A 57,671-nucleotide genomic window follows, 5' to 3' on the forward strand; every position below is an offset into this window, starting at 1 on the left:
AATTGAGCGCATGTCACGAATAGCAACGCCTTCATTTAATAGGTTTTGCAATACTTTTACTATAACCGTCAGTGGCAAGGTATCTGGCACGAGTCCTTCAACTAAACGAGGGTGACTCTTAGCAAGCATATCAAGCAGGTTTTGTACTTCTTCATGACCAAGCAATAACGCCGCGCTATTGGTTAATAATTGGCTAATGTGTGTTGCAACCACCGTTGCAGCATCGACCACGGTATAACCAAGCGATTGTGCTTCATCTTTTTGATCGGGTTTGATCCAAACAGCATCTAAACCAAAAGCAGGATCTTTTGTTTCAATGCCTTTGATAGGGCCAAATACTTGCCCAGGATTGATCGCCAACTCATCGCCATGTTTCAGCTCGCCTTCCCCAGTTGATACACCCATCATGGTGATTCTATAAGCATTAGGGTCAAGTTCTAAGTTATCGCGAATATGCACTGGGGGTACTAAAAACCCGAGCTCTTGAGATAGCTTCTTGCGTACCCCTTTGATCCGGTTTAACAGCTCGCCACCTTGTGATTGATCAACCAATGGAATTAACCGATAGCCAACTTCAAGACCGATAACATCCACTTGCTGAACGTCATCCCAGCCAAGCTCTTTCTGCTCTTGTTTATTTGCGACACCGGTGCCTGCAGCGCCTCCATTTTCAGTCTCTGCTTCTTTCGCTGCTGCTTCCTTAAGTTTACTTTGCTGCGCATAATAAGCGAGATAACCAAGTAACGCACCTAAGCTTAAGAATGCAAAATGCGGCATACCCGGCACTAAGCCCATCACAATTAAAATACCTGACGCGATAAATAATGATTTTTCGTTACCAAGTTGTTTCTTGAATTGGTCGCCCATATTGAGCGATTCATTTTGACGGGTTACAACGATTGCTGTGCCGATTGATAACAGTAATGATGGTAATTGTGCAACTAGGCCATCACCGATGGTCAGCAAGGTATACACTTCCATGGCGTTACCAAAGCTTAAGTCATGTTGGATCATGCCAACAAATAAACCACCGACTATATTAATGACCAAAATAACAATACCGGCAATTGCATCGCCTTTTACAAATTTACTCGCACCATCCATTGAGCCGTAAAAATCAGCTTCACGGGTAACTTCTTCACGTCGGTCTCGCGCTTGCTCTGCACTAATAAAACCTGCATTTAAATCTGCATCGATGGCCATTTGTTTACCAGGCATCGCATCAAGGGTAAAACGCGCTGATACTTCAGAAATACGCCCAGCACCTTTGGTAATTACTACAAAGTTAATGATGATCAAGATTAAAAATACAACCAAACCAACGGCATAATTACCACCGATCACCACAGAGCCGAACGCTTCAATTACTTTACCGGCAGAGTCCCCGCCGTTATGCCCTTCCAACAAAACGACTCGGGTACTGGCAACATTAAGTGCTAAACGCATAATGGTTGCAATCAGCAACACTGCAGGAAACATACCAAACTCTACCGGTTTCATGGTGTATACAGTCACCAACAAAACCACTAGCGCTAAAGCTATATTAAACGAAAAAAGAATGTCGAGTAAAAATGGCGGTAACGGTAATATCACCATTCCCAGCGCTGCAAGCACTAGTAAAGGCGTACCAACGCCTTTCAAATACTCTTTTTTATCTTTATTAAGTTGTTGTAATACAGCTTTAAATTCCATAATTCTACAATTTCAAAAAATTGACACTACACGGAATTTGCAATAACTATTCCAAGTTATTAATTAAGTTGATTTAGTATTTATAGGCATCTGGGATGGGCAACGTTTTATTTAATTTTGTTGGCCGTTTGCCGCGACCTTTTTGAAAACGCTTTAGCTGAAATACATAAGCAAGTACTTGCGCCACAGCCGTGAATAGTTGATCTGGAATTTGATCACCCACCTCAGCGGTATGATACAGTGCCCGCGTTAGCATCGGGGACTCTACAATGGGAACTTCGTTACCCAGGGCTATTTTTCTAATTTGCATCGCCATTTCATCGACGCCTTTGGCAACCACAACAGGTGCTCCTGCACGCTCTGTGTCGTATTTTAACGCTACTGAGTAATGGGTTGGGTTTGTTACTACCACATCGGCATCTGGCACATCTTGCATCATTCTGCGCTGCGACATTTGTCTTTGCGTTTGTCTGATACGGGCTTTGATTTGTGGATCACCTTCAGAGTTTTTATATTCGTCTTTCACTTCTTGCAGAGTCATTTTTAACTCTTTGTGGTGCTTATGACTTTGATACGGCGCATCGATAGCCGCAATAATCGTTAAAGTGCAAGTTAATCCTAAAAACATCCACGCCAGTATTTCTAGAGCATGAATAATGTTTCCCGGCGCACTCTCTATACTCAGATGAAGAATTTCATCAAAAAAAGTATTGATCAAAAAGACCGCGAAACCGGCCACCACCGCAAATTTTAGAATTGATTTAACCAGTTCAACTCCCGCTTGCGGACCAAACATACGTTTAATGCCTTTGGCTGGCGACATTTTGCTGGCTTTTGGTGCTGCTGCTTGCCAACTAAAGTTAAAGCCGCCGAGCAAAGTGTTGCCAATAAAAGCCGCCAGTACAATGATCAATACAAACATCGCCATCGGAAATAGCAACGCATCGGCAACAGCGCCCCACACTGAAAACATCTTGGTGGTATCGTAGGTTTCGTTACGGTTAAGACTAAGTGTTCTGCCCATTATATTATACAAACCCTTGCCAATTTCAGGCCCGTACAATAACAATGAGATAGCAGAAAAAATCAGCACAAACATGGTGCCGAGCTCTTTAGAGCGCGCTATTTGGCCTTTCTTTTTCGACTCTTCTATTTTTTTCCCTGTGGGTTCTTCAGTTTTTTCTTGACCAGAATCTTCAGCCATCACTCTCTCCTAAGGGGAACAACCAACTAAAGTACACATTAACTCAACCATCTTTAGCCATTGGAATTCAAATTGAGTTATAAAGTTGCCTAATGTTGCCCAAATAATTACCAGCCCTGCCACTAGAGTAAACGGAAAACCAATAGAAAAAATATTTAGCTGCGGTGCTGCGCGAGTCATCACACCAAACGACATGTTGATCACTAACATAGCTGTTAATGGTGCCAGTGATAACACCAGTGCCGTAGTAAACATCCAGCCGCCCCACGTCACTATGTCCCAATAATGATCAACCGCCCACCAATTACCATCAATCGGCAAAACGTCAAAACTGTGCACCACCATTTGGATCATCATTAAATGGCCATTAAATACAAAGAATAACAGGGTTGCTAAAATCAAATAAAACTGCCCCACAGCAGGTACGCTCATACCATTAGAGGGATCAACAATGGAGGCAAAACCTAAACCAGTTTGCATCGCCAAAATTTGTCCAGCCAATACAAAAGTATTTAACATTAACAATGAAGCAAAACCAATTGCGACACCAATAAGCAGTTGTTGAATGACCACTAAAATCATTTCAAAGGAGAATAAGTTATTAAACGTGACAGGTGGTAACACAGGCACCACTAAAAAAGTAGTGACTACGGCAAGCCCCATTTTTATCCGTGTCGGTACAGTTTTAGCGCCAAGGCCTGCCATCACCATGATCATTGCGCTAATACGTACTAACGGCAGTAAAAAATCACTCAGCCACTGGATAATGACTGAAAAAGGGAACTCCATACTAGCCTGCAATCTCTGGAATGAGGATAATTAGCCGCGTAAAAAAGTCCATCAACTCTTGGGTTAACCAATGGCCACCGATAATCAGCGCGCTGATAGTAATTAATAAGCGTGGTAAAAAACTGAGCGTTTGTTCATTAATTGAGGTTGCGGCCTGAAACACCGCCACCACTAAACCGACCAACAGACCAGGTACGACAATCGCGGAGACTAACTTAATAACTAAAAATAAGGCATCGCTGAGTATATCAACAAAAATTTCCGGTTCCATGCTCGCTCCTAGCCGTGCTTTACACAGTGTTGTATTGCCATATTAGGTACCCAAACCAAAGCTTTTCGCTAGAGTCCCCATGACTAAACTCCAACCATCAACCAGTACAAACAACATAATTTTAAATGGTAATGACACTATCATCGGCGATAACATCATCATACCCATTGCCATTAATACTGAAGCAACCACTAAATCAACGATCAAAAATGGAATAAAAAACATAAAGCCGATAATAAACGCGGTTTGTAGCTCACTGGTCACAAACGCAGGTATAAGTACGATCAATGGTGTCGCTTCAGGAGAATCTAGTTGATCATAGCCTGCAATTTTAGCGAACGTTTCTAAGTCTTTAATACGCACTTGTGAAAGCATAAATGCCTTCATTGGCTCTTTGGCAAGCTCTAGGGCTTGAATCGATGTGACCTGTTCATTCAAGTACGGTTCAATCGCCTGCTCATTCACTTTTTGGTACACCGGCGCCATAATAAAAATACTTAAAAATAATGACATACCTAATAGTATTTGATTTGATGGCGTTTGTTGTAAACCAATGGCTTGGCGTAAAATTGCCAACACTACAATGATACGGGTAAATGAGGTCATCATGATCACCGCCGCTGGAATAAAACTCAGCGCGGTCATAATGGCGAGTACTTGCAGCGTTACCGAGTAATCTTGAGAGCCATCGGGATTGGTAGTAATATTCAATGCTTCAATCCCTTCAGCGTTAACTGACGGGATGAAAATCAGTGCAAAAAATAGTAGCAGCCACTTAATCATATTATTAGTTCTTTTTAGTGTGGTTAGTTTGTGGGTTTAAGAGTTTACCAAAACGCTCGGCAAGGGCTGGTAACTCTTTTTCGCTCAACGGGGTTTCTAATTTATGGAGGTAGTTAATACTGTGTGGCGTCACACCAATTAAGTGCTGACAGTTATCAATTTCGATCACCATTAAACGTTCACGTGCACTTAGCGGTAAACTACGTACCACTTTAAACTCATCCGTATTCACTAAATTAGGGTTTAGCTTTTTAACCAAAAATGCCAGTACAACAATCAGCACTAGCACCATGATTAAAGACATCGCCATTGACAATAAATCGCCCATCGGTGAGCCTGTGGGGAGCGCAGCACTGGCTGCGGTCGATAAAAATAGCCAACTGTTCATCGCAATTTTTTGATCCGTTCAACTTGGCTGATCACGTCAGTCAGGCGGATACCAAATTTATCATTAACTACAACAACTTCGCCATGCGCTATCAGGGTACCATTGACTAGTACATCCAATGGTTCTCCTGCTACGCGGTCAAGCTCAACCACCGAGCCTTGATTCAGTTGCAGTAAGTTACGAATATTAATTTTTGAACGTCCGACTTCCATGGAAATCGTAACTGGGATATCTAAAATTGTATCGAGTTTGCGTTTTTCTTCGCCACTCATTTCATGTCTAGTGTCACTTAACTCGTCAAGCTCAGTTACTTTGGCGCCATCAGAATTCTCCGTCCCTTCAGCTTCGGCCAATGCTGCAGCCCATTCGTCCATTGTATCTTGGTCATCACTCATACTATTAAACCTTTTTATTCTCTTACCAGTCTAAATCAACACCTTCCGAGAGGTGTAAATCATCTTCTAGTTCTGCTAATTCCGCATCTGAATCAAATTTTTTGCCGCCTTTGGTAAAGACATGCAGTTCTGATTTAACCGATTCAGGACGTTTAATTTTTTCACTGATTTGCAGTGCAACATTATCGCGAGAGCGACCCATTTTGGCTCTGAATGTGGGTAACTCTTCAACAAATACCGTGATATGCTCTGGCATTTCGACAGGGATAATATCCCCCGCTTTTAATTCCATGATTTGCGCTAAGCTTAAATCAACTTCAAGTAGCTGTGTTGATATTTCAACTTCCACATCCATGATTTCATCTCGCAGTGCTTTACTCCAGCGTAAATCAGTATCTTCGGTATCTGATTGCACACCCGCATCGAGCAATTCACGAATAGGCTCAAGCATTGAATAAGGCAAGGCAATATGAAAATCACCGCCGCCGCCGTCAAGTTCGATATGGAATGAGCTGATCACGACCACTTCGGTTGGACTAACAATGTTTGCCATCGCAGGGTTTACTTCTGAATCAAGGTATTCAAAAGACACGTCCATCACCGGCGCCCATGCTTCTTTGTAATCTTCAAAAATTATTTTCAGTAGCATTTGCACGATACGTCGTTCGGTAGGCGTAAATTCACGGCCTTCTATTTTGGCATGATAGCGACCATCGCCACCGAAAAAGTTATCAACCAAAATAAACACTAAACGTGCTTCCATAGTGATTAAGCCCGTGCCTTTGAGCGGGCGAAAACGCACCATATTAAGGCTAGTAGGAACAAATAAAGTATGGATGTATTCACCAAACTTTATCATTTGGACGCCATTGATAGAAACTTCAGCAGTACGACGCATCATATTGAACAAACTGATGCGCATGTGCCTTGCAAAGCGTTCGTTGACAATTTCCAAAGTCGGCATGCGACCACGAACAATACGATCTTGTGAAGAAAAATCGTATTGCAGCGTACTACCGCCATCATCACCGTCTTGTAAATCCTCCTCTTCGACTTCATCAACGCCATGTAAGAGAGCATCGATTTCATCTTGGGATAATAAATCGCTCACGCTGACCCCTTATTGCATCACAAAGCCGGTAAACAACACCCGCTCGATTACTTTACTACCTTCTACGTCAGTTAGCGCAGTTTGTACTTTATCAAGCGCTGCCACTCGTAGTGTTTCTTTTCCTTCACTGGTGCCAAGTTCATCGGCTGTCGTGGTTGAAAATACGCCAAGTAAAGTGCCTTCAATCAGTGGAATATGCTTTTTGGCAATTTCTTCATTGACATCACCACGTACCAACAATTGCACTTTAATTTGCACGATACGATCACGACTGGCGCCAGGGACATTAAAAATAAATGGTCGCGGCATAGCGACATACAAAGCACTGCCGACTTTTGCACCATCACCACTGGCAGCAGCGGGCTCTGATGCCGTAACTGATTCATCGGCAAGTGTTTCTGGTGCAGCATCAGAGCCTGACATCAAGAAAAACCAGGCTGCACCACCTATTACTAAAACGGCCGCTGCAATAATGATGATCCACTTCTTTTTATTTTTGCTACCGTTTTCAATTTCTAAATTTGCTTCTTCAGCCATGCCAATTTCCTTTACGCCTTGATAACAGTGATATTACGAGTGTCACTTCACACCATCAAGTTATTTATTTTTATAGTCTTATAATAGCAGGTGTTAGGCATAGTAATCTATTGATGATGAAGATTGTTGCCCAGTTGCAGCTGAAGATTGCTGAGTTACGCTATCCTGCTGTTCATTTTGTTGCTGATTTGCCGATTGACCTTGGCCATTTTGCTGTCCATCGGCACCGTGTTCTGCTTGGCTATTACCTTGCTGAATGCTACTTTCCCCTAACTCAATGCCTTGTTGTGCTAGTAATTCACGTAATCGAGGTAATGATTGCTCAAGCGCTTCTTTGGCTTGTTGATTTTGCACAACAAAATTAATGTGTGCTTGCTCGGCATCACTACGAATACGAATTTGCATACTGCCCATTTCTGGTGGGTCTAGACGTATTTCAGCTTCTTTATTGTTGATACTTAATAAAGCGCTCACTCGTTCTTGTAATAACTTAGCCGCGTCACTTTTCACAATATTCAACGCTTGCAATACCGTAGGGTCAAGGTTTACTTGTTTGGTTGCTGATGTAGGACTCGCTTGTTGAGCGTGCATTACTTGCATATCAGCCAGTGCTTGTTGATAACTTTGCTCACTACCTTCAGAAACCGCCGTTGCTGTAAGTGCCGTTGCCAGCCCTGTAATTTGTCCAAACAACTGATTAACACGAGTCAAAGAGTTATCTCGAACTTGGCTTTGCTCTGTTTTAATATTTTCAGCAAATTGATCGCTTTTTAGAACATTATCTTGCACTGCCAGCTTCACTTCTTGCTCTTTGCTCGCGGCCTTTATAAATGTATCTTGTGCCATAGATACTTTATTATTTGTATCTGAAGTAGTGTTACGACTCGAGGTAGTCGCGGTGCTTGCTAAATTATCTGTCATTGACTGAACGGTCAATTGAGCTTTTGATTCAATCAGTTTTTCAGTACTCTGTGGCTGGGCTAATGCAGCAATAGCTGTATTGATCTGAGTTAATAAAGCCCCTTTGGGCTGCTCAGTGCTGACAAAATTTTGTAATTGCTGGCTTAATGCCTGTTTTTGCACAGGACTTAACAGCGAAATGTCTTTACTTAGTTGAGTTAGCTCTGCCGTGTTCATAGTCGCAACGGCCGTGCTAGGTTTTGCAACTTCTTTACTATTAAGCTCTACAAATTCAGCCAGTATTTGTTTTAAATCAGTTACGTTAGCCGTTGTGGCACCTTGCTCACGGATAGCATTTACTTGTGTTTGCAACTGTTGCCGTTGCTCTGGTGTTAAGTTAACTAATAATGGATCTGCATTTTTTTGTCCTGCCGGTTGTTCACTCAGCAATAACTTGGTGCTCTGATCTAACGCTGCATCATTAGGTTTTGTGGGATTTTCAATGTGTTGTGCAGCAGCGTGTGCTGATGGCGCAGTATTAACCGGTTTTGTATTGCTTGCCTCACCCGCCATTAAAGCGGTTTTTATAGCCGCAGCAGCCTCTGTTAGCGATGCGCTTGCATCCCCCTTAATCGAACTGCTCTGCTCTGCTGCTTGTGATGCATAAGCACTTGGCTTTATTTTTTCACCATCGCTGTCTGCAACAACCTCTTTAACTAATGCAGAGCCTGATAATACAGGAGATTGCTGAGCCAGTACTTTATTCAGCGGCATATCTTTTGCCAATTGTTCGTCTTTAGCTGACTGTTTGTCTTTGACTGATTGCACGTCATCGATGATAGGTGTGACAGCGTCTCCACCAGCAGTATTCCCCTTGAGTTGCAACTGTTTATCAATGGCTTCTGCAACAACGGTTTTTTCTGTTAGCAGCGTCGCTTTTAGTTGCTTATCAACAGGCTCATCAGCCTCTAGTGGGGTGTCAATAATAGGGGTTACTTTGTCAATAGGGCGCGGTGTTTTTAACTCAATCAGTGTATCAGGATCAATTGCTTCTTCTTGATAACTACCAAATTGGGTAGTGAGTGTAGAGTTTGTAGCTGAAGTACTATTTACGCTGGTATCCATATTATTTGCCGCAGTGATCTGGGCGAGCATATCATCACCAGAAATCGTAGAATCACTTTCAGCGTCGTTGTCGATTGCTGTTTTTTCAGTGCTTTCTGCTTTGTCTTGAACTACAACTAACTCGCTAAGCTTACTGCTATTAGGCTCTTTAACAAGGGGTTCAACACTATTATGCGCAGTTTGTAGTTGAGTAAAAAAGTCACCACCTTGAGTGCTTTCATTATCTGTTGCTGCACTGCCTTTGGTACTGTCTTTTTTGTTTAACTGAACATCCTTATCAGTTGAGATAAACACTGAAAGCTCACTAATAGCCATAATTCACCTAGATTAAAAGTGGCAATTTGCCGCCGCAGTTTGCCAAAATAAATACTTCATGTATTAAATAAGCAAGTAATATGCCTAAGCTGATTAGAATAAATAAATAAATAATCCAACTTAGCGCAATGAATTATAAACTGCGGTGTCTTTGGTAAAATTGATTTGCTGAGAATTCATCCAACATTTTTTGTTCATTCTTTTGCGCAAGCACATTTGCTTTCAGTTGTTGTTTTTCTATTAACTTAGCAACCGCTTTGGCTTTAATTTGTTGTTTTAGCCATAAACTTTGCCGTTGCGAAACAACTTGCTTCGCAGTACTTACGGTATTCGCTTGCTGGCGAATGGCTTCTTCTATTTTGGCAATAAACGCATGATACTGGCTAAACCCTGCACTACTTAACCCAGATTGCCCCTTCAGATGTAATTGCTGAGTATACTCCAGCCTAAAGTTATTCAATCCCTGCAGCTTTTGTTGATTAACTTGCAAGTTTTGCTGCGCTTGCAAAAAATTCATCCGTAACGACTCTTCTTTATCGTTTTCTATTTTTAGCAATAAATCGAGCTTATTATTCGCCATTATGCTTGTCCTAATAATTGCGCAAGCCCTTGCAAGCCATCGTCATAACTGATCACCTCTTTCATGCCTTGTTGTAAAAAGGCATTCACTCTTGGCATCATATTGATTGCTTGATCCAACATTTGATCGGTGCCTTTTTGATAAGCCCCTAAGGTGATCATATCTTTATTTTGCTGGAACATTGAGTACACTTGTTTTAACACGCGTGCTTGCTGCATATGAGGCTCAGAAACAACTTGCGGCATAACCCGAGAAATTGATTTTTCAATATCTATCGCTGGGTAATGGCCACTATCAGCAAGCTCACGTGATAACACGATATGGCCATCTAAAATTGCTCGCGCAGCGTCAGCTATAGGGTCTTGCATATCATCACCTTCACTGAGTACCGTAAAAAATGCGGTAATCGAGCCTTGCCCTTCACCACCATTGCCCGCCCGCTCCACCAGCGCTGGGAGTTTTGCAAATACTGACGGTGGGTAGCCTTTTGTTGCTGGGGGCTCACCTACAGCAAGTGCTATTTCACGTTGCGCCATGGCATAACGCGTTACCGAATCCAGTAACAATAGAACATTTAAACCTTGATCCCGAAAATATTCAGCTATAGTCACGGCACTTTCACAACCTTTTAAACGCATCAAAGGGGAAGCATCGGCAGGAGCCGCCACCACCACTGAACGTTTGCGCCCTTCTACTCCGAGTATTTCTTCAATGAATTCTTTTACTTCGCGGCCACGTTCACCGACAAGGCCAACCACGATAACATCCGCTTCTGAGCCGCGTGTCATCATACCCAGTAATACTGATTTACCCACACCGGAGCCTGCGAATAACCCCATGCGCTGGCCTTGACCAACAGTGATCACGGAATTAATCGCGCGTACGCCAACATCCATTGGTTGGGTGATCGGTCGTCGTGATAACGGGTTAATGGTATTTTGCGCAAATTTTAAATAATGCTCAGCCTTGATTGCGCCTAGGCCATCCAATGGACGCCCAAGCCCATCAACAACACGGCCAAGTAAACTCATGCCGACCGGTAACCCTGTGTCGTTTACTTGTGGGATCACCCGTGCACCTGGCAGCACACCTGAAATATGATCGTTGGGCATTAAATACAATGTTTGATCGTTAAAGCCAACAATTTCAGCATCAACAAAACCGTGCATCGTCTCAATTTTGCATTGACTACCCACAGGTGCCCGTAACCCTTTCGCTTCTAAAGTTAACCCTACAACACGGGTTAAAATTCCAGCAACTGCGGGGGTAGGCCGATGAATATGCTGTTGATATTGTTGTAAACGTTCACTTAACGGACGAGGTTGAGAGCTCATTGCAAACCAAAAATAGCGTTAGATACCACTACTATGCAAAAAGCTATCCAATGTTTCTTTGACGCGGGTTTTGATGGTCATATCAATGGATGATTGTGGGGTTTTAACTTGGCAACCGCCCCGCTCTAACGTAGGCTCTGGTACCAATTGCCAGTGATTATCAGCCAAAGCCGCTTCACCGTAACTGCTTTTTACCAGCTCAATATCATCAGGGTGCAAATGGATGCGCACACCTTGTTGCTCATTAGCTAATACATCAATACATTGCTTTAAGCTTTGTAAAACAATCTCTGGAGACGTTTTTATCTCTTGATAAACAAGTGCTTCCGTTAACATAACGGTTAACTGAACCAGCTGTTTTTCAGCATCGTCATCCACTTTTGCAAGTGGTGCTGACAAGCTATCTAATAAGCTTTTTAAACTTGTTAGCTGCTCTTCTATAAGCGGTTTTACATCTTCATGGCCTTGTGTTTTACCAAGCTCAACACCTTCTTTGTAGCCTGCTTCTTTGCCTTCGCCTACGCCTTTTTCAAAGCCATCAATGTAACCTTGTTCATGGCCTTGTTTTAAACCTTCTTCATACGCATCTTGACGAATGCGCTCCAACTCAGCCATTGTAAGCGATGGCAGTTCTGGCTCTTCAGGCTCCACATCTGCTGCGTTTTGTTCAAGCTCTTTACGATATAAATCCGCCAGCGGCGTGCCAAACGCGGTTGAGCGACCAGCAAATTTTCGCGCGTCTTGCGTCACATCTGGAATTGGCCAATTTTCTAATAACTCATCGACCGCTTCACTGGCATGTAGAGGACGGCCTTGGTATTGAGTAGGTTTTGTCATGGTTTACAAGAACTCCTCACCACCACCACCGCCAAGCATAATTTCACCTGAATCCGCTAACCGACGCGCTGTCGATAAAATTTCTTTTTGCGCAGCTTCTACTTCACTAATTCGCACCGGTGCCATCGCTTCAAGATCGTCCGCCAATAATTCGGCGGCACGTTTTGACATATTGCTGAGAATTTTTTCTTTTAATGCATCGTCAGTGCCTTTGATTGCTTTCATCAACACATCTTGCTGTACTTCGCGCAAGATAGCTTGAATACCACGATCATCTACATCCATTAAGTTTTCAAATACAAACATTAGATCTTGAATTTGTTGCGACATTTCCTCGTCATGTTCACGAATTGAATCCATTAACTGCCCTTCAATATTGGTATCAAGGTAGTTCATAATATCTGCAGCGGCTTTTAAGCCACCCATTTTCGCAGCTTGCGCGCCTGCTTGTCCGGCAAATTGTTTTTCCATGATCTCATTCAACTCTTGCAAGGCTGCTGGTTGCACTTCTTCAAGGTTAGCAATTCGCATGGTTAAATCTAAGCGCACTTTTTCAGGGAATTGCGCCAAAATTTCGGCAGATTGCTCCGGCTCTAAGTACGATAAAACAATAGTTTGGATTTGTGGATGCTCGTTGCGAATAATATTGGCAACTTGTTTTGAATCCATCCATTTTAGTGAATCAAGGCCTTTGGCCCCGGAGCCCATTACAATTTGGTCAATTAAACTCGCTGCTTTATCTTCACCAAGTGCTGCGGTTAAGGCTTTTTTGATAAAGTCTTCCGATTGGAAACCTATCGTACTAAAGCTTTGTATTTGTTCTATAAACAAGTTATGTACAGCACTTATTTTGGCTTGCGATAGATCATCTATCGCCGCCATTGCCATACCCACTTTTTGCACCTGTTTAGGTTCAAGGTGCTTGAGTATTTGCGCTGCATCTTCTTCTGATAAGCTAAGCAGTAAGATTGCGGCTTTATCTACACCGTCTAATTTATCAACATCAAACGCTGCTGGCAGTTGTTTTTGTTCTTGATCAGTCATCTTCAGTTAACCACGCTTTCACAACTTGTGAGGAGAGTTCCGGTTCATTCGCAACCAAGGCGCGAACTGCTTTTAATAAGTCTTCATCGCCGTGTAGGTCTGGTAACTGTAGTGTACCATCACTTGAGAAGCCAACCGAAGCAGAATCAAAATCTTTATTTAGCATATCTAAAGTGTTATCACCAATATCAACACCTGAGCTCAGAGCATCATCATCATATTCTTCAAGGGTGTCATCAGGGTAAATTAGGCGTTTCAGCATAGGCTTAACCACCGCCATAATCAACACTATGATAACCAGCGCACCAAGTACTAAACGCACTACTTTCATAAACCAGCTTTGTTCCCAAAACGGCACTTCAATTGCTAAGTCCATGGGTTCACGTACAAACGGCACTGTCACAACTTCTAAGGCATCACCACGTTGTAAGTCAAAGCCCACACCGCCTTGTAGTAAACGCCGAATATTTGACAAGGCTTCCACAGAACGCGGTGCCATGGTGGTTTCACCATTTTCACCTACTGTTGCCAGATAATCTACCGCCACCGACACACTAATACGACGGATCACACCACTTTGCTGACGCTTATGCGAAATAGTGGTATCAAGTTCATAATTTCGCGTTGCTTCTTTGTGGCTTCGACTCGGTGATGACGCTGTGCCAGCACCATCTTGCCCTGCCACTTCAGGTATATCAGAATTAACTGGGGGTTGATTAGTTAACGCGCCAGGAATACCGATAGCTAAACCGCCGATGTTGTTTTCTTCAAAGGTGGTCTCGCTGCGTACCGCCGGTAAATCAGGGTTGAAACGTTTTTGTGTTTCTTCAATTGCACTAAAGTCCATACTTAAATCAACTTGTGCAGTGTAATTACCCAAGCCAAGTACAGGAATGAGGATACTGTCTATTTTCTCTAAGTATTCTTGTTCACGCTTACGTTCAACTTCGTACTCTTTACGTGAGCGTGAGGCCAATGAACTTTGTGAACCTGAGTTTAGCAGGCGGCCATTTTGATCGGTGACCGTCACGCGTGCAGGCTCTAAACCTTGCACTGCAGAGCCGATGATATCAACTATCGCGTCCACTTCTTCACTATCAAGTGTACGGCCACGCTTTAAGGTTAACACCACCGTTGCTGATGGCTTCTTCTCGCGACGAGCAAATACATTTTCTTTTGGAATTGCGAGCAATACTTTGGCACGCGTGACATTTTGTAATTCTTCGATAGTACGAGCAAGTTGTTGCTCACGACCATGTTTTAGCCGTTCACGCTCCAAACGCTGGCTAACACCAAAACCCATATCTTGCATAATTATATCTGTGCCAGAGCTCGGTGCTTGCTCAATACCCTCACGGGTCATTAGCAATTTAATGTTTTGATATTCGCTCTCAGCAACAGATACCACATTACCATCAAGTTGATAATCTATCTTTTGTGCATCTAAAAAGTCGAGCGTTTGAATAAGCTCTTCCGTTGGCATTTTGCCAAGTGGCCGCATATCAGGCTGACGCGCCCAAATAATCACGAAGATTGCAATCGCTAAACAAATAGCTAACGCAATGACCAAAGTGACTTGACGCAATACATCAACGCCGTTTAATGCACTTAAATAGCCTGACTTTTGTTCTTGTTGATCGTCGTTATCAGTTTGGTCGATACCGCCGCCGGCCAAAGCAAGATCGGTTGATTGATTAGATTGCGCCACAATAATTCTCCACTACCTAGTTAAACAGGCATGTTCATGATTTCTTTATAGGCTTCTACAAGTTTGTTACGAACTTGCACAGTTGCTTCAAAGGCCACAGACGATTTTTGTGATGCGATCATCGCATCAGCTAGTGATACATTGCGGTCACCCATTTCTACCGCTGTTACTTTTTGTTTCGCATTTGCTTGAAGGTCATTGACAGTATTGAGTGCATCACTGAGTAAATCACCAAATTGGGCGCTTGAAGTTGGCTGAGCCTGCGTTGGTAAGTTATTGGCTTGATTACTACGGCCAGCTTCGAGAGCCATAGATTGCATTTCTTGAAATAATGCGCTGTTTTGAATTTTCATAATTGTCTCTGACGATGCAGTTTACTAATAACTTAATAAAGCACAAACCGTGCCAATTAATAAATCATTAAATATCAATAATTTGAATTGAATTTTGGTTGTCAGAGTTTTGACAAGTTTACGCCCAGCAAGGCTGAGCGTAAATTAAATAACAAAGGAAAACAGAGTTATTGAGGTTTAAGCAGGTAACGCAATTCCCAAATCGCGCATTTGTGCCAACTTATAGCGTAAAGTGCGCGGACTAATGCCAAGTGTCTCAGCAACATCTTTACGTTTTCCTTGGCAACGATTAAGAGTTTCTAAAATAATACGGTGCTCTTTGTCTTTGAGCTCATCTTTATAACTACCGGAATCTAAACTTGGCAGTTCCCCTTCAAATGGGGTGCGCTCTGTGCTCGCTTTTATAGTGGGTGCTTGCACGTCATAATATGCATCGTTGGTCGGAGAACTGGTTGTAGCTGAATTAACCACGGTTAGATTTTCAGATAAAGCCGTGGTTAATGGCGCTTCAGTTAAGTTTTCAATAAAAATAGCTTGCTCATCAATCACATCACCATGGCGTAATATCAATGCGCGTTGGATCACATTATCAAGTTCGCGTACATTGCCAGGCCAAGTGTGGGCTAACAACTTTTGCTCAGCAGCCGTACTCAATTGTGCTATTGGCTCTTTACTTTTATTTAGATGACGTTCAATTAAATGCTTTGCTAGTACAACAATATCGCCCGGACGTTGGCATAGAGGTCGCCACATTAACGGAAATACGTTTAAACGATAATACAAATCTTCTCTAAATTGATGCTTAGCTACTGCTTCTTTTAAGTCACGGTTGCTGGTTGCTAAAATTCGCACATCGAGTTTAATGGTTTTACGCCCGCCTAAACGCTCCACTTCGCGCTCTTGGAGGACACGTAATAACTTAGCTTGCAGCCCTAACTCCATCTCAGTGATTTCATCGAGTAAAATGGTGCCGCCTTGAGCTTGCTCAAATTTTCCTGGGCATGCTTGAATAGCACCAGTAAACGCGCCTTTTTCATAGCCAAATAAGGTAGCTTCAAGCATATTCTCAGGGATCGCAGCACAGTTAATAGCAACGAATGGCTGCTCTGCGCGATCTGATTTATCATGAATAAAGCGTGCGAGTACTTCCTTACCTGAACCACTGGGGCCAAGCACCATCACACTGGCGTCTGATTTAGCAACTCGACTGGCAAGTTCCAGTAGCTGAATACTACTAGGGTCTGCGACAATTGGGCCATCGGTTTCTTTTTCAGGCTCTGGTAGATAGCGGCTGACCATATTAAGTAACACTTCGGGCGCAAACGGTTTCGCCATATAGTCAATTGCGCCTAACCGCATAGCCTCCACCGCATCATCAATAGTCGCATACGCTGTCATCATTAAAACCGGTAAATCAGGGTAGTTAAGATTAATGCTGCGTAGTAAATCAAGGCCACTCATCGCGCCCATTTGGACATCACTGACGACCAATGAAAACGACTCTTTTTTCAGCAGTACCATCGCTTGCTCAGCGCTATCGGCTGCGACACAATCAATGCCTGACATTTCTAACGTATCTATTAGGGCTTCACGTAGCCCTGCATCATCTTCGACGACTAAAATCGTGTTGTTCATAGTGCCTCCACTGATTTAGACTCTGCATAAATAGGCAACAGTAAGCTGAAACTTGCTCCGCCTGCGGCATTATTAGTTACTTCAACCCGTCCTTGATGTGCATTCGCCACTGAACTGACCACGGCTAAACCCAAGCCTGTGCCTTGGCTTCGAGTAGTAAAAAACGGTTCAAATAATTTCTCTGCTTGGCTTAAATCAACACCAGGGCCATTATCGCTGACGATTATGCGTACCAACTCAATCTCATCATCACGTTGCGCGCTTAGCTTAACATGAGCCTGTGATCCTATGACTTGAATACTATTATGAATGAGGTTTTGTATCGCACTGGCAAGGGCTGTTTTGTTGCCCATAATTTCGATGTCTGGTTCCGGTAAGCTCACTTCAAGCTCACTGTTATTAAGTGTCATCATGGCATCGGCGCCAGTTTTAACTTCACTTAACAACTGCTGCATCGAGACACGTTCAACTACCTGTTGGTCGCCACTTTTAGCAAATAACAACATATCGTTTACTTGGGTTTCAAGATCTCTTAAGCGCGACATCAGTTTGGTATGAAAATTCCCTCGCGAGCTTTCCGGTAAACGTTTAGAACCTAAGTTTGCGGCGTATAACATAGCGGCAGACAGTGGTGTGCGAACTTGATGCGCAAGCGATGCCACCATCTTACCAAGCGCGCTCAAACGCTGCATGTGCGCAACTCGCGTTTGCAAACGGCGGGTTTCAGTCAAATCGGTCATTAAGATCAATTGCCCGGGCTCGGGCGTTAATGCATTTATTTCTAACTTTATAAGACGACCATCTTTTAGTGATACTTCATGGCCATCATCTTGTTGCGGGCGAAACGAGCGTTGGATCACACTAAACCACTTTTCACCTTCAAGTGGCTCGCCCAGCATATCAATAGCGATTTGATTAGCTTTTGCGATCATACCGCGACCATCAAGCACAATAACGCCTGCTGGCATGGTATCAACTAAGTGGCTTAACCAACTCGCTTGTTGGCGTAATTCACTTAATTCACCAATATACTCTTCTTGCAGTAAGCATGGGTTATACTGAGTAGCTGTGATAAATTGTGGTTTTAAGACATTAGCTAAAGCCATAATGCATTCTCGTTTACGGGATCTAACTAGCTAAATGCACAAATTGTACCAACAATTATTATCAATGTTTTCATTTGGTTAGCGTATTTTAAGCGCGACAGAAAAATGACGAACGGTTTATTTACAAAAGGACCTACTATGAATTGTGCAAAGTTATGTCGTTGCCCTTGGCTGGATACCAGCAAAGATGACTATGTCGCCTATCATGACGATGAGTGGGGAGTACCCGTTTATGACGACCAAACACTCTTTGAATTCATTACCCTTGAATCAGCACAAGCTGGATTAAGTTGGTACACCATTTTGAAAAAACGAGCAGGCTATCGACGCGCGTTTCTGAATTTTGATGTCATAAAAGTCGCGCAAATGAGCGAGCAAGATGTTGAGCGATTAATGCTCGATGAAGGGATCGTACGCAACCGCTTAAAAATTGCAGCTACGATTAATAACGCAAAACGCTTTATTGAGATCCAACAAGAGTTTGGCAGCTTTAGTAACTATCAATGGCAGTTTGTAGGTGGTAAACCTATAGTGAATGAGTTAGATAAGCTCAGTGACTACCCTGCAATAACAGAAGCATCCACAGCGTTTGCTAAAGACTTAAAAAAACGAGGCTTTAAATTTTTAGGGCCAACCACAGTGTACGCTCATATGCAGGCCTGTGGCATGGTTAATGACCATAGTAATGACTGTTTTCGTAAAGCAGAAATTATTGAGAAATATTAGGGGTGAAAGGTGCTAGGTGCTAGGTGCTAGAAAATATTCTCTTTGCGCAATTAATCTTGTAGGCGCGGGTTTACCCCGCGCAATTAAAATTTATTCACTGGAATAGTGTCGGCAAAGAAAGAAAATAATAGCTCTTGCATTTTTATCTCAATTGCATACAATTTACGTATATACAATTGTAATTACAGGTGCACTATGGGTACTATTAATATTCGTGTTGATGATGATTTGAAAGAGCGTTCCTATGCAGCATTAGAGAAATTAGGTGTAACTCCGTCAGAGCTACTAAGGCAAACATTGGAATACGTTGCACAAAGAGAGGCATTGCCGTTTAAATCAGTGCTACTAACCAGTGAAGATGAAGCACTAATTACTGTAGCAAAAGCTCGTTTAGCTGATCCAAAAGCTGGTGTGAAGGTCTCATTGGATGACCTATGAATTAGAGTTTGATCCACGAGCGCTTAAAGAATGGCATAAATTAGGTGAAACAGTACAAAAGCAGTTTAAAAAGAAGTTAAGTGAAGTGCTGAAGCAACCCAGAGTTGAAGCTAACCGGTTAAGGGAACTCCCTGACTGTTACAAGATCAAATTACGTCAAGCAGGGTATCGGTTGATATACCAAGTGTATGACGAAAAAGTGTCTATTCTTATTGTCGCAATAGGGAAAAGAAATAAGTCAGAAGCTTACAAAAATGCGGAGAAACGAGTTTAAAATCCCTCAAACTTCATTTGGTAATCTTTCAGAATCCCTATTATCTGTTTTGGAGGTAAAAATAAAGGTTTAGATTTTAGGGGATTCGAAGACCGTCGCTCGAAGCCCGTAGCATTTTTTCTTCTCATTTACCCTCATTGTCTTCTCTTTGTGCAAATAGTTTTTAGTGATTTATTCACCACAGCCCCCCGTAATAAAGACGGTGTGCACGTCAGCAAGTTTAACTCATACGAGTAATGACGAAGCCCATTCTAAAGCTGTAATCACCATCGTGCTTGGTTAATTTCTGCCTAAACCTACTACCTGACACCTAAAACCTGCTCTTAGCTGTTAATCTCGTGATAAGTTATATTTTTTCATTTTTTCAACTAAAGTCGTGCGGCGTACACCTAAAATTTCCGCGGCACGCGCGACTACGTAATCATAACGCTCAAGCGCTTGGCTGATCAGACTGATCTCAAGTTCAGCCAAATAATCTTTTAGCTCGATACCTTCGTCGGGTAAAAGATCTGCCGATGGCTGAATTGCTTCAACTTCTGGCTCATCGTCATAATCACTAAAGCCGGTACTGAAAATATCGTTAAACGCATCACGTTCCAGCAGCTCTTCTGGGTATTCGGGTTCGTAAGCATCGACTTCAATATAACGGTATTTAGCAGGCAGATCGGGAATATCAACCACTTTATCTGGCAGCATGATCACCATACGCTCAACTAAGTTAGCTAACTCGCGAATATTACCCGGCCACGTATGCTCTTTAAGACTATCAATTGCGCGCTCGGTAAATTTAGCAGTTGTGCCACTTTGTTCGCTAATGCGGCGCATTAACTCTTTTAATAATAATGGAATATCATCGGCGCGCTCTGCTAGTGATGGGTTTTCAATGGGGAAAACGTTGAGCCGATAATAGAGATCTTCACGAAAACTGCCCTGCTCTATCATCAGCTCAAGGTCACGGTGCGTGGCCGCAATGACCCTTACATCAGCCTGGATAGCTTTGGTCCCGCCAACCCGTTCATAACTGCGTTCTTGCAGTACACGTAACAGCTTAACTTGCATTTGCAGTGGCATATCGCCTATTTCATCTAAAAATAGGGTGCCGCCTTGGGCTAGCTCAAAACGGCCTTTGCGAGCAGAAATAGCCCCAGTAAACGCGCCTTTTTCATGACCGAATAACTCACTTTCAAGTAACTCTGCCGGAATAGCACCACAGTTAACTGGCACAAACGGCCCTGAATTGCGCTTTGATAATAGATGAACATTTCGCGCCACCACTTCTTTACCCGTTCCAGATTCACCGAGTATCAGCACATTGGCATCGGTTTTAGCAACTTGTTCAATTAAAAAACGTACATCTTTAACCGCTTCGGTCTCGCCAACTAAGCCATCAAAAGTTTTGTGTGGTTTTGTATGCTTATGATCACTTGGCAGCATACGTTGATATTGTTGGCAGTCATGTATTAATTGGGTGGTGACATCATGATTAAACGGCTCACAAATAAGGCCTACAACATTAGCAATACTTAATAGTGGTTTAAGCGTTTCGCCAATTAGTAAGAAAGGTAATGTAGGATAGCGCTTGATCAGGCTTTCATGATCTGAGTCTTGCAGAGCGCCAAGGATCACCATACATGATTGTTTTTGGTACTTTTCACATTCTTGTTCAAGGCTTGCATCATCAAGCAGTTGCACGGCCTCACCAATAAAGGTAAGCGCAGCATGTAAACCAATCGCACGATTATTATTATTATCTAAGATCAAGATCATTATTTAGCGAACCACAGTTACTACAAGCTATTAATAATTTAAATTGTAAGCGAGTTTGGGAGGGATGCAAGCACTAAGCGGCAGTTTTTTGACAACCATGCCAAAAAATAGACGCTTAGCTAATTGCAAGTAATACTTAAGAATTACTGCTGTATCATTAATGTTAAAGCAAGCCTAAAATAGATTCAGCAGATTGGTTGGCTTGTCCACGCAGTGCAATTGACGCTTGTGCTAAAATGTCATTTGATACCTGCTGTGAAACCGCCTGCGCATAGTCTGTATCTTGAATACGACTTTGACTCGCTGCGATATTTACTTGCTGAGTCCCCAAGCCTTTAATGGTACTTGCCAAAGTATTTTGAAAAGCCCCTAATTCAGCTCGTTGTGCATTAATTTCCTCGCTAGCTTGGCTACTAATATCAATTGCTGTTTGAGCACCTGCTTGAGTAGAAATATCAATTGTTGATATTACTGATGCAAAACTACCGTCCGAAGGAGTAATCGTTTGATTTGTATTCGCATCAGGGCCAACTTGAAACGACACCGACTGACCATCAAACAAAGGTTTTCCTGCAAAATTAGCATTTTCAAACGTCTCGGTAATTTGGCCTTGTAACTGCACCACTTCTTCTTGCAAAGCAGCACGGTCAGTATCATTTAATGCCCCATTCCCGGCTTGGATGGACAATTCACGAATACGCGAAACAGCATCATTCACACCCGATAAGTTTGATTCGGTCGCTTGCGAGTAAGAAATACCATCATAGGCATTATTCACCGCTTGACTATAACCGTTTTGCTGCGAAGTTAATCTATCGATTATTTGTAATGCAGCGGCATCATCCGCTGCAGAGTTTACTTTTTTACCCGTAGCAAGTTGCTCTGCAAGCTTGTTACTGGTTTGCTGTGTTTGGTTCAAAAAATTAGTTGCTGGTGATTGAATTTTCATAACAGGCTCCGACACGCTGATTGGTTAAATTGTAGCTTAATTTGCCAAATTTTGCACTTTGTACCATGGTTTAATTAAATTAACTTGGCATCGTGCTTGCTAACTTACTCTGTTAATAGGTAAAGTACTGAGCAGTGTATTAAATTTCACTTTTTGCGTATTTAATTTTTATTATAACTACGCCAATGATAAATAACTTGGGTAAAACTATGTTCGATAACAAAACAATTTTAATTACCGGTGGTACCGGATCATTCGGTAAAAAATACGTAAAAACGTTACTTGAACGATACAAGCCTAAAAAAATAATTATCTTCTCTCGTGATGAGCTGAAACAATTTGAAATGCAGCAAGAGTTTGATCAACCCTGTATGCGTTATTTCATCGGTGATGTACGTGATAAGGACCGTTTACGTAGAGCAATGCGTGGGGTTAACTATGTGATTCACGCAGCTGCGCTTAAGCAAGTTCCCGCAGCTGAATACAATCCTATGGAATGCATTAAAACCAATATAAACGGTGCGGAGAACGTGATTGATGCTGCCCTTGATAATAATGTTGAGAAAGTTATCGCACTCTCAACTGACAAAGCGGCTAATCCAATAAACTTATATGGCGCTACTAAATTGGCATCGGATAAGCTATTTGTAGCGGCTAACAATATTGCGGGAGGCCATAAAACCACTTTTTCCGTTGTACGTTATGGTAATGTAGTGTGTTCTCGTGGCTCAGTTGTTCCTATTTTTCAAAGGTTCATTGATCAAGGTCGCGACCATATCCCTATCACCCATGAAGAAATGACCCGCTTTTGGATAAGCCTACAACAAGGTGTTGATTTCGTTTTAACTAACTTTGAGAGGATGTTAGGGGGAGAAATTTTCGTGCCCAAAATACCCTCAATCCGTATTACTGATTTAGCTAAAGCTATGGCGCCTGATTTACCTATTAAAATAATCGGTATTCGTCCAGGTGAAAAGCTTCATGAAGTAATGTGCCCTGCAGACTTATGCTTTGAAACGTATGAATATCAAGATCATTTTTTAATCGCCCCTGGAATTAAGTTTAGCAGCCGCAGTAATGATTTCACTGTTAATGCGTTGGGTGAAAAAGGGAAAAAAGTAAAACAAGGTTTTGAATATAACTCTTTAAGCAACCCACACTATATGACTTTTGAAGAAATAAAAGACTTTAATGTGCAAGCACTACTATGACAAATAAAGTAATTCCTTACGGCAAGCAAAGTATTTCACAAGACGATATAGAGGCCGTTGTTGATGTATTAAAGTCTGACTGGCTTACACAAGGTCCTAAAGTACCCGCTTTTGAGCAAGCTATTGCTGATTACTGTGGTGTAGAATTTGCGTGTGCGACTAATAGCGCCACATCTGCTCTACATATCGCTTGCTTAGCATTAGGCGTTGGGAAAAGTGATATTGTTTGGACTTCTCCGATCTCTTTTGTAGCCTCGGCAAACTGCGCATTATATTGTGGTGCCAAAGTCGACTTTGTTGATATAGATCTAGATACAGGGAATATGTCACCTAGCGCATTAGAACAAAAATTAATCAGTGCAAAAAAAACAGACTCTCTCCCTAAAGTAGTTATCCCAGTTCATTTGGCAGGCCAATCATGCGATATGCAAGCCATTTATCAGCTCGCTACTAAATATGATTTTAAAATTATCGAAGATGCTTCCCACGCTATTGGTGCTAAATATTTTGATAAACCCGTTGGAAATTGTGAATTTTCTGATATTTGCGTATTCAGCTTTCATCCCGTAAAAATCATCACTTCAGCTGAAGGCGGCATGGCGGTTACAAATAATGAAGAACTAGCAAAACTTTTAAAGCGTTTACGCAGTCATGGCATTACCAGTGATCCTGATGAAATGACAGAGCTCAGTCATGGACCTTGGTATTACCAACAAATTGACCTTGGCTTTAATTATAGAATGACTGAACTACAAGCTGCACTAGGGCTAAGTCAGCTTAAAGAGCTTGATCAATTTGTCGCTGAGCGAAATAAACTAGCTAATATTTATACTAACGAATTTAAAAACTTACCAATTTCACACTTACATCAATCTTCACAAAGCTATTCAAGTTACCATTTGTATATTATTCGATTAACTGGGGATGCCGTTAAAAAGCATAAAGAGCTCATTTGTTCTTTAAGAGAGCACGATATTACAAGCCATTTGCACTACATACCTATCCATATACAACCTTACTATCAAGCACTTGGTTTCAAAAAATCTGACTTTCCAAATGCGATTGAATATTATCATTCTGCGCTTACCATTCCACTGCATCCAAAACTAACAAATTTGGAGCAGGATTACATAATAAAAACAATCATAGAGTTTTTATGAAAATTGCTTTAGGAACTGTCCAATTTGGCATAAATTACGGTGTGAGTAATACCTCAGGCCAGACCTCTCAGAATCAAATTCAACAGATAATTGAACTTGCAAAAACGGCATCAATCACAACAATTGATACCGCTTCTGCATATGGAGATGCGGAGGCTAGATTAGGCCAATGTGGTCTTTCGTCTTTTAAAGTTGTGAGTAAAGTGAAGCCGATAACATCGCAAAGTAATGTAAATGATTACGTCACATACGACTTAGATAAAACGCTTAAAGATCTCCAGCTGCCAGCTATCTATGGTTTGCTATTACATAACGCACAAGACTTTAATCATTATCCGGAATTAACTGCTATTTTAAAGAACAAAAAAGCGCAGGGACTGGTAGAAAAAATAGGTTTATCTTTATACTCGCCGACACAAGTATCGGATGAAATGCTTTGTTTTGCAGATTTGGTGCAAATACCTGTAAACATATTTGATCAGCGGTTTATCAAAACAGGGGTTTTAGATAGACTAAAGAGCAAAAACATTGAAGTCCATACCCGATCCGCTTTTTTGCAAGGACTACTTCTGATGAGTGAGGGAGACTGGCCTGCATATTTTAACCCGATAAAGCCTCAACTAGAACAATTCCACCAATTAGCAAAAAAACTAAACATCTCCCCTCTCTCGTTAGCACTAAATTACGTAATAAATATTACTCAAATCGATAAAGTCGTTGTCGGTATAAATAATTTGGCCCAGCTTGAAGACATATTAATAAATATAGATAACCAAAATTACGATATCGACTTTGGAGAAATCAGCTTACAGGATGAGCGCTTTATTAACCCTGCAAACTGGCAAATAAGTTAGAGATCCATATAATTGATAGGCGCTTTTGTCGATTCTCTGATCAACACTAACGTATTATCTGGGCCTATATTAAATAAGCAATCTAAAGCACTAAGGTGAGAAATAAATTCACCTTTTTGCTGAATGTAATTTGGATGTTCAAAGTTTTGGTAAAACACATCAATCCCATTGCTTACCAGCTCACCACCCGGTGTGTTTGCTTCAATATAATCTTTAGCACCTAGCGGAGATAGATAGGTGTCACAATACATAACCTCACACAAAGACACTAAACGCTCATCTTTAATGCCTGAGACACTAGATAACTGTGACGAACTGCAAGTAGGTGTTGTTATACCCATATATTTCATAAGCATTTTAATCAATGCGATATTAAATTTTGCGACAGTATTTAAATTATCTTTTTCAAATACCTCAGAAAGGCGGGGAAATAGTTCAGCGAAATACGCTGTTTTATTGTAGTTTTCGTAAATACTCTTTAAGTGCTTCTTCTTCCAAGAATCTGCTTTTATGTATGGCGTATTTTCAATAGTCGCGCCCATACGCCCATCTGGCGTTGTAACGTGGCAACTTAACATGAGTGCCTGGTTTTTTGTTTTAATTCTGTTACGAATATGCCAGTCACTTTTTTCAAGTTTTACATTATCTAAAAAAATAAACTTATCAGCACTATCTATTAAAGAAAAGTAGCCAAGCCAAGGTAAATAAGTCGGTTGCATAACACTTAAAATCATGAATCAGCCTTTTTACTCAGTTTCATTGTAAACTCATAAGGAAAACCATTTTCTTTCGTTACATAATCATGCTTTAGAAAGATAAATGGAGTTAGATTACGTTTAAATTCATCGAGGAGAGTGACAGGGCTTACATAAAATAAAGAATCATCAAAAAAATCAACGTAGGTTGATAGTGCATTAAAAACTACCGACTTTCTAGCGCTAGAAAAACTTTTAGCAATTGTGAAATCCAAAAACGCTAAGTTGTCACTCATCTTATTATTAAAAACCCCGCTAATCAGAATATGATCATAACCTTTTGCGATATCATCCTGATAAATATCAAAGACAGCGAACTCTGCTTTTTGATCATTTGCAAACTTATTCTTCGCTGACTCAATAAATTCAGGTACTAAGTCATAGCCTAAATACTCTCCTTGAAAGCCATTTTCTCTAAAATAAATAAGCATATCCGCAAGCCCACAACCCAAATCAATTACTTTGCTTTTCTTTGATATAAGCTTTAAAAAAATATCAAAACGAACATTTTGAGCCTCTTTTGATACATGCTGTACCGCTTTATGACTATCACCATACTCTTTATAAAGTGATTGGTAATATGATTTTAAATAGTTACTCGTATCTGTAGGCATTAATAAACGTCACCATGTCAGTTAGCTGTTGTTGCGGTGTTTCTGGACGGACAAATAAGTTAATAATCTGATTGCTAATACGCCTTGAGTTTGGAAAGTATCCATGCGTCTGCAAGTCACCTAGAGACTGATAATGTTTAGTAAAGACTATATTTTCTTGCTTTGCTTTTACGAGAAATGGATCTCTATTTTCGAGTAAAAGTGGGTAGCGCCAAAAGCTAACTTCTTGATCAAAGTGTACCTTAGTAAACAGCGGGTTCTTTATATTATTTTGAAGATACTCCACGTTCGACTTGCGAGATTGGCCATATTCTTGCAATTTAGAAACCTGAGCTTTTAAGGTTCCTAATTGTTCAAACTCTGCATACTGGATCATTTTATTATTAAATATAAATTCTTTTGCACGTTGATAATAATCACTGTTATTTGTTAATACTGCTCCACCATATTGGTTATTAATCGGCTTATCATAGCCAAAACTCAATATGGAAAAATCACCATAACTTCCTAAAGGCTTATTTTTATAAGTTCCACCATAAGCTAAGCAAGCATCTTCTATGACCACTAAATGCCTTCTTTTTGCAAATGCAACGATATCATCAATTTTGCAATAGTGCCCATAGCCATGAACGGCCACGATAACGGAAACAGAGCTGTCAAATACAGCTACAATATCACTGAGCTCCATTGACAACGAGTTCATTGAAACATCTGCTAGCACAACGTTAAACCCAGCCATTTGAATAGCAAATAATACAATAGGACAACAACTCGCAGGCATTATTACTGAGCTACCCTTAGCTACATTTGATGCATTGAGTGCTGTGACAATTGCAAAACTGCCTGAGCTTGTCAATAACGCAAAATCTCTAATAAACCGAGAAGCTAGTTCACGCTCTAATTCGATTAAATCCATAGCCTCATGTCCTTACGATATTGAGATAATGGAAATGTACTAGGCTGTGATAGAATTTCCACATTGCGAACAGCCCCCTCTAAATCACTTTTTAGTTGCTCAAAAGAGAAAAAACGCCATTTAGAATAACGATGTATTAAGGGAATAGTCTTCTCATACTCTAAATTACTGGTTGCTTTTATTTCTTTTTCAAACTGACTGTCTAAGACATCACCAATCAGAATAACGCCTCCGGGCTTACACACTCGTATCATTTCTTTTATTACCGAAAGCGCATAATCATAACTTGGAAAATAATGGAAAATACTGTAACTCAAGACTCGGTCAAACTGGTGTTTCTCGAATGGTAGATTATTGGCCTCAGATTGATAAAAGCATCCCATAGGCAATAACTTTTTCGCTTCTTCGATCATAACTTCGGAATAATCAACCCCAGAACACCCAGTGCAATTACTCAATAATTTTGATAATAACAGACCATTACCACACCCTACATCTAAGACATTATTGCCTTTCACTGAGAAAGAAAGTTTCTTTTCAACGTCATCGGTAAGTGCCTGCCATAGCTCGTCCTCAAAAGGTCTACCAACTTGTGCTTTAAAATCATGATTATCACGGGCGATTTGATCCCACTCTGCTTGTTTAGAATTAAACTCACTCATTTTGAAACCTTTATAATCTCTTTTGCTAAACAGTTAGTAGAATTTAACGTGTATGCTATCTTCATGGCTTCGTACTGCATTTCAATCTTTTCATCGATAAACAACTTCATTTTATAAACCAACTCGTTCACTTCGATCCCATCAGCTAACCCTAGATCGAATGTCAAATTAGCATGCGCTAATTCGATTGTATCCAAATGCTGCTCACTTGTTTGCGAGATGGCACAGTTTGGTAACAAACAATAACCTGATTCATATTTAGTCAGTCCACCACCGTTTATGACTAAATCAACACACTCATAGAGGTTAGACATATTTTCTACAAAATTGACTATCTCAATCGTATTATGCTTCATATTTATGTGGTTACTTTGTTTACTCAACAAGAAGATTCTCTTACCTATTAACAGTTGATCAATCGCCTCAATAACTTTATTAGCAACCCCAAAACGATCATCTCCACCAATAAAAATTAGAACGGTATCTAACTTTTCTTTTCTCGGTTGCATCATTTTTCTTGTACGTAATTGAGTGAGTTCTTCAGAAAAAGAAAAGAATCCTAAACCCAACCTATGTGCAGGCGTCTGCATGCAGAACTTATGGGCATTGAACCTAAAGTTAATAATCAGGTCTGCAAAATCAAAGTTATACTGGTCAAAGTCGTCGATAATACAAACTTTATGTCCCATCTCTTTCACATCAATAAAGATACTCTTATCGATGGTATAGTCATCAAATATAAATACCGATGTTTGTTTTAACTGAGGTATATCTGATAAAAGCCCGAAGCCTAGATTATTAATGCGAACTTTGGAAAAACTATCAAACTCTCCGATGAAATGTACTGTACCTTTATTTAGAAAATCACTGATCTCTCTAGCAATATTTAAGCATCGCGATAAATGCCCATATCCTGTCCTTTTTGAAGCATTACAATAGAACATAAAATCATACATTAGTGACTATCGCTTAGCGTATTACTGATCGCGTTAAATGTGTCAACCAATACATCACCGAGTAGCCAATACTTACCACTAAAACGGCCTGAAATTATAATATTGTCTGCGCTTTCTTTAAGCATATTGTAATTTCTGATAACACTTTGCTCAAACTCAAATGTTGGTACTGGGAACGTATTATGTATTACCTGATGTTTATAACTTAGCAGGCTCGCATTAGCGTCGATCAAATTCATTTTAATTAAATCTTCAAATACTTGCTTAGGTGGTACTTCGTTTTCTGACTTATCAGCTAAAGCTTCTGCTGTAATTTGATTTTGCTTGAGGCTGTTAAAGTTTCCATAGAGTGTAACCCTAAAAACACGCGAACTTTCATCCCAATTCCAAAGGTAATGTGAAGACTTATCTGTAAGCGGTTTATCTAAACAAAAGTGATAAATGTGTGCGGTTCTGAAAGTTACACTTACGGGTTTTGTTTGCATGTTCATTGCATTCAAAGCAATAAATGGTGGCGCGCTCCAATAGAGTAAGTCACAGCTAATTATCTCTCCATTATTTAGCCTTACCTCTGTAATCTTGCTATTATTTTTATGTAAACTTGCAATCTCGCACTGTGTTTTTATTTCTACCCCACATTGCTTTACTTTATTGACTAAGTCGTCGACCCAAGCCTGCATCCCTTTTGAGGATTTAGGATACAAATATGCGGGTTCTTTAATTCCATCACTATATAAGCGTTCTTGGTAGCTTTTGTGTTTATGATAACCGAGCTTAGCGTCATATACTGGTAACTCTTTTAATTTTTCAGTGGCAGCCTCATCCAGCGCTATAATACGAGTGGCACCAAAATAATTAACACTATTCTTGGATGTTAATTTTGTATAATCACCCTGCTCACCATAAAGCTTATCAATAACAGGTTTAACTAAGTTTTCAAAAAATATTGGCCCCAACGTTTCTTCTGAGTAATCTTGAATATTAGTTGCACTTGAGTCTGAGTTGCGGCTAATAAGCTGACCAATCCCCTGTTCATAAAGAGCTAAAGGCAGTTTCCTTGCATCTATGGTCTGGGATTCATAATCCCATTTTTTAGCAAAATAGTTTCCTGTTTTTAATTGAGGAATACAGAGCCAACTTTCTTTTTGTTCAACCTCGGAGCCAAATAAAAAATTATCTAACTCATCAATACCGGTTAAATTTGGGATATGTGTTCCCTGATCAAAATAATTTTCATCATCGTCCGTAACTGAATTAAGCAACCCACCACACTGCTCTGATTGCTCAATTAATACAACATTCCTTCCCTGTTTATTCAATAAATATGCAGCCACTAACCCAGCTACACCACCACCAACGACTACACATTTACCCATTTTCAATCCTCAATAGAACCCATAATTACATCAGTTGACACTCGGTCTCCCATAGTAATAGATTTACTCATCGTCTTACCGATATACTGCTCTAAATACTTTGGATGAGCACCAAACCCTGGCCTAACAGAACGTATATCATCTCTTTTAATAATTTGTCCCGCATCTATATCACGGCAAAAATACAAAGAACGTCTAGCCAACAAGTTTTTCTGAGCAGAGCCTGTTATCGCATAACTTACCTGACCTAATGCCTTTTCGCACTGTCTAATACTCTTTACCATTTCGTAAAATTCGGCATAATCTAATGAAAAGAAAGCATCAACAGACTCGTCGCTTTTATCTAAGACAAAGTGTTTTTCTATAACTCTTGCACCAAGTGCCACAGCAGCAACTGGAACAACAATACCTCTTGTATGATCAGATAACCCCGAAAGGCATTTAAACTGTCGATTGATATCAGGAATCGTCATTAAATTACATTCTTCGAAAGGTGTTGGGTACGCCGTTGTGCACTTTAATATAACTAGGTGTTCACAACCGTTTTCGCGAAGGGTATCAACAGCTAAGGCTATATCTTCATATTCAGCAATTCCTGTAGACAAAATAACCGGCTTCTTAGTCTGCGCCACTCGAGATAATAGAGCTATATCGGTGATCTCTGGAGAGGCAATTTTATATACAGGGGCGTTTAATGCTTCTAATAAATCGACTGCAGTACTATCAAATGGACTTGAAAAAATATCAATTCCGATAGACTTTGCCTCATCAAATAAAGTTTCATGCCACTCCCAAGGTGTATAGGCCTTTGAGTAAAGCGCATGAAGTGTATTGTGAGCTTCCCATGGGTTATCAGTGGGTAATATGAAGTCGCTTTTATTACAATTAAGCGTGATAGTATCTGCTGTATATGTTTGTAACTTAACAGCATCTGCACCAGCCATTTTAGCCTTTCGAATCATTTCGATTGCTTTATCTAAGCTTCCGCAGTGATTCGCTGAAACTTCAGCGATAATATAGGTGGGTGTATCTATACCTATTTTTTTATCGTTTATATAAATAGCAAAGTCATTATTCACCGGCATGTCGCTCTTCTTCTAATGAAATTAATAGCCCCTCGTTACGGACTATATGCTTATTTAAATTGAAAACATCTTCATTACTGGCAATGAACCTTTTAATTGCTTCATAGTTTACGTCTAAACTTTTATCTAAAAAATACTTCCCAATTTTTTCGATTACAGACCAATCTTCAACTGTATCAAGTGTAAACCTAAATTGACTGTCATCGGATGCATTTTCAAGTAATTCAATTTTAAAGCCAACGGGGTTATTAAAAAGATAAAGTGTTACATGCTCACGCTCAGATGGTAGCGTAGCTAAAGTGTCAATATTATGAAGTGTTGATGCTTTTATCACTTCACAATCAACACCTTCTGCAAAACGCTCATCCAAATACGCATAATCGGCACCTGTGTCAAAAAACTTCTTTATGAGTGCATCACAAATTTCTGGGCATATAAAGGGAGAATCTCCAGTTATTCGCACCACGTTGTCAGCCTCATATATATTTAAAGCGCCAACAAAACGAGATAACACATTATCTTCGCTGCCTCTGAAATACGTTATTTTTCTTCTTTCAAGAAAACTGACTAGTTCATCATTTTCACTATTAGTAGAGGTTAAAACCACTATCTCATCGATATAAGCCGATTTTTCTAAACGACAAACAAGGTGATCAATTACTGGGATACCATTAATTTCCCTTAGTACTTTTTTCGGTAATCTCGTTGAGGACATCCTTGCTTGGACAAAAGCGATGGTTTTATTCATCAATTTAGCCTTTGAAATCCACTATGACAGACAGGACCCTCGAGTAGATCATTATATGTTTCACTAACTTGTGCGTCTTTCAATATTTTAATCACTATTTCAAATGCAGCCAAAAATTGATCACATAGGTGTCTCTCATGTGCTAAAGAAATATAAATAACGTTGGAAGCCAAAAATCCACGCTTTAACATCTCTTGGGTGTAAAGAGTTTTCAAAACCAGTGATGCTTCAGTTGGGAAAACAAGGATAGGTACACTGTCTATGCCAATAATTTTTAAATTGAACCCAATTTCTTTTACAACCTCATCCATTCTAGACTTAAGGTATCGACCAGTTTCAAGTAATGTGTTACAAACACTTTGCTCGTTAAATACTTTAAGAGTTTCCAATGCAGCTACAAAGCCAACTCTTTCAGTCCAATAAGAGCTACTGATAAACGATTTTTGAGCGGCATCCATCACTTCGTCAGTACCAATCACGGCACCAATAGGGTGCCCATTACCCATTGCTTTACCCAATACGCAAATATCCGGTTCTATATCAAATAACAAATGAGAACCACCAGTATTGAGCCTGAATCCAGAAGATATTTCATCAAAAATTAATACTATTCCGTTCTCTTTACAACGCTCTTTTATAGCTTTTAAAAATCCAACATCAGGCATGCCATGCCTAAAGACTTCCATGATTACAACACCCAATGTGCCATCATTTTCAGCTAGTAGCTTATCAAAGCCTACAAGGTCACCTTCTTTGAAAGGTAATGCTGTTTCAGCTAACTGCCGCGGTACACCACTGGGCGCTAGGCCCGGTAATAGCTGCTCATCTAGATTACCTTTAGATGCTAAATTTGTTGCTAAATACCAATCATGCCAACCATGGTAGCCACAAAATGCAATTCTATCCTTTTGGGAATAAGAGCGCGCAATTCTGATAGCAAGTGCACAACTTTCACCACCAGCTCGAGTAAACCTAGCACCACCAGCCCAAGGGTGAATTTCTAGTAATTTTTCTGCTAATTCAACTTCTTCATAACAATTTAAACTACTCATTGAACCTTGAGTTATCGCGTTGATAACAGCCTCTGATACTTGTGGATGAGCATACCCTAGTGAACATGTTCCAATACCCATAATAGAAAAGTCATAATAATGGTTATTATCTAAATCCCAAATTTCACAGCCGTTAGCCTTTTTATAATACGCAGGCCAGTTATCGGGTAGAAACATTTCAGCTCTTTTAGAAAGTAACTGATTACCACCTGGTATAATTTTTTTTGCTTTTTCCCACAAACGCTGACCTAATTCTATACTTGACATGAGACGGCCTCTTTAATCACTAAATAAAAGCATACAAACTGTTTATCGGCTATTGTAGCAAAATATTAAATATTTAAGAGCAAACTCCTCATTAATTATTTTATCAGTGTATTTTGTATTGGAACCATTGAAATGAAAAGAAATGAACAAACTATCATGCTATTCGCAGCAGATCCTGGTGGGGCTAATTCTATTGCTGTTTTATCTAACTATTTACAGAAAAAAAATTACAATACAGTCTTATTCGCCCGATATGCTGCTTTAAAGCACTTGACTAGCAATGGCTATAAAAATGTAACGTTGCTTAGCAAAGATATCAAAGAATATGACATACAAACCATAGAGTCACTTATTAACTCCTATAATCCATGCTTAATAATAACCAGTACAACAGGAAGAGATTTTATAGAACGTACCGCTTGGCTTGTGGGGAAAAAATTAAATATTCCCAGCATCGCTATATTAGATCAATGGATGAACTACTCATTGCGCTTTCTTAAGAAGCACGATACACATCAGGATAAAAATACGTATTCTGTTGATGAGTATATATTACCAACATCTATAATTGTTATGGATCAGGTTGCCAAACTTAGTATGGTCCATGAGGGTCTGCCACATAACATTATTTATCCTTTAGGCTCCCCCTATTTTGATCACCTCAAGCTAAAATCAAAAATAGCTAAACCAAAAAGCTTTAATTCGGTTACAATTTTATTCGCATCTGAACCTATTACAAAAATTTACGGTAATAAGTTAGGTAGAAGCATTCATGGTTATACAGAAAAAACAACCTTGAGAAGCCTATGTCTACACATCCAAGCTTTAGACATTAAGCGAAAGATTAAGCTAGTCATTAAGCCTCACCCGAGAGAATCTGAAAAAAGATATTCTGAGTTTTTGGAAAAATTTGCCTTTACGTCAATATGCCCAGAAAAATCAGTATTTGATTCGTTTAAGCACTGCGATATTGTTTTTGGTATGTCTTCAACCGTACTTCTAGAAGCTATACTGTTTAAAAAGCCAACGATTAGTTTACACTTAAGCTCAAATAAGAAAAGTACCTATTTATTAGAACAAAGAGGAAAAACTACAGCAATTCGTAAAAGATACAAACTTACTACTGTTATAAAAAACCTCTTAACAAAACAACTAACATCTTATAATCAACAATTCGAATTGACAAAAGGTGGCGCATGTCAGGCCATAACTAAGCACATAGATAAACTCATTAATCTACATAATTAACATTGAAATAGGGAACAATCGCACCACCAAAACTGAGTTTAAACCACCCTCGTTCAGGACTATTAACACCTTCAAGATCAATTGTTGTTACACCCAACTTTGATAGGAACTTGAAAGCTCGCCAAAGTACAGCTGTTCCGGTATGCTCAGCTCGTAATGAATAATCATTTGCACCGAACAAATAGTAGGCGGTATCATTTAATAAAAGAAAAATTGCAATACTACCAACATTACCGTTTTCATTCTTCGCAGTATAAATTTTAATGTCACCTGAAGCATGTAAATTACTTAACAACACCTTCATCTGGGGAAGCAAATTTTGTTGCAAAATGATATTTTGGCGTTCAAATGTTTTTTCATACAAATAAAGAAACTCTTCAATACTATCCGTGTATTCAACAACAACATTTTTAGCATAGCCATATCTTATTTCTTGTCGCCTAGAAACAGATGCATTCTTGTAGAGTTTGTAGTCTTTAAAATCAATACTTTCATCAGCGAATTCCGCTATATTCACGTAGCTCGTATAACGAATACTCTCAGAATACTTAGGTAAGTTATTATGATAGTTAACCCACTGAAACGCCCTTATATCGACTATTTTAGGAGAGAAAGAAAGGGTAATACTTTTATAATTTCCAGCTAAAAACTCAGCAATAAACTGCGAAATTTTATGTTCTTCTGAAAGCGTTTGGGACTGATTTAAAGCAGAAAAGTTTACGTAAAAAAGACCATCATGAACCATTAACTCATGGCCTACCACATTGCAACCTGAGTCATCAACTGCAATTAGCAAACCTGCGATGATCTCATTCCCTTTTAAGCAATAGTACGCCCTAAAATTACCATCCAAAGCGACGACATAAGTAGAAAGTAAGAATGGTGTTGATGTTTTAGACTCGCGGACATAATTATCCCACTTAGCATCTAGCTTAGTGGATACCATTTTATACTTAGTAAGTTTTGACATTTATTTTTTATACCTTTTCAAGTAGACCCTCATCTACTAACCTTTTAACAACAGGGATCAGCTCTCGTGCATTCACATTTATTTTTTCAGCAATAGCAATTAAATCGTGCTTACCATCACAGTAGGCGATTAGGTTTGTTAATGTGCGCACATCTGTATAATCCAAAGCCATACTACTGATTGTTGGGTATAGTCCCCTTTTTCCTAGCTGTGGCTCGCAATAAACGGTTACTTTATAAGTTTCATTTGCTTCAATTAACTTAATCGTCTCAAAGCACACCTCTAAACCTCCCGCTAGCCCTGATGCTGTAACTAGCGACAAATCGTCTAGCGATGTGTGGTACTCGGGGTAATCACCGTAACGCGTTCTCATAATTGAACCAATTGGCAAATCAACGCCTGGAGCACAATACTGGCGTTCATCACTCCCTCTAGAGAGAAAGTCATATAGCTTATAATCGCCAACTAACGATTTCATTGAGTGCATTGCAGCTCTATCAGAAAGAGTCCCCTCTTGTTTAGACTGCAGATAAGAATAGTTTCTTTCATCCCCAATACATGTAAGAACAAACCCACCTACAACCTTTGATTTTAAGTGCGCTAAGTTTTCAGAAATAAATGTAATCGCACCAATTGTTTCAGGCACAAATACAAATCTATAGTTATATTTTCGAGAAGGCAACTCTCTTATCAAGTTTGCTAAAGCAGTAGTAACAACAGGTCCAGAAAGCTCATTATTTGCCATAGAAGGATGACAAATATACGTAGAAATTAAAATTTCTTCGTCTGTTTCACCTTTTAAGAAGTACTCGGCATAGTTTAAACAGCCATGATAATGGTTACTTTTAATAACAGCTCTATAGAGCCCATCTTTTAATTTATCACGCTCCTCTTGTGCTAGACAAAACCCCCACCTCGGAGCATAATAAGAGGTTACATAAGGAATTGCGGTTGGCATATCAGGAAGAGAGTATAAGTGTTCATTTAACTGATTTAGTGACAGCTCTACATCAACTGGAGTTGAATAGTTTAAAACATGTAAATTAGAATTTTTAAAATCAATGACTTTATTACCAGCAGGATCTAAAACGTAAGCGTCTTCAATTGACCACTCTAGAGGTATTGTCCAATCAAACACAGCTGTTCCTGATGGTACACTATGAACCTTTAAACCATCGAGATGCGAAGACAAGTAATGAAGACTTTCTCTCACACCAGCCCCAGTTAAACTCCTACAAATTGGAAATAAATCAGATGCCCATTTATGCATCGCGTCACCAAGAGCAGGATAATTTGGCTGTTCAATTTCCACTCTTAAAACTCCAAGACATAAGTATACCGTCTTCACTATTAATAGCTGAAAGTGGGCGATGTTCGTAATCAAATCCAATTTTCTTGTATACAGCTATGGCGTGTGTATTGTGCTTACTCACCCCTAGCACCATTAATTCTGAGCCATAGTTTACTAAACTATACTTCGCAAACGCTTTTATAACTTCACTAGCAACACCAATCCCTTGATAACTTTGCTCACCAATTAAAACACCCATTTCAATTATTTTTTTAGTTTTATCAATAAACTCAAATTTAATATTGCCAATATGCTCATCATCAAGCAGCGTATATATTCCTAACAAGAGCACATTTTCATTCTCTCTCTGTGAGCAGATATAGTTTTCTAAGCTTTCTTTTTCGCAAGCTTTGAATGATAAAAATTCACCCGCTTTACTAGAAAGCCAGGAAAGATAGCGATCGCTTGCATCTTTCTTTTCTAATTCGACAAGCTTAAAGCGCTCAGTTTCTAATAAAAAAGCATCTTTGTGCTTATGCATCTATTTTTTCCAATACTAAATGCCAAGCAGCTCCCTGTTCTTCAATGCCATCAACCTTTGTGATTGAGTGCTCCAGATGGCATATTTTAAACTTAGCTGTAAGCCTTTGAATCTCTTTTTTATCAAAGAAATGTACATTACCAACATTAGCAAAGGGGCCTGACGTATAACCTGATTTGGTATACTCGCTTTTGTCACTGGCCATTCCTTTTTCAAAATAGCCGTGCTCTGTGCTAAACCAGTCTGTAATTACGAGGTTGCCACCAGGCTTGAGCTTTTGATAAGCAAGTTCAAGATACCGTTCTATCGATTCTGTTTCATTATGAACCGAAGCGCCTCGGTCAACAATCAGATCGAACGTCTTTTGAAATGGAATTTCTTTTGTAAAATCAGACACTAAAAAATCCCCTTCAATATCTGAAAAACGTTTTTTTAAAGCATCTATAATAAAAACACTGCCATCTAACGCAAACACATTGTCCGTATAAGACAAAAAGAAGGGAATGTTTGCACCTGCCCCACAGCCAACTTCTAATACATAAAAATCAGGATCGCGATTGCCAAGTTGAGTGTGCCTTAAGCATAAACTAACTAGCTGGCTCCAAGGCCAAACGGACATATGGTTATTATTTCTGTATTGTTCATCCCATTCATTAGAAAAACTCATATTTTATACCTTTAAAGTACTCAAATTTAACTGTTGGTAGATATCCAGCAACACATCAGACTGTGACCACACTTTAGCACTGTGGCGACCAGCAACAATTATATTACTGAGACTGTCATTTAAAACTCTCAAAAGAGCCTGATTACTTAACGTTAATTGTTTGGTAGGTTCAGGAAATGTATTTTTAATTATTTGATGTGAACTGTCTAAAATTTTATGATTTGATGTTATTAGATTCATTGCCTTTAATTCGCTAAAAGCACTCTCAATATTTACTTCAATATCATCGCCTGGGCCGGTTAAAATCTCCATCGTAACTCGATACCCCTGAGGAAGGTGTTCAGCAAAATTATCATATAGAGTTATTCTAAACGTTTTAAATTCTGCATCCCAATTCCAAACATACTGGTTATCTGTATTTAAAACCGGTTTATCAAACATAAAATGAAATAGGTTTGCAGTCATGAGTTTCGGCTTAAAGCTACTCGTATATTCGATATTTGCTTGCTTAAGTGCTAACGGTATTGGAATAGTCCATACAACCTCATCACACTCTAAACGAGTACCATCATCTAACGCGATTGAACTTACAGCACCTTCAGTCGTCTCAAGCCGCTCAGTTCTTCGGTTTAATAACAATTTTAATCCTTTGGACACTGCGCGTTCAGTTAAATTATCGACCCAATGTTGTATTCCATCCGGGTGCTTAGGGTAATAAAATGAAGTGTCGGTTGTGGACTTTTTAGCATAATCGCTGACAGTTTCAAACGCGATTTTATTATCAAAATCACTTATCTCTTTTAGCTTTTCAGTAAGTTCAGTATCAAAAGCTACAACCCTGTTTAAGCCAAAGTAACCAACGTCGCTTTTTAGATCATTTAGGTTGACATCTTTACCATATAATTTATGGACTACAGGCAGAAACAAGTGCTCAAAAACAGGGAGTCCAAAATTACTTTTAACATAATTTGTGAAACTACTAGTCTCAGCTGCTACTCTGTTCATGATGGCGGCAACTGACTGTGCATAAAGCGGCTTTGGTAGATGACGAATATCTGCGACTTGAGTTTTTGTATTCCACACGCCTGCAAAGTAATTACCTGCTTTCAAAAATGGAAATGTGGACCATTCTGCAGAAAAACTTTTTGTGCTAAACAAAATATCATCTATTTCAGCAATACCTGTTTTTGACGCTAAGTGTGTACCCTGATCGTATTTAATTCCACGCTCAGACTTAAAAGCACTCAGGAGCCCCCCACATCTATCATCAGATTCAACTAAGGTGACCTCAACATTGGCCTTACTTAACAATGCATTTGCAGCAAAAAGGCCTGTAAGGCCTCCTCCGACAATAATATATTTCTTTTTTTCCATAATATTTCGTCTATTTAAACTTCAAATACATGGTCACTCGCCTTGTTCCAATTTTGACGATAGAGTTCTGGTGCTTTTCTCAAAAAATCACACCATATACCTTTAATATTTTCATAGTAGGGTAAGATTTCGGTGGCATTACCATAATTATATAACATATTAATGATGATAGAATTGAGGTAAAGCGCCTCACCTTCCAATACCATATAATGATGGCTAAACTGCGTTTCCTTTATTGAAACTAACAATTGAATGTGTCTAAGTACTTGATCAAACGCCTCTGAACGATTTAATACTTCAGGTTCAAGTATCTCAATTAAAGTGGCGCATAACTTATCAAACCCTTCAAAGTCTAAAAAGTTTTCTAAATCAAAATCTTCATCTGGAATATAGAACAACTCATTTTTTACGTAAGATGAAACTTGGGATTTTGTTATTTGTGTTTCTTGTAAAATAATATCTTCAGACAATAATGGAATAGTGCCATTAATTTTTGCACCATTACTACAATTGAAGCAGCTAAGACCTTTTGCTCTGGAGGTTTGTAATAACCTTTCCATCTGAACTTTTCCTGAGTATAAAAAGTGATCAGCAATCACAGTTTCCCCAAAGTTCCCCTCAACATACAACTTCGAACCTATTTGTAAGGGTTCGTAAACAGTATCACCTTTATCGTTATAATACATGCTCGATTTAGAATGATGGTGTTTTGGATCTATATAGCCATTGTCCACACCAAACAAATAAACATTTTTAAACCCTAATGATGCCACATAGCTTAGCGCCATATTTCCAACAAGAGGATTACAATATGGAATGGTTGCACTTGATTTCTTTCTGGAGAATATCTCTGCAACCTGATGAAGGCTCGTACCTGCTTCACGGCCTTTTAAAGCTGCACCTGACCAACCAAATAAACTTGCAACATCTTGATGCATCACATTTACGGTAAGTAGCCCCATGTTTTTTCTATATTCTTCAGGTATGAATGCCTTTAAAAAATCATAAGTCGCTCTTGAACGCTCTAACGCTGCATGAAAATCCGGTATAATCCCATGCTGAAGTAAGGCTGTTGTTGCTGAGTTACATGAAACTACAACAACTTTCCCTTGCAAAGACTTGATTGTTTCAATATCACGATCAAGTGAAGGTCCATTTGCAAGAATGAAAACCGGGAAATCTTTAAATTTATTCTCTAATGCGCTATGAGCATAAAAAAATGGCATCTTGTTTTTAACGTTTTCAACACTATGAGCTAGGCTCATAAAAGCATCATCAATAAAACCCCAACCCATAAAAAATTCATGGAAATTATCTCTTATTTTAAAAATAAGATTATCGATTAAACTCGATGGATAGTGCTGATAAAATAGTGAGTTAGATATTGTGAAAGGGCCAATCTCTTGTGCCCGCGTAAATAATTGACTGTAAGTCTCTTCTTCACTAACACCTATACTAATATAAAGTGATGCACCAGAGTTATCTATTGATGTTAAGTAGTCGTGCCAATTAAAAGTAAATAAGCTAGCAAAGAAATAATCTTCTTCTGGTTCAAAGATATTCAAATACGCGCACGGAAATTCCTTTAATAATTTATCAAGATGATACCCAAGACCAACACCAAAAATCACCACACTGGGTAATTTTGAATCTAAACAACTATTTCCTTGAAGGTTGTTTTTTGCCTTATTATAAGCTGCACCGGCATCTTTGATTAAATCAACATGCATGAAGTCGTAAGGATTATCTAGATTTTCAAGGTAACCGTAGTTTATTTTAGAAAATATAGGGTTATCTATCGAGTTTTGAATCTGTTCTTCAACTTGCTCTTCAATATCATCACGGTAAAAAGGTACTCCCGTGTTGTAATCGATAATATTGGCCTGACCATTTTTATTTAAAAATAAATTAAACTTTTCATTTGGTTGATGAGCTAAAAATTTGTCAGCAATGTCAGGAAAGTACTTTTGAAATGCACGAATATTGAGTTCAAAAAGCTTATTAGCCGAATCACTGAATAAAGCTTCTCTTTCACCCTGTTCAATAAGGGAAGTAATTTTGCTATCGAGTTGTTTTAAATCTTTTAGGCTATTTTTATCCATGCTTATACTTCTGAAGTTTTTTTTGATTAGTATTAAATTCTACCATTTCTTTATACGTATCTTTCTTTTTAAGTTCTATATTTTCAATTACTTTACTGTAATCATTAAAAAGACTAGCTAACTGTTCATTTTCTGTATCGTCGCTCGAGTTTTTTATTATAGAGTCAACATGGATCTTAAAGGCTAAGTCTTTCTCTTTCGCCAACTCATAATTACTATTATCAATAGCTTCTTTGAGCGCATCAAGCGTCTCGTAAAGCTCTTTAACACTATCCTGCATGCGCATCTAAGCCATTTTCACTTAATGTTTTTTCCTTAATATCATGAGGAATTGCGTCCCAGGCTGATTTTATTTCTTTGAGTAAACCTGACACTTCATCGATGATTGTAGGATCGTTTTTAATCGTTGCATCAACTAAGCGATCTATCATGTAAGAATAAAGTGCATATAAATTATCAGTCACTTCACCACCAACTTTAAAATCCAAACAGCCCCTTAAGGCTTCAATAATAGCAGTCGCTTTAGATAAATGTTCGGCCTTCGCTTCCATGTGTTTTCTTTCAATAGCAACTTTAGACATCACCATTTTTTCAATCGCACCCGCCATTAACATCTGAATTATTTCATAGCGATCAGCACCGGCAACACGGGTCTTGAGTGCTTCTTTCTGATAATTTTTTACTTTGGCGTTATACATATTAAAACCCTTTTAAATCAAAATTCATTTATGATTTGTTTCTTGTAAATCCAGGTAAGCTCGCAAGCTGCGCTCCTAAGTACTGTTGTGTTGATTGCATTTGCGCCAGTAACACATCTAAGCCTGCATATTGCTTTCTAAGTCTGCCTTCTAATTCGGTCATTCTAAATTCATGCTTTAGAACATCATCTTCTAAATCAGTGACCTGCGTATTAAGATTATCTTCTCGTTGTTTCAAGATTCCTTTTGAACTTACGTAATTATCTAAAAAAGATTCGAACTGTTTAGCAACACCATTTTCACCAGCAAAAGCCTTGCCGATATCATCAAAATTTTCATCCATTGCTGTATTCAAACTACGGACTAAAGTTGATTTTTCTAGGTAACCTTCTTTATCAACGCCTAGGCCAATATCAAAAATGCTCGTAAAAGGCCCTGCATCAGTTAAATTGGTAGAAAGCATATTGACCATTTGCGAGCTCAAAGTACGAACGGTTGCATCGCTATTCAAAGGTTTACCGACTCTCGATTGCAGGCCTAACTGCCCTATAGCATTGTTATAATTAGCGATAAATTCATCAATTAATTTTGTAACGCTCTCACGGTCATAGCTAACAGCTAACTTTGCCGTTTCTCCATCAACGCTTTGTCGTTTAGCGGTGATCGTCATATCTTGTACAGCATCTTTAAACGTATTGGTGTCATTGGTAATCTCAATACCATCAACTTTAATTACTGCGCTTTTTGCTTTGTTATCATCAGATATACCAATACCACCGCTATCAGGAGGTCCACCATTAGCATCAGTAGATACATTATCAAGCTCAGCATTATCATTGGTGATTACCAAGTCATTACCAGCACCACTCACACTTGACGTTAGTACTAATTTTGACTCCGTGCCAGTGTTTATAATATTTGCCGTTACACCAAAATTATCATCCGAGTCATTAATTGCGTTACGTAAATCAGCTAATGTCGCACCTGCATCGAGAGTTAGATCAAAGCTTTTGTCTCCAGCAGCAAATGACAAGGTGCCTCCAGAAGCAGTAACCACATCATCCGTTGACGTAAAACCCGTCTTTGATGTCGCGCGACTGCCTTGAGCAACTTCTAATACTTCGATTTTAAAGTTGCCAGGAGTGATATCTTTTGTTGGGGTAACTGAGACGAGATCACCGTCATCACTTGTTGGTTGAGTGATATTCGCAATACGTTTATTAAAATTATCAGGATCTGCTAGCTTTTTTATTGTGTCTTGTAGCTTTGATAACGCAGACTTGATCTCTCCGATTGAAGATAATTCAACTTCTAACGACTTGTCCTTTTTTGCAAAGGCATTCATCTTTGGAACATTTTCGGCATCAACAGATGCTTTAATGATACTTTCGAGATCCAGCCCAGATCCAATACCTGCGGATGTTATAAGTGGCATACTTCTCTCCTACTATCTGTTCCAAAAAATATTATACGGTTTGATTTAGTAACAAACCTTTGTTAGTAAGTTTATCGGCAAATTCATCTAAAGCTTTAGCAACTTCTCTAAACTCTTCAGTTGGAATTTCACGAATAACTTTTTCGCTTGTTTTATCAAACACTTTAATTATTGGTGGATCACCCTGCTCATCAAATTCAAATTTTAAATTTGTAGCCGTCACAGGAATATATTTATTAAATTTCTCTAAGTTTTCTTTCACTTCGTCGATCAGTGCTTTTCTTTCACTTTCAGAATCAAGTTGCTGACTATTATCAACAAGTGCGGGCTCTCTACCAGCAATTTTTGTACCAGCTTGTTCAACAGTTGCTTTTTTACTTGCTTCATTTAACTCATTTTTATTTGTAAAAGATGAGTTAGCGGTGAAGTTTTCACTCGATTTAATTATTCCACCTAAGTCAGCCATAGTAGCTCTCCTTTAAAATACAAACAAAGTATAAGTCATTATCGAGACAATATCTCAATAATGACCTAATTAACCGTCTAGCCTAGTAACGATAATGCTACTTGTGGACGCTGGTTTGCTTGACTCAAAATAGATTGGCTTGCTTGTTGTAATATTTGTGATTTAGTCAAATTAGCTGTTTCTGACGCGAAATCAGTATCTTGAATCCGTGAACGTGCAGCAGATAAGTTCTCTGCAATATTTGATTGATTACGAATCGTCGATTGAAAACGGTTTTGTACAGCCCCCAGCTCAGCACGCTTTTTATCTACAACTGCAATCATAGCATCCATACCAGCCATCACTGCTTGAGCATTTGCTTGAGAAGATACGCTAATTCCCCCTTCCGTAAACACATCTGCAAAACCAGTATCATCTGGAGCTGCACCTACTGCTGCACTAATGTTAGCCGTTGTAGCACTTAAGGCTGCACCAGTAACAACACTTGCAACACTCGCTATACCTGAAAGTGTAAAGCCACCACTTGCAGAAACGGAGTTAGCTCCACCGGCAGTTGTACCAACATCCTTCATACTAAAACTAATATTTTGAACTGCATCAGCACCTACTTGAAAGTTAGCTGAATACGTTCCATCTAATAAGTTTTGACCACCAAAGGTAGTGTCAGCTGCAACTCGATTCACTTCTTCTGATAGCGAACGAATTTCTTCTTGAATAGCAAGACGATCTTCATCAGTATTTGAACCATTAGATGCTTGTTGCGCAAGTGTACGAACACGTTGAAACATCGATGTTACTTCGTCAAGTGCGCCCTCAGCCGTTTGAGCAAGTGAAATGCCATCATTTGCATTACGATTGCCTTGAGTTAAACCATTTGTTTGACTTGTCAAACGATTAGCTATTTGCATACCAGCCGCATCATCTTTAGCACTATTTATGCGTAAGCCAGATGATAATCGTTGGAAAGAGGTGTCTAAAGAGTTGCCAGATTTCATTAACTGGCGCTGTGCGTTCAATGAACTCACATTAGTATTTACATATAAAGCCATAATAGCCTCCGTTTTATCATTTTAAATAGAATAACAACGGGATACCCCTACCCTGTTATTACTCCAGACTGAGAGTCCTAGATTTTTAGTTCTCTAAGTCAGTTATCGTCAGATAAAACGGAAACTTTAGCTTTATTTATAAACTTTTAACAAAATTATACTACTTTAACCCTGTAACAAGCTTAATGCAGCTTGAGGTCGTTGATTTGCCTGACCTAAAATAGTTTGACTTGCTTGCTGTAAAATCTGGTTTTTAGTCAAGTTAGCCGTTTCCGCAGCAAAGTCAGCATCTTTAATACGTGATTTAGCCGCTGAAAGATTCTCTGAAATATTTGCTTGATTCCGGATTGTTGATTGAAAACGATTTTGTACTGCACCGAGCTCAGCACGCTTCTTATCAACAACAGCAATCATTGCATCCATACCAGCAAACACTGCTTGCGCATTAGCTTGTGATGAAACAGTAATTCCATCAGCCGTAAATATATCAGCAAAAGTAATTGCTGTAGCAGCAACCCCGCCTATAGAGCTGATGCCAACAGCTAATACACCGTAACCATTCCCACTAACAGCACTTGCAACACTTGCAATCCCTTCCAAAGTAAAACCACCTACCGCAGAAATAGAATTAGCAACACCAGCACTATTTTCACCTACTGACTGCATACTAAAGCCAATCGTTTGCACAGCATCAGCACCTACCTGAAAACTTGCTTTGTAAGAACCATCTAATAAATTTTGTCCACCAAATGTTGTATCACTTGCGATACGATTAACTTCAGCTGAGAGTTGGCGGATCTCTTCTTGAATAGCAAGGCGATCTTCATCTGTATTAGAGCCATTTGCCGCCTGCTGAGACAAAGTTCTAATCCGCTGGAATGAATTAGTGATCTCTTCCATCGCACCTTCGGCAGTTTGCGCAAGCGAAATACCGTCATTAGCATTTCGGTTACCTTGATTCAAACCTAAAATTTGCGACTGTAAACGGTCAGAAATTTGTAAGCCAGCTGCATCATCAGCTGCGCTGTTAATGCGTAAACCAGATGACAAACGTTTAAAGGAAGTATCTAGGTCACCACCGGTTCTTTCAAGCTGTCTTTGCGCATTAAGTGCACTGACATTGGTATTTACAAATAAAGCCATAATAAACTCTCTTCTTATCTGTCAAATTAAAGCCACTCTTTAATTTACTGAGTGGAATTTTGACAAAGTGACCAGTTACTACAGTCAAGTTAAGTTGACCGGGGGCAATAAACTGCCACTTTGCAGATTAATTTAAATCGTAATAAGTATTCAGCAATCTTTAGGCCAACTTTATAGATAGAGTTGCATTGAATTAAAAAAAACGAGAAAAGGGCCTATAAGGCCCTTTGAAGATAAGTTTGAGAGTGGGTGTGTCTAACACTTACTATTGGCATAGTTTGTGCTTTAACAATTATGTTCTTACAAATGTTAGAACAATACAGGATTTTTAAGCGCCTCCGCTTTATCAATCCGTTTCAGCGCCTTTGTTAATACCCCATTAGACAAAGGCGCTACATTCTTAGTCAATTAATTGACTCTTCCCAACCAATTATTATCCTAGAAGACTTAATGCTGCCTGTGGACGTTGATTAGCCTGACTAAGAATTGTTTGGCTAGCCTGTTGTAGAATCTGCATTTTTGTTAAGTTTGCAGTTTCTTGCGCAAAGTCAGTATCTTTAATACGAGATTGTGCTGCACTTAAGTTTTCAGAAATATTTGATTGGTTACGGATCGTAGATTGAAAGCGGTTTTGTACCGCACCGAGTTCTGCACGCTTTTTATCAACAACCGCAATCATAGCATCCATACCTGCCATCACTGCTTGCGCATTAGCTTGTGAGGAAACACTTATACCTCCTTTAGTGAAAACATCTGCAAAACCAGTATCATCTGGAGCCGCGCCTACTGCAGCACTAATGTTAGCTGTTGTGGCACTTAAGGCTGCACCAGTAACAACACTTGCAACACTCGCAATACCAGATAATGTGAATCCACCATTTGCCGAAATAGAGTTTGCACCGCCTGCAGTAGTACCTACATCTCTCATGCTAAAACTAATATTTTGTACTGCATCAGCTCCAACTTGGAAGTTAGCTGAATAAGAACCATCTAATAAGTTTTGCCCACCAAATGTAGTATCGCTTGCTACACGGTTTACTTCTTCAGATAATGAACGTATTTCTTCTTGGATCGCTAAACGGTCTTCATCTGTATTTGAACCATTTGCTGCTTGCTGTGATAGTGTTCTGACACGTTGGAACATTGCTGTAACTTCATCTAATGCCCCTTCAGCTGTTTGTGCTAATGAAATACCATCGTTCGCGTTACGGTTACCTTGGTTCAAACCGTTAATTTGTGAGGTTAAACGGTCAGAAATTTGTAGGCCTGCCGCATCATCTTTCGCACTGTTAATACGAAAACCAGATGATAAACGTTGGAATGATGTATCTAGTGCATTACCAGAATTATTTAATTGTCTTTGTGCGTTTAACGCGCTAACATTTGTATTTACATATAAAGCCATGATATCTCTCCAGAAGTAAACTTATCATTTACTCTCAAACTTACTAGATTAAGCAGTGGTTGTTATTTACAACACTTTGCTTGGTTAATTAAGTTATCGGTCTAGCAAAAAAATCCTTTAGCTTTTTTTTTATTTTTTTTATATTATTTTTTAAGCTCATGTAATTTAATAAATTTTATCGTTATTAAATTAATAAAGTTTATTAAACAACTAAAGAGATTATTATGCTGATCTTTTTCTTCAGGAAATTATTAAGCTGTTAAATAGTAAGGAGATGATCTTAAAAGGCTGGGGAAATACTAGAGTAAGGCAATATTTTGCCTTACTCTTGATGTTCTTATAACTTACTTATAAGTAATCGAACAGTGATAATTTAGCTAAGCGGCCAAAAGTTGCCTGCGAGGCTTGTAGTGCAGTTTCTTGTTTAGTGAGCTCTGTAATGGCCTCAGCCATATCGAGTTCAACCAAATCCGCACGCGATGATTTATTATTTACATCCAAATCAGTATTCGATTGGGTGATTTTTTTAGCTGTATTTAAACGCCCACCTAAACCGGCTTCAGTTAAAGAGACCTGATTTTTACTGTTATCAATTTGAATCATCGCCGCAGCCAACACTTGGTCATAATCTTCTTGACTAATTGTTGGGTCAGTTAACCCTGTTATTAAGTCGCTTAGCGTGTTTAAAATATTTTCTTTTTTTGGCGCTTCTAAAGTAAAGTCTACCTGCCCGTTTGCAACTGGGCTAATATCAATTTCCATCCCCGCAAGTTTAATTTTTGATCCCTCAAAACTACCCGTGCTGACAATATTCCCACCTTGTTCGAGCTGATATGTATTAGGTGTACCGGCGGTCGTTATAATATTAAACGTATTTGCTCCAGCTCCAGCTGCCGGATCCGCGTTATAATTCGCTTTATGAAATGCATCAAACTGAGCCTGCTCACGTACATACACTTTTGCACTGGTGATACCACCCGATACAACGCCGTCATAAGAGGCGACATTTAAACGCGCATTGACCTTTTCAAAGGTATCAAAGCCGTTGTCGCTGGATTTGATCTCAACCCCTTCTGCAACTTTAATCTTGTGCTGACCTTGGTCACCGCCATACACATATTTACCTGTTGATGAATCTAAGGAATAAGTTTGGGTGTTATCCTGATAGCCTGAAAATATATATTTGCCATCTTCAGTTTTGGCATTCATTAAATCGAGCACACTACTTTGTATCGATTTAAGTTCCTCAGCAATACCTTCACGGTCTATATCTGTATAAACCCCATTACCGGCTTGAATCGCGAGTGTATAAGCTTTCTCAAGTGAGCCTTTAATATTCTCAAGCACACTTTCTTGGGTATTTAACCGACTCGTCAGCATAGTAATATTTTTACTATACTGTTCATTCGTTTGAATACGGTCGGTATACAGTAAAGCCCGCGCAGTTGCCGATGGATCATCTGCCGCGGTGAGTACGCGTTTTTGAGTATTAACTTGTTCTTGCGCTTTATTAACATTTTGTTGGTTATTCAAAATAGAATTTAAGCTATTTTGATACATTTGGTTATTTGATAAACGCATAATTACCTCGCAGCACTAAGTAAAGTGTCGAAAATTGTACGAGCTGCTGAAAGCACTTGTGCAGAAGCTGCGTAAGACTGCTGAAAACGCAATAAGTTTGCAGCTTCTTCATCTAAATTCACCCCTGACAATGACTCATACCACGCCTCTGACTGTTGGGCTAATGCGTCAAAAGCAGCCCCGTTGGTCATAGCTTGATTGGTTACAACACCAATATCAGTGACTAACCCAGCATAGGCTTGATTGAATGTTTTATGGTTATCAGCTGATGCGGTTGTGGTAACATTTTGCCGCACTAACTCGCCACTTTGTAGCCCAGCCAACATTAAGCCATTGCGGTTATCATCAAAGCCGCCTTCATTAAATTCTAATGTAAAGCTATCACCTATAGCTGGTGTTCCTTCAATGTTAAAATCAAAACCATAGCTGTCATACGGAGCGCCAGCTTGAGCAAGCATATTCTCAGCAGGGGGAGTTATAGTAAATGTTGTTGTTCCGTTGCCATCTGTAAGTGTGTATTCATTTGCGTTTGCGGTTTTGACAATACTAATATCACCATTCGCTAAAGCTGGTGGACTTGTCGTTGTAAAGCCACCGCTAGTTACACTGCTCACTGTTCCAGCAGATATATTGGCATTACCAGTATTATTTATGTTATCAGCTGTACGGATAGGTGATGCCAATGCGAGCGCTTCAGGCCTATCGGTGGCGAGTGTTAAACTTGATGCGGCTTGTGCATTAAGCTTTACTGAAAATTGATCGCCAACATTACCACTACCCGACACATTTAATTGTAAACCATACGACTCTCCGCCAGTAATCGTTGATGAATCAATTACGCCAGCGACGATATCCGCGGTTGCAGGAGTACCTAATGGCTGACCTTTATTATCGACAGGTTGTATTTCAACAGTTGTGCCACTGGTATAAGTAACAATAAAGTCACTGGCAGGAATTTCACTGCCTTTGCCGGGCTCTAAAGTCGCCGTTATACTTGAATTGCCTGTATTGGCTTGATAAGCGTGACCGCCAATAGTTGGGATTGTAAAAATATCCCCACCGAGTTCGCCATTACCGTCCATTCCTAAACGGTTTTGTTGATTAAACGCATCTGCAATCGCCAAGCCCATTTGGCCAAGTTGATTTTGCGCGGGCACTAAAATGTCATCACGAAATGCCAGTAGGCCACCTATTTTACCTTTTAATTTACTCGCATCCACTTCAAGCGGCACCGCTTTGCCGCCATCTATATCTAAATGTAATTCTTTAAAATTAGGATCCGGATCGCCATTCATCGAAAATAAATTAAAGGCACCATCTTGCATTACTAATGACTCACCAGTACCCATAAAAACAAGCTTCTCACCATTCGGGCCATCTAGTGTTTCTACATCGATTAGCTCTGATAATTTACGAATAGCTAAATCTCGCTCGTTATACATAGTGCTTGAGTTTGCTTCATTGCGTGTACCATTTACGGTCGCTATTTGCTTATTCAAGCTGCTAATATTTTGAATTAATGTATTGGCTTCATCAGAAAAAATTTCTAACTGCTCATTAACGATATTTTTTTGATCAAATACAATGCCTGACAAACGCTCCATTTGATCAAGCAAGTTTTCAGCATCTGTCATCACTAATGAGCGTGCAACAGATGAAGACGGTTGATTTAAACTTTCCTGCACATTATTGAATAACGAATTCATACTGGTCGATAAACTATTGGATTCTTGAGAAAACAAGCTATCAACACGACCCGCTTCAGTGACAAATTGATCAAAAAAGGTTTTATTTGAAGTATCGCGATTGAGCTGCTTTTGAGCAAACTCATTTAATAAGCGATAGGTTTCTCCACGACCGACTTGGTTATCAATCATGGTCATATGCTCTGTACGCTCGCGTACATAACCTACCGTATTAACATTGGTAATGTTCTTACTGGTGGTTTGCAGTAACTCAGAGCTAGCTCGAACGCCTGAGCTTGCAATGTCAAATAAGTTAAACGACATGTTAATTTACTCCTTGGCGAACCAATGATGTCGCCAATGTTTTAAGCTCTGTGTGGTTTAGCACTTGCTTAATTTTGTCAGCGTAATTGGGGTCAGTGGCATAACCAGCTTTTTGTAATGAATCTAAAAAGGCAGCCGGTTTTGCGGTATTTTGTAGCGCTTCTTGGTAACGTGGGTTTTCTGTCAAAAACTCAACAAAATCATTCACACTGTCTTTAATAGAATCGTATGCTCGAAAGCTTGCTTGTTTTTTTACTGGCGTGCCTTGCTCAAATTCTAGTGTCATTTTATTGGCTTTCTCACCCTGCCAGCTTCTATCTGATTTGATATTAAATAAGTTAAAACTGCTATTACCATCACTTTTATTAATAATATGCTTACCCCACCCCGTCTCGAGCGCCGCTTGGGCAACCATTACTGCTGGGTTTAAACCAATTTTTTCAGCCGCTGTTTTGGCATGCTCCCAAACACTACTAATAAAGTCTTCTGCATTTTCAAATTGCGGCTTCTTCGCTGTTGATGAGCTGCTAGTAACAGCAGCCATGTCAGGCGAACTATCAGCACTTTTACCGCTTGCACGTTGATCACTACTGAAATTATCAGTGGTACGTAGCACCGAGCTTGGGGTAAAGCCTTTTGCATCAGGAGAGAGTTGTTGCACAATCAGATCGGCTAAGCCCAATGAGCCTTTTGACGAAAGATCAACTGATAACTGCTGGTCATGCATTTCTTCAAAAAACTTTACGCCACTGGAATTGAATGGGCTGTCTTTATCTTCAAACGCTTCATTGGCCTTGCGCATGCTTTTAAGCAACATCTGCGTAAAAATAGATTCAAATTGTGCCGCTGCTTTTTTTAATGCTTCTTTTGATGCTTCTGGCGAGGCATCACTTTTTAAGGCATCTTGGCGTAAAGTATTAAGATTACCTAAATCAAAGAAGTTTTGTTTATCGAGATGATTAGTATCCATCAGCAATTTGACACAGTGATTAATAATGAAATTAATAATGCAATAATTGCGCCAATAGGAAATTACTATGCAGGAAAGGAAGGCGGAATATACCCTAAATTCTAGTAACCTAGAACCTAGGGCCTTTCATAATTAAATTACAACAAGTTGGCCACTAATAGCCCCAGCTTCTTTTAATGCTTCAAGGATTGCCATTAAATCACCTGGTGCAGCACCTACTTCATTAATTGCGCGTACTAAGTCATCAAGGCTCACGCCAGGGTTAAACACAAATGCCCGTGAGTCATCTTGGTCAACGTCGATGATACTTTGGTTAGTAACAACAGTTTCCCCTTCACTTAACGCATTAGGCTGAGATACATTTTGCTGTTCTGCAATTGTAACCGTTAGGCCACCATGGGTAATTGCCGCTGCTTGTAACTTTACATTTTTACCTATTACTATAGTGCCTGTGCGTGAATTAACGATAATTTTTGCCGAGGTATCGGCTGGTTTAAACTCTAAATTTTCAAGCGTTGATAAATAAGCAACACGCTGTGATGCATCACGCGGAGCAATCACACGAATTGATGCGGCATCAAGTGCATGGGCACTATCAGGGCCAACCAACTCATTAATCGTTTGCTCTAAACGTTTTGCAGTCGTAAAGTCAGGACGGTTCAAATTAAAGGTAATGTAATCACCTTGCATAAAAGGACTGTTAATCGCACGTTCGACTGTTGCGCCGTTAGGAATACGCCCAACTGTGGGTGTATTCATCACGACTTTACTGCCATCAGCACCTTCAACACCTAAACCACCCACAATCAAACTACCTTGTGCTACCGCATAGGTATTACCGTCAACTCCTTTTAAGAAGGTTTGCAGTAATGTGCCGCCGCGTAAACTACCGGCACTACCGATTGACGATACCGTAATATCGATTGTCTGCCCTGGCTTTCTAAATGCAGGTAACTCGGCATGCACTGCAACCGCAGCCACATTTTTAATCTTAGGCTTTAAATTGGCGGCCATTGTAATACCAAAGCTATTGAGCATGGCTTTAAAGCTTTGTTCGGTGAAGCGGCTTTGCTCACCGGTGCCAGGTAAACCTACTACCAGGCCATAACCAACTAACTGGTTTGAGCGAACACCTTCAACCATTGATACATCTTTGATACGTTCAGCGCTGGCACTACAGTGCCAAACTAATAAACATATACACAGCAACGCTTTCAAGCTATTCATATCAACATCCTTTAAAAAGGGAACAGAGAACTACTGAAGAATCGTGTTAACCACCCTCCCGTTTGAGTCTCTTGCATTTGCCCTTTACCAGAATATTGAATGCGCGCATTCGCGATTCTGTTAGAGGTCACAGTATTATCTGCGGTAACATCTTGCGGACGAACAAGCCCTTCAAGACGAATAAATTCTTCACCGGTGTTTAAGGTTAACCATTTTTCACCACGGATCACTAAATTACCATTCGGTAATACCCGCATCACATTCACCGAAATATCACCAAATAAACTATTAGATTGATTTGACTTAGTATCCCCTTTAAATTTTGCACCACTGCCAACACCAAATTGAATACTATCGCCGCCAATATTAACTGGTAGTCCGCCTAAACCAATGACAGGGTCGAGGCTAGCATCGCTTTGTTTATCCGTTTCAGTTTTAGCTGCTTTTGATGATTGCGTTGATTCTTGCAGTTTAACTGTAATTATATCCCCGGTGCGTAAGGCTTTTTTGTCTGAATATAAATCGTTTGATAAGTAACTATCAAACAATGAGCCTGTTGGTACGACTTGCTCTGCGGCAGGCTCTGGGTACATAGGAGCATAGTATGGATCATCTTGAACCACGCTGTGGTTTTGAGTCGTCATACAGCCACTCAAGATAAATGCACCCGTTAAGACTATAGATAAATTACGCATAACCTTGCTCCAAATTAATTAAAGTTGCTGACTGATGTAACTCATCATTTCATCAACCGCTGAAATCACTTTTGAATTCATCTCATAAATACGTTGAGTTTCAATCAGGTTAACTAATTCTTCGGTTACATTTACGTTAGACGTTTCAAGTGCCCCTTGTACAACTGTGCCTAATCCTTCAAGCCCTGGGTTACCTTGTACAGGTGCACCACTGACAGCTGTTTCGGTGTATAAATTTTGCCCTACTGGTTCAAGGCCCGATGGATTAATAAAATCGCTGATCGTCAGCTGACCAATCACCACATTTTCAGGCTGCCCGGCAATGCGCACAGATACTTCGCCATCTTGCGATACGGTAATTGACTGCGCATCATCAGGCACATTCATTTCCGGCTGTACTGGAAAACCAGCACCTGCGGTGACAATGCGGCCATCTTCATCGGTAGTAAATTGACCATTGCGAGAATAAGCAATATTACCGTCAGGCTGCAACACCTCAAAAAAACCAGGGCCGGAGATCATCCAATCCAATGAATTCTCAGTGGTTAACATATTACCTTGAGAAAAGTTTTTCTGGTTGGCAACAACTTTAGTGCCTGCACCGAGCATTAAACCTGAAGGCATTTCGGTATCTTGTGATGAACGGCCACCCGGCTGATTAATATTTTGGTACAGCAAATCTTCAAACACCGCACGGCTTTTCTTATAACCAACAGTGCTGGCATTGGCTAAATTATTTGAGATCACCGATATATCGGTTTGTTGAGCATCAAGCCCGGTTTTACTTATCCACAATGCAGGATTCATACTAATGTCCTCTCAATAAAGTTAAACAATACGCAGTAATTGAGTATGTCGTTCGTCAATTTCTTCTGCCGTTTTCATCAGCTTAACTTGTAATTCAAATTGGCGTTGATGGCTTATCATATCCACCATTTCATGTACTGGATTCACATTTGACATTTCTAAGGTGCCACTGAGCACCTTCACATCATTAGAGATGTCGCAAAATCCACAAATATCATTTTCAAGCAATTCAGGTTTTGGTCGAAACAGACCATCATTGCCTTTTTCAAGCTCAGAGTTGTTTGCCTTAATTACCTTTAAACGGTCGACAACTTCTAAAAAGTTGGCTGGCGCTCCTTGCGGGCGTACTTGGATCGAGCCATCTTCGCTGAATTCAATTTTTTCAATTGGTAGCGGTAAGATGATAGGTCCACCTTCGCCAACAACTTGACGGCCATGACTGGTCATTAAAGCGCCATCGGGTGTGATATTCAGCGCACCGACTTTAGTATATGCCTCATTACCTGATGCATCTTGTACCGTTAGCCAGCCTTTATCGCTCATCGCAATGTCAAGATCACGGCCAGTTTCAACTATACCGCCAGAGGTCATATTCGAGCCTGGGCGCTCTTGCATAGTAAAAACACGTGTTGGTAAACCTTCCCCAAACGCTTGCATCGAACGTGCTTGTGCGAAGTCAGACTTGAAACCTGTGGTATTCGCGTTTGCTAAATTATTTGCTTTGAGCCCTAGGCCCAGCAAACTTTGCTTAGCCCCAGACGCTGCAATGTAGACCATCTTGTCCATAACATCGACTCATGTTAAAAATCTATAACGTAACAAATGCAAGATAAGTGCCACAATAAATTGACGTGATAAATGCTAGCAAGATAGTGCAAACAAAAAAGGCCGCTAAAAAATAGCGACCTAAGTGTCGGATTATAAAAATATTAAAACGGAGATTAGCGGATCTGCAAAATAGCTTGCTGTAGCGTTGAGTTCACTTCCAGTGCACGCGAGTTGGCTTGGAAGTTACGTTGTGCGCTGATCAAATCAACTAACTCATTGGTTAAGTTTACATTCGATTGCTCTAACGCCGATGAGCTAATTTTACCAAATGCGCCCGAATTAGCTTCTCCAGCTATCGGCTCACCAGAGGTTAAACTTTTCTTCCACGAAGTGTTGCCGACTTGTTGTAAGCCCTGAGAATTTGAAAAGCGGGTTAACGCAACTTGTCCTAAATAATTAGAATCACCGTTACTATAAGAAGCAACAATTTTTCCATCGACACCAATATCAATATTTGCCAACCGCCCCACAGCCGCACCATCTTGGTCTAGTACTTTATTTTCAAAAGATCCCGCATGTTGTGTCGGTATTTTTGAAGAAGTGCCCGCTTCATCACGCCAATTGACAGTTACATTGTTAGGAAAGCTAGCGCCATTGCTTAAAATACCTGTCAGGTTAGCGCCATCGAAGACCACTGAATCAAATGTATTTGTCGTATTTGCGGTACCGTTGGTATTGAGTGGTAACCCGTTAGCGTCAAACTGAAATGTTGAAATTGGAGTATATGGTCCAGTAGCGCCTTGCGGGCTTCCATCTGGGTTTACTACTTGACCGTCTAAGGTCGAATAGACTTCCCATTCGTTAGCATTTCCTGTAACCGCTGCATCTGTTTTCACAAAGTACAATTGCATGGTATGCGATTCACCTAACGAATCATAAATATTGGTTGAGGTAGAGTGAGTAATTGAGCCAGATTGGGTTGGATCAAATGGTGTAACAGATGGCGCTGCTTTGGTCGAATCCAACCGAAAAGACGAATATATATTTGTCGTAGCACGCGGTGCACCAGATGAGTCCGGAATTTGAATCGCGGTAGATGTGCTCAAACTCACTGATGTCGCATCCCCGCTTGATGGATCCACAGGGAAACCTTGTAAAAAGCTACCTCTTGAGTCAACGATAAAATTATCTTTGTTTAATTTAAACGCACCTGCACGAGTAAAGGTATGATCTTGTGAACCCAGCTCAGAACTAAGAGCAAAATACCCTTCTCCGCCGATTGCAAGATCCAGTGAATTTTGCGTACCT

At 39.8% G+C, this 57,671-nt stretch carries 57 protein-coding genes (2 of these 57 cut by a window edge); 7 read left to right on the forward strand and 50 right to left on the reverse strand.

What is annotated here, in order from left to right:
• From flhA to NDQ71_RS06290, 18 genes are all read right to left on the reverse strand, one after another.
• A protein-coding gene (gene flhA / locus NDQ71_RS06205; RefSeq protein WP_064666546.1) for a flagellar biosynthesis protein FlhA crosses the window boundary here: on the reverse strand, window positions 1-1,692 show its 5' portion. 417 nt of this gene lie to the left of the window's left edge; only the first 1,692 of its 2,109 coding nucleotides appear in the window; it begins with the start codon at window positions 1,690-1,692; the stop codon falls past the left edge of the window.
• Window positions 1,693-1,765: 73 nt separating this feature from the next.
• Window positions 1,766-2,896 carry a flagellar biosynthesis protein FlhB gene (flhB, locus tag NDQ71_RS06210; protein ID WP_192540942.1) on the reverse strand — a complete coding sequence of 377 codons (1,131 nt, stop codon included), beginning with the start codon at window positions 2,894-2,896 and terminating at the stop codon, window positions 1,766-1,768.
• 9 nt (window positions 2,897-2,905) lie between these two features.
• The gene (fliR, locus tag NDQ71_RS06215; RefSeq protein ID WP_192540943.1) at window positions 2,906-3,685 is read right to left on the reverse strand and encodes a flagellar biosynthetic protein FliR; all 780 of its coding nucleotides are present in this window, start codon (window positions 3,683-3,685) and stop codon (window positions 2,906-2,908) included.
• Between the two features lies 1 nt (window position 3,686).
• On the reverse strand, window positions 3,687-3,956 hold the full coding sequence (gene fliQ / locus NDQ71_RS06220) for a flagellar biosynthesis protein FliQ (RefSeq protein WP_064666543.1): 270 nt from the start codon (window positions 3,954-3,956) through the stop codon (window positions 3,687-3,689).
• Between the two features lie 42 nt (window positions 3,957-3,998).
• Window positions 3,999-4,739, reverse strand: a complete 741-nt coding sequence (fliP, locus tag NDQ71_RS06225; RefSeq protein ID WP_192540944.1) for a flagellar type III secretion system pore protein FliP — start codon at window positions 4,737-4,739, stop codon at window positions 3,999-4,001.
• 4 nt (window positions 4,740-4,743) lie between these two features.
• Window positions 4,744-5,127 (reverse strand): flagellar biosynthetic protein FliO, encoded by a 384-nt coding sequence (gene fliO, locus NDQ71_RS06230; protein WP_301562420.1) that lies wholly within the window; start codon window positions 5,125-5,127, stop codon window positions 4,744-4,746.
• On the reverse strand, window positions 5,124-5,522 hold the full coding sequence (gene fliN, locus NDQ71_RS06235; protein ID WP_283710341.1) for a flagellar motor switch protein FliN: 399 nt from the start codon (window positions 5,520-5,522) through the stop codon (window positions 5,124-5,126). Before fliN ends, fliO begins: the two co-directional genes overlap by 4 nt.
• Before the next feature lie 22 nt (window positions 5,523-5,544).
• Window positions 5,545-6,633, reverse strand: a complete 1,089-nt coding sequence (gene fliM / locus NDQ71_RS06240; protein ID WP_192540947.1) for a flagellar motor switch protein FliM — start codon at window positions 6,631-6,633, stop codon at window positions 5,545-5,547.
• A gap of 9 nt (window positions 6,634-6,642) precedes the next feature.
• Complete coding sequence (gene fliL / locus NDQ71_RS06245) at window positions 6,643-7,170, reverse strand: flagellar basal body-associated protein FliL (protein ID WP_192540948.1); 528 nt, start codon at window positions 7,168-7,170, stop codon at window positions 6,643-6,645.
• Window positions 7,171-7,263: 93 nt separating this feature from the next.
• Window positions 7,264-9,510, reverse strand: coding sequence for a flagellar hook-length control protein FliK (locus tag NDQ71_RS06250; protein ID WP_301562421.1), 2,247 nt, complete (start codon window positions 9,508-9,510; stop codon window positions 7,264-7,266).
• A 133-nt stretch (window positions 9,511-9,643) separates the two neighbouring features.
• Window positions 9,644-10,090, reverse strand: a complete 447-nt coding sequence (fliJ, locus tag NDQ71_RS06255) for a flagellar export protein FliJ (RefSeq protein ID WP_192540950.1) — start codon at window positions 10,088-10,090, stop codon at window positions 9,644-9,646.
• Window positions 10,090-11,424, reverse strand: a complete 1,335-nt coding sequence (fliI, locus tag NDQ71_RS06260) for a flagellar protein export ATPase FliI (RefSeq protein WP_064666535.1) — start codon at window positions 11,422-11,424, stop codon at window positions 10,090-10,092. The genes fliJ and fliI overlap by 1 nt, the downstream gene beginning before the upstream one ends.
• A gap of 18 nt (window positions 11,425-11,442) precedes the next feature.
• Entirely contained in the window at window positions 11,443-12,261 is an 819-nt protein-coding gene (gene fliH, locus NDQ71_RS06265) for a flagellar assembly protein FliH (protein WP_192540951.1), read from the reverse strand.
• A gap of 3 nt (window positions 12,262-12,264) precedes the next feature.
• Entirely contained in the window at window positions 12,265-13,305 is a 1,041-nt protein-coding gene (gene fliG, locus NDQ71_RS06270) for a flagellar motor switch protein FliG (RefSeq protein ID WP_301562422.1), read from the reverse strand.
• On the reverse strand, window positions 13,298-15,013 hold the full coding sequence (gene fliF / locus NDQ71_RS06275) for a flagellar basal-body MS-ring/collar protein FliF (RefSeq protein WP_301562423.1): 1,716 nt from the start codon (window positions 15,011-15,013) through the stop codon (window positions 13,298-13,300). The genes fliG and fliF overlap by 8 nt, the downstream gene beginning before the upstream one ends.
• Window positions 15,014-15,033: 20 nt before the next feature.
• Window positions 15,034-15,366, reverse strand: a complete 333-nt coding sequence (gene fliE / locus NDQ71_RS06280) for a flagellar hook-basal body complex protein FliE (RefSeq protein ID WP_301562424.1) — start codon at window positions 15,364-15,366, stop codon at window positions 15,034-15,036.
• 177 nt (window positions 15,367-15,543) lie between these two features.
• The gene (locus NDQ71_RS06285) at window positions 15,544-17,001 is read right to left on the reverse strand and encodes a sigma-54 dependent transcriptional regulator (RefSeq protein WP_301562425.1); all 1,458 of its coding nucleotides are present in this window, start codon (window positions 16,999-17,001) and stop codon (window positions 15,544-15,546) included.
• Complete coding sequence (locus NDQ71_RS06290) at window positions 16,998-18,107, reverse strand: PAS domain-containing sensor histidine kinase (protein WP_301562426.1); 1,110 nt, start codon at window positions 18,105-18,107, stop codon at window positions 16,998-17,000. Before NDQ71_RS06290 ends, NDQ71_RS06285 begins: the two co-directional genes overlap by 4 nt.
• Window positions 18,108-18,245: 138 nt before the next feature.
• Here NDQ71_RS06290 and NDQ71_RS06295 point away from each other — a divergent pair, with 138 nt between their 5' ends.
• The 3 genes from NDQ71_RS06295 to NDQ71_RS06305 all read left to right on the forward strand — a co-directional run bounded on the left by NDQ71_RS06295 (window position 18,246) and on the right by NDQ71_RS06305 (window position 19,545).
• Window positions 18,246-18,833 (forward strand): DNA-3-methyladenine glycosylase I, encoded by a 588-nt coding sequence (locus tag NDQ71_RS06295; protein WP_301562427.1) that lies wholly within the window; start codon window positions 18,246-18,248, stop codon window positions 18,831-18,833.
• 195 nt (window positions 18,834-19,028) lie between these two features.
• Entirely contained in the window at window positions 19,029-19,271 is a 243-nt protein-coding gene (locus NDQ71_RS06300) for a type II toxin-antitoxin system RelB/DinJ family antitoxin (RefSeq protein ID WP_192540956.1), read from the forward strand.
• Window positions 19,261-19,545: a type II toxin-antitoxin system RelE/ParE family toxin gene (locus NDQ71_RS06305; protein ID WP_192540957.1), complete on the forward strand. Its 285-nt coding sequence runs from the start codon at window positions 19,261-19,263 to the stop codon at window positions 19,543-19,545. The genes NDQ71_RS06300 and NDQ71_RS06305 overlap by 11 nt, the downstream gene beginning before the upstream one ends.
• Window positions 19,546-19,875: 330 nt before the next feature.
• Here NDQ71_RS06305 and NDQ71_RS06310 read toward each other — a convergent pair whose 3' ends face one another.
• The gene (locus tag NDQ71_RS06310; protein WP_301562428.1) at window positions 19,876-21,312 is read right to left on the reverse strand and encodes a sigma-54 dependent transcriptional regulator; all 1,437 of its coding nucleotides are present in this window, start codon (window positions 21,310-21,312) and stop codon (window positions 19,876-19,878) included.
• Between the two features lie 163 nt (window positions 21,313-21,475).
• The gene (locus tag NDQ71_RS06315; RefSeq protein WP_301562429.1) at window positions 21,476-22,261 is read right to left on the reverse strand and encodes a flagellin; all 786 of its coding nucleotides are present in this window, start codon (window positions 22,259-22,261) and stop codon (window positions 21,476-21,478) included.
• A gap of 209 nt (window positions 22,262-22,470) precedes the next feature.
• On the opposite strand from NDQ71_RS06315, the gene pseB reads away from it, so the two are divergent.
• From pseB to NDQ71_RS06330, 3 genes are read left to right on the forward strand one after another with little or no spacing between them, the layout of a single operon-like run.
• On the forward strand, window positions 22,471-23,472 hold the full coding sequence (pseB, locus tag NDQ71_RS06320; protein WP_301562430.1) for a UDP-N-acetylglucosamine 4,6-dehydratase (inverting): 1,002 nt from the start codon (window positions 22,471-22,473) through the stop codon (window positions 23,470-23,472).
• The gene (gene pseC, locus NDQ71_RS06325) at window positions 23,469-24,632 is read left to right on the forward strand and encodes a UDP-4-amino-4,6-dideoxy-N-acetyl-beta-L-altrosamine transaminase (protein ID WP_301562431.1); all 1,164 of its coding nucleotides are present in this window, start codon (window positions 23,469-23,471) and stop codon (window positions 24,630-24,632) included. Before pseB ends, pseC begins: the two co-directional genes overlap by 4 nt.
• Window positions 24,629-25,486 carry an aldo/keto reductase gene (locus NDQ71_RS06330; RefSeq protein ID WP_301562432.1) on the forward strand — a complete coding sequence of 286 codons (858 nt, stop codon included), beginning with the start codon at window positions 24,629-24,631 and terminating at the stop codon, window positions 25,484-25,486. The genes pseC and NDQ71_RS06330 overlap by 4 nt, the downstream gene beginning before the upstream one ends.
• On the opposite strand, the gene NDQ71_RS06335 is transcribed toward NDQ71_RS06330, so the two are convergent.
• From NDQ71_RS06335 to NDQ71_RS06375, 9 genes are read right to left on the reverse strand one after another with little or no spacing between them, the layout of a single operon-like run.
• Window positions 25,483-26,220: a WbqC family protein gene (locus tag NDQ71_RS06335; protein ID WP_301562433.1), complete on the reverse strand. Its 738-nt coding sequence runs from the start codon at window positions 26,218-26,220 to the stop codon at window positions 25,483-25,485. The two genes, NDQ71_RS06330 and NDQ71_RS06335, sit on opposite strands and share 4 nt — an antisense overlap.
• Entirely contained in the window at window positions 26,217-26,855 is a 639-nt protein-coding gene (locus NDQ71_RS06340; RefSeq protein WP_301562434.1) for a bifunctional 2-polyprenyl-6-hydroxyphenol methylase/3-demethylubiquinol 3-O-methyltransferase UbiG, read from the reverse strand. The genes NDQ71_RS06335 and NDQ71_RS06340 overlap by 4 nt, the downstream gene beginning before the upstream one ends.
• Window positions 26,836-27,771, reverse strand: a complete 936-nt coding sequence (locus NDQ71_RS06345) for a DegT/DnrJ/EryC1/StrS family aminotransferase (RefSeq protein ID WP_301562435.1) — start codon at window positions 27,769-27,771, stop codon at window positions 26,836-26,838. Before NDQ71_RS06345 ends, NDQ71_RS06340 begins: the two co-directional genes overlap by 20 nt.
• Window positions 27,762-28,433 carry a class I SAM-dependent methyltransferase gene (locus NDQ71_RS06350; RefSeq protein WP_301562436.1) on the reverse strand — a complete coding sequence of 224 codons (672 nt, stop codon included), beginning with the start codon at window positions 28,431-28,433 and terminating at the stop codon, window positions 27,762-27,764. Before NDQ71_RS06350 ends, NDQ71_RS06345 begins: the two co-directional genes overlap by 10 nt.
• Window positions 28,430-29,389 carry a glycosyl transferase gene (locus NDQ71_RS06355; RefSeq protein WP_301562437.1) on the reverse strand — a complete coding sequence of 320 codons (960 nt, stop codon included), beginning with the start codon at window positions 29,387-29,389 and terminating at the stop codon, window positions 28,430-28,432. Before NDQ71_RS06355 ends, NDQ71_RS06350 begins: the two co-directional genes overlap by 4 nt.
• On the reverse strand, window positions 29,389-30,765 hold the full coding sequence (locus NDQ71_RS06360) for an FAD-dependent oxidoreductase (RefSeq protein ID WP_301562656.1): 1,377 nt from the start codon (window positions 30,763-30,765) through the stop codon (window positions 29,389-29,391). Before NDQ71_RS06360 ends, NDQ71_RS06355 begins: the two co-directional genes overlap by 1 nt.
• Window positions 30,766-30,767: 2 nt before the next feature.
• Complete coding sequence (gene pseI, locus NDQ71_RS06365) at window positions 30,768-31,844, reverse strand: pseudaminic acid synthase (protein ID WP_367318007.1); 1,077 nt, start codon at window positions 31,842-31,844, stop codon at window positions 30,768-30,770.
• Window positions 31,837-32,598: a glycosyltransferase family protein gene (locus NDQ71_RS06370; RefSeq protein ID WP_301562438.1), complete on the reverse strand. Its 762-nt coding sequence runs from the start codon at window positions 32,596-32,598 to the stop codon at window positions 31,837-31,839. The genes pseI and NDQ71_RS06370 overlap by 8 nt, the downstream gene beginning before the upstream one ends.
• Window positions 32,598-33,917 (reverse strand): aminotransferase class III-fold pyridoxal phosphate-dependent enzyme, encoded by a 1,320-nt coding sequence (locus NDQ71_RS06375; protein ID WP_301562439.1) that lies wholly within the window; start codon window positions 33,915-33,917, stop codon window positions 32,598-32,600. Before NDQ71_RS06375 ends, NDQ71_RS06370 begins: the two co-directional genes overlap by 1 nt.
• 132 nt (window positions 33,918-34,049) lie before the next feature.
• Between NDQ71_RS06375 and NDQ71_RS06380 the strand changes: the two genes are divergently transcribed.
• Window positions 34,050-35,165 carry a UDP-N-acetylglucosamine 2-epimerase gene (locus tag NDQ71_RS06380; protein WP_301562440.1) on the forward strand — a complete coding sequence of 372 codons (1,116 nt, stop codon included), beginning with the start codon at window positions 34,050-34,052 and terminating at the stop codon, window positions 35,163-35,165.
• Here the strand turns inward: NDQ71_RS06380 and NDQ71_RS06385 are convergent.
• The 21 genes from NDQ71_RS06385 to flgE all read right to left on the reverse strand — a co-directional run.
• Entirely contained in the window at window positions 35,149-36,135 is a 987-nt protein-coding gene (locus tag NDQ71_RS06385; protein WP_301562441.1) for a GNAT family N-acetyltransferase, read from the reverse strand. The genes NDQ71_RS06380 and NDQ71_RS06385 overlap by 17 nt on opposite strands.
• Before the next feature lie 7 nt (window positions 36,136-36,142).
• Complete coding sequence (locus NDQ71_RS06390; RefSeq protein ID WP_301562442.1) at window positions 36,143-37,447, reverse strand: DUF4910 domain-containing protein; 1,305 nt, start codon at window positions 37,445-37,447, stop codon at window positions 36,143-36,145.
• Entirely contained in the window at window positions 37,437-37,967 is a 531-nt protein-coding gene (locus NDQ71_RS06395) for a GNAT family N-acetyltransferase (RefSeq protein WP_301562443.1), read from the reverse strand. The genes NDQ71_RS06390 and NDQ71_RS06395 overlap by 11 nt, the downstream gene beginning before the upstream one ends.
• Window positions 37,960-38,634: a class I SAM-dependent methyltransferase gene (locus NDQ71_RS06400; protein WP_301562444.1), complete on the reverse strand. Its 675-nt coding sequence runs from the start codon at window positions 38,632-38,634 to the stop codon at window positions 37,960-37,962. Before NDQ71_RS06400 ends, NDQ71_RS06395 begins: the two co-directional genes overlap by 8 nt.
• Before the next feature lie 3 nt (window positions 38,635-38,637).
• Window positions 38,638-40,008 (reverse strand): FAD-dependent oxidoreductase, encoded by a 1,371-nt coding sequence (locus NDQ71_RS06405; protein WP_301562445.1) that lies wholly within the window; start codon window positions 40,006-40,008, stop codon window positions 38,638-38,640.
• Window positions 40,009-40,022: 14 nt separating this feature from the next.
• Window positions 40,023-42,110: a 6-hydroxymethylpterin diphosphokinase MptE-like protein gene (locus NDQ71_RS06410; RefSeq protein ID WP_301562446.1), complete on the reverse strand. Its 2,088-nt coding sequence runs from the start codon at window positions 42,108-42,110 to the stop codon at window positions 40,023-40,025.
• Entirely contained in the window at window positions 42,103-42,390 is a 288-nt protein-coding gene (locus NDQ71_RS06415) for a hypothetical protein (protein ID WP_301562447.1), read from the reverse strand. The genes NDQ71_RS06410 and NDQ71_RS06415 overlap by 8 nt, the downstream gene beginning before the upstream one ends.
• Entirely contained in the window at window positions 42,380-42,808 is a 429-nt protein-coding gene (gene fliS, locus NDQ71_RS06420; RefSeq protein WP_301562448.1) for a flagellar export chaperone FliS, read from the reverse strand. Before fliS ends, NDQ71_RS06415 begins: the two co-directional genes overlap by 11 nt.
• Before the next feature lie 28 nt (window positions 42,809-42,836).
• Complete coding sequence (fliD, locus tag NDQ71_RS06425; RefSeq protein WP_301562449.1) at window positions 42,837-44,243, reverse strand: flagellar filament capping protein FliD; 1,407 nt, start codon at window positions 44,241-44,243, stop codon at window positions 42,837-42,839.
• A 31-nt stretch (window positions 44,244-44,274) separates the two neighbouring features.
• Window positions 44,275-44,709 (reverse strand): flagellar protein FlaG, encoded by a 435-nt coding sequence (locus NDQ71_RS06430; protein ID WP_301562450.1) that lies wholly within the window; start codon window positions 44,707-44,709, stop codon window positions 44,275-44,277.
• A 77-nt stretch (window positions 44,710-44,786) separates the two neighbouring features.
• Window positions 44,787-45,758: a flagellin gene (locus NDQ71_RS06435; RefSeq protein WP_301562451.1), complete on the reverse strand. Its 972-nt coding sequence runs from the start codon at window positions 45,756-45,758 to the stop codon at window positions 44,787-44,789.
• A 165-nt stretch (window positions 45,759-45,923) separates the two neighbouring features.
• On the reverse strand, window positions 45,924-46,901 hold the full coding sequence (locus NDQ71_RS06440) for a flagellin (protein ID WP_301562452.1): 978 nt from the start codon (window positions 46,899-46,901) through the stop codon (window positions 45,924-45,926).
• 433 nt (window positions 46,902-47,334) lie between these two features.
• A complete protein-coding gene (locus NDQ71_RS06445) occupies window positions 47,335-48,306 on the reverse strand; it encodes a flagellin (RefSeq protein WP_301562453.1) in 972 nt (323 codons plus the stop codon).
• Window positions 48,307-48,654: 348 nt separating this feature from the next.
• Complete coding sequence (gene flgL, locus NDQ71_RS06450; RefSeq protein WP_301562454.1) at window positions 48,655-49,887, reverse strand: flagellar hook-associated protein FlgL; 1,233 nt, start codon at window positions 49,885-49,887, stop codon at window positions 48,655-48,657.
• A gap of 2 nt (window positions 49,888-49,889) precedes the next feature.
• Complete coding sequence (gene flgK, locus NDQ71_RS06455; RefSeq protein ID WP_301562455.1) at window positions 49,890-51,896, reverse strand: flagellar hook-associated protein FlgK; 2,007 nt, start codon at window positions 51,894-51,896, stop codon at window positions 49,890-49,892.
• 1 nt (window position 51,897) lies between these two features.
• Window positions 51,898-52,866, reverse strand: coding sequence for a flagellar assembly peptidoglycan hydrolase FlgJ (flgJ, locus tag NDQ71_RS06460; RefSeq protein WP_301562456.1), 969 nt, complete (start codon window positions 52,864-52,866; stop codon window positions 51,898-51,900).
• 132 nt (window positions 52,867-52,998) lie between these two features.
• Window positions 52,999-54,093 carry a flagellar basal body P-ring protein FlgI gene (locus NDQ71_RS06465; protein WP_301562457.1) on the reverse strand — a complete coding sequence of 365 codons (1,095 nt, stop codon included), beginning with the start codon at window positions 54,091-54,093 and terminating at the stop codon, window positions 52,999-53,001.
• An 11-nt stretch (window positions 54,094-54,104) separates the two neighbouring features.
• Window positions 54,105-54,788 carry a flagellar basal body L-ring protein FlgH gene (flgH, locus tag NDQ71_RS06470; protein WP_192540968.1) on the reverse strand — a complete coding sequence of 228 codons (684 nt, stop codon included), beginning with the start codon at window positions 54,786-54,788 and terminating at the stop codon, window positions 54,105-54,107.
• Window positions 54,789-54,806: 18 nt separating this feature from the next.
• Entirely contained in the window at window positions 54,807-55,595 is a 789-nt protein-coding gene (gene flgG, locus NDQ71_RS06475; protein ID WP_064666500.1) for a flagellar basal-body rod protein FlgG, read from the reverse strand.
• Between the two features lie 21 nt (window positions 55,596-55,616).
• Entirely contained in the window at window positions 55,617-56,381 is a 765-nt protein-coding gene (locus tag NDQ71_RS06480) for a flagellar basal body rod protein FlgF (protein ID WP_301562458.1), read from the reverse strand.
• A gap of 155 nt (window positions 56,382-56,536) precedes the next feature.
• On the reverse strand, window positions 56,537-57,671 hold the 3' portion of the coding sequence (flgE, locus tag NDQ71_RS06485) for a flagellar hook protein FlgE (RefSeq protein ID WP_301562459.1). 221 nt of this gene lie beyond the right edge of the window; the window shows 1,135 of its 1,356 coding nt (coding positions 222-1,356); its start codon lies beyond the right edge, outside the window; its stop codon occupies window positions 56,537-56,539.

Origin of the sequence: Pseudoalteromonas sp. KG3 (genome assembly GCF_030436385.1) — a bacterium.
GTDB classification, from domain to species: Bacteria; Pseudomonadota; Gammaproteobacteria; order Enterobacterales; family Alteromonadaceae; genus Pseudoalteromonas; species Pseudoalteromonas prydzensis.

Bases quoted from the DNA above. Each gene is read 5' to 3' on its own strand.
- flhB (WP_192540942.1), bottom strand. From the start codon at position 2,896: ATGGCTGAAGATTCTGGTCAAGAAAAAACTGAAGAACCCACAGGGAAA.
- fliR (WP_192540943.1), bottom strand. From the start codon at position 3,685: ATGGAGTTCCCTTTTTCAGTCATTATCCAGTGGCTGAGTGATTTTTTA.
- fliQ (WP_064666543.1), bottom strand. From the start codon at position 3,956: ATGGAACCGGAAATTTTTGTTGATATACTCAGCGATGCCTTATTTTTA.
- fliP (WP_192540944.1), bottom strand. From the start codon at position 4,739: ATGATTAAGTGGCTGCTACTATTTTTTGCACTGATTTTCATCCCGTCA.
- fliO (WP_301562420.1), bottom strand. From the start codon at position 5,127: ATGAACAGTTGGCTATTTTTATCGACCGCAGCCAGTGCTGCGCTCCCC.
- fliN (WP_283710341.1), bottom strand. From the start codon at position 5,522: ATGAGTGATGACCAAGATACAATGGACGAATGGGCTGCAGCATTGGCC.
- fliL (WP_192540948.1), bottom strand. From the start codon at position 7,170: ATGGCTGAAGAAGCAAATTTAGAAATTGAAAACGGTAGCAAAAATAAA.
- NDQ71_RS06250 (WP_301562421.1), bottom strand. From the start codon at position 9,510: ATGGCTATTAGTGAGCTTTCAGTGTTTATCTCAACTGATAAGGATGTT.
- fliJ (WP_192540950.1), bottom strand. From the start codon at position 10,090: ATGGCGAATAATAAGCTCGATTTATTGCTAAAAATAGAAAACGATAAA.
- fliI (WP_064666535.1), bottom strand. From the start codon at position 11,424: ATGAGCTCTCAACCTCGTCCGTTAAGTGAACGTTTACAACAATATCAA.
- fliH (WP_192540951.1), bottom strand. From the start codon at position 12,261: ATGACAAAACCTACTCAATACCAAGGCCGTCCTCTACATGCCAGTGAA.
- fliG (WP_301562422.1), bottom strand. From the start codon at position 13,305: ATGACTGATCAAGAACAAAAACAACTGCCAGCAGCGTTTGATGTTGAT.
- fliE (WP_301562424.1), bottom strand. From the start codon at position 15,366: ATGAAAATTCAAAACAGCGCATTATTTCAAGAAATGCAATCTATGGCT.
- NDQ71_RS06285 (WP_301562425.1), bottom strand. From the start codon at position 17,001: ATGAACAACACGATTTTAGTCGTCGAAGATGATGCAGGGCTACGTGAA.
- NDQ71_RS06290 (WP_301562426.1), bottom strand. From the start codon at position 18,107: ATGGCTTTAGCTAATGTCTTAAAACCACAATTTATCACAGCTACTCAG.
- NDQ71_RS06295 (WP_301562427.1), top strand. From the start codon at position 18,246: ATGAATTGTGCAAAGTTATGTCGTTGCCCTTGGCTGGATACCAGCAAA.
- NDQ71_RS06300 (WP_192540956.1), top strand. From the start codon at position 19,029: ATGGGTACTATTAATATTCGTGTTGATGATGATTTGAAAGAGCGTTCC.
- NDQ71_RS06305 (WP_192540957.1), top strand. From the start codon at position 19,261: ATGACCTATGAATTAGAGTTTGATCCACGAGCGCTTAAAGAATGGCAT.
- NDQ71_RS06310 (WP_301562428.1), bottom strand. From the start codon at position 21,312: ATGATCTTGATCTTAGATAATAATAATAATCGTGCGATTGGTTTACAT.
- NDQ71_RS06315 (WP_301562429.1), bottom strand. From the start codon at position 22,261: ATGAAAATTCAATCACCAGCAACTAATTTTTTGAACCAAACACAGCAA.
- pseB (WP_301562430.1), top strand. From the start codon at position 22,471: ATGTTCGATAACAAAACAATTTTAATTACCGGTGGTACCGGATCATTC.
- pseC (WP_301562431.1), top strand. From the start codon at position 23,469: ATGACAAATAAAGTAATTCCTTACGGCAAGCAAAGTATTTCACAAGAC.
- NDQ71_RS06330 (WP_301562432.1), top strand. From the start codon at position 24,629: ATGAAAATTGCTTTAGGAACTGTCCAATTTGGCATAAATTACGGTGTG.
- NDQ71_RS06335 (WP_301562433.1), bottom strand. From the start codon at position 26,220: ATGATTTTAAGTGTTATGCAACCGACTTATTTACCTTGGCTTGGCTAC.
- NDQ71_RS06340 (WP_301562434.1), bottom strand. From the start codon at position 26,855: ATGCCTACAGATACGAGTAACTATTTAAAATCATATTACCAATCACTT.
- NDQ71_RS06345 (WP_301562435.1), bottom strand. From the start codon at position 27,771: ATGGATTTAATCGAATTAGAGCGTGAACTAGCTTCTCGGTTTATTAGA.
- NDQ71_RS06350 (WP_301562436.1), bottom strand. From the start codon at position 28,433: ATGAGTGAGTTTAATTCTAAACAAGCAGAGTGGGATCAAATCGCCCGT.
- NDQ71_RS06355 (WP_301562437.1), bottom strand. From the start codon at position 29,389: ATGTATGATTTTATGTTCTATTGTAATGCTTCAAAAAGGACAGGATAT.
- NDQ71_RS06360 (WP_301562656.1), bottom strand. From the start codon at position 30,765: ATGGGTAAATGTGTAGTCGTTGGTGGTGGTGTAGCTGGGTTAGTGGCT.
- NDQ71_RS06370 (WP_301562438.1), bottom strand. From the start codon at position 32,598: ATGAATAAAACCATCGCTTTTGTCCAAGCAAGGATGTCCTCAACGAGA.
- NDQ71_RS06375 (WP_301562439.1), bottom strand. From the start codon at position 33,917: ATGTCAAGTATAGAATTAGGTCAGCGTTTGTGGGAAAAAGCAAAAAAA.
- NDQ71_RS06380 (WP_301562440.1), top strand. From the start codon at position 34,050: ATGAAAAGAAATGAACAAACTATCATGCTATTCGCAGCAGATCCTGGT.
- NDQ71_RS06385 (WP_301562441.1), bottom strand. From the start codon at position 36,135: ATGTCAAAACTTACTAAGTATAAAATGGTATCCACTAAGCTAGATGCT.
- NDQ71_RS06395 (WP_301562443.1), bottom strand. From the start codon at position 37,967: ATGCATAAGCACAAAGATGCTTTTTTATTAGAAACTGAGCGCTTTAAG.
- NDQ71_RS06400 (WP_301562444.1), bottom strand. From the start codon at position 38,634: ATGAGTTTTTCTAATGAATGGGATGAACAATACAGAAATAATAACCAT.
- NDQ71_RS06405 (WP_301562445.1), bottom strand. From the start codon at position 40,008: ATGGAAAAAAAGAAATATATTATTGTCGGAGGAGGCCTTACAGGCCTT.
- NDQ71_RS06410 (WP_301562446.1), bottom strand. From the start codon at position 42,110: ATGGATAAAAATAGCCTAAAAGATTTAAAACAACTCGATAGCAAAATT.
- NDQ71_RS06415 (WP_301562447.1), bottom strand. From the start codon at position 42,390: ATGCAGGATAGTGTTAAAGAGCTTTACGAGACGCTTGATGCGCTCAAA.
- fliS (WP_301562448.1), bottom strand. From the start codon at position 42,808: ATGTATAACGCCAAAGTAAAAAATTATCAGAAAGAAGCACTCAAGACC.
- fliD (WP_301562449.1), bottom strand. From the start codon at position 44,243: ATGCCACTTATAACATCCGCAGGTATTGGATCTGGGCTGGATCTCGAA.
- NDQ71_RS06430 (WP_301562450.1), bottom strand. From the start codon at position 44,709: ATGGCTGACTTAGGTGGAATAATTAAATCGAGTGAAAACTTCACCGCT.
- NDQ71_RS06435 (WP_301562451.1), bottom strand. From the start codon at position 45,758: ATGGCTTTATATGTAAATACTAATGTGAGTTCATTGAACGCACAGCGC.
- NDQ71_RS06440 (WP_301562452.1), bottom strand. From the start codon at position 46,901: ATGGCTTTATTTGTAAATACCAATGTCAGTGCACTTAATGCGCAAAGA.
- NDQ71_RS06445 (WP_301562453.1), bottom strand. From the start codon at position 48,306: ATGGCTTTATATGTAAATACAAATGTTAGCGCGTTAAACGCACAAAGA.
- flgL (WP_301562454.1), bottom strand. From the start codon at position 49,887: ATGCGTTTATCAAATAACCAAATGTATCAAAATAGCTTAAATTCTATT.
- flgK (WP_301562455.1), bottom strand. From the start codon at position 51,896: ATGTCGTTTAACTTATTTGACATTGCAAGCTCAGGCGTTCGAGCTAGC.
- flgJ (WP_301562456.1), bottom strand. From the start codon at position 52,866: ATGGATACTAATCATCTCGATAAACAAAACTTCTTTGATTTAGGTAAT.
- NDQ71_RS06465 (WP_301562457.1), bottom strand. From the start codon at position 54,093: ATGAATAGCTTGAAAGCGTTGCTGTGTATATGTTTATTAGTTTGGCAC.
- flgH (WP_192540968.1), bottom strand. From the start codon at position 54,788: ATGCGTAATTTATCTATAGTCTTAACGGGTGCATTTATCTTGAGTGGC.
- flgG (WP_064666500.1), bottom strand. From the start codon at position 55,595: ATGAATCCTGCATTGTGGATAAGTAAAACCGGGCTTGATGCTCAACAA.
- NDQ71_RS06480 (WP_301562458.1), bottom strand. From the start codon at position 56,381: ATGGACAAGATGGTCTACATTGCAGCGTCTGGGGCTAAGCAAAGTTTG.